Genomic DNA, 57671 nt, shown 5'->3' with positions numbered 1-57671 from the left:
CCGCGGCGAAGCCCACGAGGAAGCCGACGCCGATGGCCGCGTAGCCGATCTCCCGCTCGATGCCCCCGGCGATGCCGCCGTAGGCCGCGGCCGCGACGAGTGCCGCGACGAGCGCGGCCAGCAGCCCGAGGGCGACGTTGCCACGGGCCGGTGTCGGCGCCGGTGCGGTGGCGGTGGCGAACGGGTTGCCGGACGGTGGCATGGATGCGGACATGCTGAAGTTCCCCCATGAGTTGAGATAAGAGCGCACGAATGTGCGACAAGCGGCGTTGGAGGCTAGCACCTTCGTGCGACAACGCTCATCGGGATTCAGAGGCGGTGCGCAGCGCCTGCCGGGGTCACCCCCCTGGTGTCCAGCAGCAACTGGGCCTTCACCGACAGACCCTGGAGGTCATAGGTGCGATGGTGCTGGAGAAGGATTGTCAGATCGGCGTCTGCCGCGGCTTCGTAGAGGAAGTCCGCGCGGGGGACAGGGTGGTCCTGGACGCGCCAGTCGGAGATGTACGGGTCGTGGTAGCTGACGGACGCGCCCAGCTCCCGTAGCCGCCCGGCGAGCTCGGGTGCGGGAGAGCCCGCGAGGTCGGCGAGATCCGCCTTGTAGGTGACTCCGAGGAGGAGTACGCGTGCGCCGCGTACGGACTTCCCGTGTTCGTTGAGCAGCGCGGCGCAGCGCTGGATCACGTACCCCGGCATGCTGTCGTTGATCCGGCCGGCCAGCTCGACCAGGCTCAGGGGCCGGTGTGTGCCGATGGTGTCCACGGGGATGCCGTGCCCGCCGACGCCGGGCCCCGGCCGGAATGCCTGGAAGCCGAACGGCCTGGTCTCGGCACAGCGGATGACGTCCCACAGATCGACGCCGAGGTCATGGCAGAGGACCGCCATCTCGTTGACGAGGGCGATGTTGACATGCCGGAAGTTGGTTTCGAGCACCCTGACGGTCTCCGCCTCGCGTGGTCCGCGTGCCCTGACCACCTTGTCGGTGATGCGCCCGTAGAACGCGGCGGCGGCTTCGGTGCAGGCCGGTGTGAGACCGCCGATCACTCTGGGGATCGCGGCGCAGCCGGGGGAACGGTCGCCGGGGTCGATTCGGCTCGGGGAGTGGGCGAGCGCGAAGTCATGGCCCGCCCGGAGTCCTGATCCGGCTTCGAGAACGGTCCGCAGACGGCTCTCCGTGGTGCCGGGCGGGACCGCGGATTCCAGTACCACGGTGGTGTGCGGGCGCAGTCGTGCGGCCAGGGCACGGGCGGCCTCGTCGACGGCCGTCAGGTCGGGGGCCCGGTCGGCGCCGAGGGGGGTGGGGGCGCAGATGACGGCCGTGCGGACGCGGCCGAGCTGGCCGGGGTCGGTCGTGGGCCGGAATCCGCCCGCGAGCATGCGGCGGAGGTCGGCGGCACTGAGTGAGCCGTCCACCGGCGGGCGCCCCGCGGCCAGTTCGGCGACGGTGCGCGGATCGGTGTCGTAACCGATGGTCTGGATGCCGGCGGTCACGGCCGCGTGGGCGAGCGGCAGTCCGAGGTGGCCTAGTCCGATGACGGCGAGATCTGCGGGCATGGCGGTGAGCCGTCCTTCCCGGTAGCCGAAGCTCCTGTAGCCGAAGGGAACGCTGCTCGCAAGTTCTGTGGACGGACGAGCCAGGGCGAGCCAGAACAAGCCAGCGCAATGTCAGACTAGGAGTAAATATGACCGAAATATGGCATTGCGCGGCGCTGGCCCTCCGAGTGTTGTCCACAGGCGGTGGCTGAAGCGGGGGAGTGCGGACAGAATCGAGGTGTGAGTCCCACCCAATGGGGGCGACGGGAGGCAGCCGTGAGGACAGCGACACTGGGGCCCGCCCAGCGTGCCGAGGCACTGGCCACGATGGCGGAGCGCGAGCTGGACGTGCTGGTGGTCGGCGCGGGAGTGGTCGGTGCCGGCACCGCGCTGGACGCCGCGACACGCGGACTCTCCACCGGGCTGGTGGAGGCCCGCGACTGGGCGTCGGGCACCTCCAGCAGATCCAGCAAGCTCATCCACGGCGGGCTGCGCTACCTGGAGATGCTGGACTTCGCGCTGGTCCGGGAGGCACTCAAGGAGCGCGGGCTGCTGCTGGAGCGGCTCGCACCGCACCTGGTACGGCCCGTCCCCTTCCTGTATCCGCTCCAGCACAGGGGCTGGGAGCGGCTCTACGCCGGATCGGGCGTCGCGCTGTACGACGCGATGTCGGTGTCATCGGGCCATGGCCGCGGTCTGCCCGTCCACCGCCACCTCAGCCGTACGCACGCCCTGCGTGTCGCGCCCTGTCTGCGCAAGGACGCCCTGGTGGGTGCCTTGCAGTACTACGACGCCCAGATGGATGACGCCCGCTTCGTGGCCACACTTGTGCGCACCGCGGCGAGCTACGGCGCCCAGGTCGCCAGCCGGGCACGGGTGGTCGGCTTCCTGCGGGAGGGCGAGCGGGTCGTCGGCGCCCGGGTGCAGGACGTGGAGGCGGGCGGGGAGTACGAGGTCAGGGCGAAGCAGATCGTCAATGCCACCGGGGTGTGGACGGACGACACCCAGGCGCTGATCGGTGAGCGCGGCCAGTTCCACGTCAGGGCTTCCAAGGGCATCCACCTGGTGGTGCCCAAGGACCGGATCCACTCCACCACCGGGCTGATCCTGCGGACCGAGAAGTCCGTGCTCTTCGTCATTCCCTGGGGCCGGCATTGGATCGTCGGGACCACGGACACCGACTGGGACCTGGACAAGGCGCACCCCGCGGCCTCCAGCGCCGATATCGACTATCTGCTGGAGCACGTCAACTCCGTGCTGGCCGTGCCGCTGAGCCGCGATGACGTCCAGGGGGTGTACGCGGGACTGCGCCCGCTGCTCGCGGGCGAGTCGGAGGCCACGAGCAAGCTCAGCCGCGAGCACACGGTGACCCATACGGCCCCCGGCCTGGTCGTCGTCGCCGGCGGCAAGTACACGACGTACCGGGTGATGGCGAAGGACGCCGTGGACGAGGCCGTGCACGGCCTGGACCAGCGGGTGGCGCCCTGCGTCACGGAGGATGTGCCCCTGATGGGCGCCGAGGGCTACCGGGCGCTGTGGAACGCGCGGGTGAGGATCGCCGAGAGCACCGGCATCCATGTCGCCCGGGTGGAGCACCTGCTGAACCGCTTCGGCTCCATGACCGAGGAGGTGCTGGACCTCATAGCGAAGGACCCCGGGCTCGGCGAGCCGCTCGCCGCCGCCGACGACTATCTGCGGGCCGAGGTCGTGTACGCCGCGTCCCACGAGGGCGCCCGCCATCTGGATGACGTCCTCACCCGGCGTACGAGGATCTCCATCGAGACCTTCGACCGGGGCGCGCGCAGTGCCCGGGAGTGCGCGGAGCTGATGGCGCCGGTGCTCGGCTGGGACAAGGAGCAGATCCAGAAGGAAGTCGAGCACTACGAGAAGCGGGTGGAGGCCGAGCGGGAGTCCCAGCGTCAGCCGGACGACCTGACGGCCGACGCGGCACGGCTCGGAGCGCCCGACATCGTCCCGATCTGAGGTGCGCCCGCTGGGGATTGCGGGACAGCCGTCAGGCCCCGGCACGGCCGGGTGCCGCGTCGGGGGCCTTCGTCAGAGCACGACGCGGTAGTGCGTGGTCAGGCGCCGGTCCTCGCCCAGGATGTGAAAGGCGAGGCCGGGCGGCTGGTCGCGGTCTGCGGGACGGTCGCCTTCCCAGGGCATGCGCAGGGTCCAGGTGACGGCCGGTCCGACGATCAGGGGGCGGGCCGCGAAGGTCGAGGCGGCGGCGGTGTGGGCGTGCCCGGTCAGGACGGCGGCCACCCGCGGGTGCGCGTCCAGCAAGGCGGCCAGCTGTCCGGGCTGTTCGAGCATCCCGGAGTCGGGCAGCGGGTGGTGGAGTTCGACCGGCGGCTGGTGGAACGCGATCAGCGCCGGGGTGTCCCGGGGCAGTCCGGTGAGCTGGGTGTCGATCCAGTCGAGTGTCCGGGTGTCGAGGCGGCCCTCGTCGCGGCCGGGGATCGTCGAGTCGCACATCAGGATGGCGACCCCGTTGATGTGATGGATCCGGTTGATGGGGTCATCGCCGGGAGTCTCACCGAGCAGGGCCTTGCGGTAGGCAGCACGCGCGTCGTGGTTGCCGGGGCAGGTGAGCACCGGGAAAGGGACCGTCAGGATGCGGGCCGCTTCCTCGTATTCGGCTTCCGCGCCGTGATCGGCGATGTCCCCGGTGACCAGGAGGGCATCGACGGGGCGGGGCAGGGCCCGCAGGTGGTCCAGGACGCGTTCGGCGCGCTGGGTGCTCCGCTCGCTGCCGTCCAGGTGCAGGTCGCTGATCTGTGCCAGCAACAACGTCATGGTGCGTCCCCCTCTGCGGCGGCTCCGTCGTCCGTCGTGGCATCTAACGGAATCTTCTGTTTTGCCGTTAGGGACTCTAGGGTGTCCACGGGAATGTGATCAAGTAGCGGCAGCCTGAGGGGAGGGAGACCTGATGGAGCGCTGGCTGGCGCTGGAACTGGCGAGCACCATCCGCCACGACGGGGACGGCGGCGTCACGGACGACCTCGCCACGGCACAGGGCGCGACCCGCTGGATCCAGGCGCAGACGGACCTGCTGCCCGTCCACCTGCGGGTCGGGGAGTGCGTGGCGGACGAAGCCCTCTGGGGCGAGATCACCGAGCTGCGAAGGGCGGTCCGGGCCTTGTTCGCCAAGGCGGTCAGCCCTGCTCCCCCGAGCGCGGCGGACGCATGTCAACTGCCATCGGCCGAGCAGGCGTTGGCCCACCTCAACGCGGTCGCCGCTCGTGAAGCAGTCGTCCCGCGGCTGGACTGGCCGCCGGAAGGGGCTCCCGTGGCCCGTCTGCTGCCGACGGATCACGATCCGAGGATCCGGCTCATGGCGGCCCTGGCCCGCGCTGCCGTCGACTTCCTGAGCGGCCCGCAGCGGCTGCAGTTGCGTGCCTGCTCCGCGCCCCGCTGTGTGCGCTACTTCCTCAAGAGCCACGGACGGCAGGAATGGTGCAAGCCGTCCTGCGGAAACCGCGCCCGGGCAGCCCGCCACTACCAGCGTCAGCGCATGGCAGCCGACCGGCCTTCCCCCTCGTCCTGACGCACGGAGGACCCGGGAGTATCGGCGGTCCTGGAATAAGAGAGAATGGGAACTCTTCCAGGGCGCGCTACCGCATCGCGTGAAGCGGCATACGCGGGCGGGGATCAGGGATCGCAGAGGGGACGCATGTCGGAGGCGGAGCAGTCGCGGGACACGGCACCGGAGCCCTCGCGGGACACTGACCAGGACGCCCGGGGCGCCGTGGCGAAGAGCTCTGACGGGGGCTCGGGGGCGGACGCGCGAAAGAAGACGGTCAAGGGGACGGCGGACGCGAAGCCCCCGGAGGGCGCCAAGCCGGACCAGGGCGCCGAGACCGGTGACGCGGAACACGCCGACGGCGCCGCCAAGGACGCCACTGCCGGCGACGACGCGGGCGCGGGTTCGGACGCCGGGAGCGGCGACGCCGGGGCCGAAGCGGACCGGGCCACGGACTCCGGCGAGGACGGCGCCGAGGTCTCGGGCGAAGGCAGGGACGAGGCGCCAGCGGCGGCCGAGCGCGGTGCAGCGAAGGGCACGGACACCCACGCGCGCAGTGCCGGCAGTGGTGCCGCTGCCATGAAGCCCTCGGCCGAGGGGCGCCTGCTGGGCGGACGCTACCGGCTCGGCGGGGTGCTCGGGCGCGGCGGCATGGGCACCGTGTGGCGGGCCGTCGACGAAATGCTCGGACGCACCGTCGCGGTGAAGGAGCTGCGTTTCACCAGCAGCATCGACGAGGACGAGAAGCGCCGCCTCATCACCCGTACCCTGCGCGAGGCCAAGGCGATCGCCCGGATCCGCAACGCCAACGCGGTGACGGTCTACGACGTGGTCGACGAGGACGACCGTCCCTGGATCGTGATGGAGCTGGTCGAGGGCAAGTCGCTGGCCGAAGTGGTGCGTGAGGACGGTCTCCTGACGCCACGCCGGGCGGCTGAGGTCGGTCTCGCGATCCTCGACGTGCTGCGTTCCGCACACCGCGAGGGGATCCTGCACCGCGATGTGAAGCCGTCCAACGTGCTTATCGAGACCGACGGACGGGTCGTCCTGACGGACTTCGGGATCGCGCAGGTGGAAGGCGACCCGTCGATCACGTCCACCGGCATGCTCGTTGGTGCGCCCTCCTACATCTCGCCGGAGCGCGCCCGGGGCCACAAGCCGGGACCGGCCGCCGACCTCTGGTCGCTCGGCGGTCTGCTGTACGCGAGCGTCGAGGGCTGCCCGCCGTACGACAAGGGCTCGGCGATCGCCACGCTCACCGCGGTCATGACCGAGCCGCTGGACCCGCCGAAGAACGCGGGCCCGCTGGAGGAGGTCATCTACGGTCTCCTGGCCAAGGATCCGGCGCAGCGGCTGGACGACGCGGGTGCCCGTGTCCTGCTGCTCGACGTCATCCGGATGCCAGAGGCCCCGCCCGCCCGGGTGCCCGAGCCGTCCCCCGAAGCGACGCGAGTGGTGCCTCTGCCCCCGCTGCCGCCCGAGCCCGGAGCGCCGGTGCAGGACCGCACCAGGGAGCGTGCCAGGAACCTCACCAAGGAGCGCACCAAGGAAGCCGCCGACGCGGCTGCCGACCGGGTGCGCAGCGCACTGCGCTCCGTGCGGAACGCGGCGGCGAAGAACGCGGCGGTGAAGCCCGAGCCCGGCCCCACGGGGGCACCGGATGCGACCGGCACACGGACCGCTCCCGTGCGGGCGCCGCTCACCGACGTGGTGCCCCGACGCACTCTGGTGATCATCGCGGTGGTCGCCGCGCTGGCCGTGCTCGCGACCGTGCTCGCCTTCGCCTTCAACGGCGACGACGACAAGGCCGGCGGCCGGGGCAAGGGGGGCAACGGCGCCGCGGCCAGCGGCGGTGCCACCTCCGGCGGCGACGGCAAGAACCAGGGCCAGGACAGCGGCAACGGCACCAAGGGGGACCCTGACCAGGGGGTCGACGGCGGCAAGGACACCGAGGGCGGCACGGGTACGAGTCCGGGCACGGCAGGCAGCTCGGCCGGGACGCAGCCGTCGGGCGGCCCGAAGCCGGACGACCCCGCTGGTGGTCCCGCGGGGGGAATCCCCGTCGGATACACGATGGTGACGAACGACCAGTTCCACTTCAGCATGGCGATGCCGGAGAGCTTCCGGATGACCGATATCGCGGGACAGGATTCGGGCGGCATCTTCAACGCCTCCAAGGGTGCCTTCCCCCGGGTTCAGGTCGACTTCACCGGCAGCCCGGGCGGGGACGCGAAGCTGGCGTGGACGCAGGCGGTCGCGGCCGTGGCGGCCAGCAGCGACGGCTACGACACCCTCAGCATCAAGTCCGTTGAGTACAAGGGCTACCCGACCGCCGCCGACTGGAGCTTCGAGCGCAACCAGGGCGGACAGCGCGTGCGGGTGCTCAACCGCGGCTTCAAGGTCGACGCGGGCCACGGCTACTCGATCATGGTCAGCTGCAAGGCGAGCGAGTGGGGCGGAAAGGAGTGCACGACCCTGCGCGAGACGGCGTTCGCCACGTTCGCCCCCAAGTCCTGAACAAGCCACGTATCGTGAGAGACCGAAGACCGTACGAAGTCGCAAGCAGCCGTTCGGGTGAACGGATTTGACGGTTTCGTAGCGTCTTCGGGACCGGGGGACCGTGCGCTGGTGGGGAGGCGTTCGTGGACGACTACGCGGGACGGGTGCTCGCCGAGCGCTACCGCCTGCCGCTTCCGCCGTCCGACGAGTACGAACTCGTCGAGACCCGTGCCTTCGACACCTACAGCGGTCAGGAGGTCGTCGTCCGGCAGGTGCCGCTGCCGGAGGTCGTGGACGCGGAAGTGCTCGACGCGGCGGGTGCGACCGGTGCCGCGGGTGCTGCCGGACACGGGTACGGAGGGCAGCCGCGCCGTCCCGCCGCGGGTGCGAGCCGACGCCCGGCTGATCCAGCGGTGCGGCGGGCCGTCGAGGCGGCCCAGGCCGCGGCGCAGATCCCCGACCATCCACGGCTCGACCAGGTCTTCGACGTGTTCGCGGAGGACGGTTCGCTCTGGATAGTGAGCGAACTGATCGCGGCCCGCCCGCTCGCGGCGCTGCTCGCCGAGAAGCCGCTGAGCCCCTATCGTGCGGCGGAGATCGGCTCGGATGTCCTCACCGCGCTGCGTGCCCTCCATGTGCATGGCTGGACCCACCGCAACATCACCGTCCGCACGGTCCTGGTCTGCGACGACGGCAGGGTCGTCCTGACGGGCCTTGCCGCGGGCGCGGCGGAAGAGGCCCTGTGCGGCTATGCGCCGGTCCCGGACCCGGCCGATCAGGTGATCGAAGCGGACATGGACGAGCCGTCGGATCCATCGGAGGCATGGACCGGGTCGGATCCGGACCCGTCTGACGGGCACGTGCCGTCCCACACGGTTCCGGTCCTGCCCTGGCAGCCCGGCGCCGGGACCCCGTACACACCTCCGGCCTACGGTTACGGCTTCGGCGAGGAGTCCGCTGACACATCCGCCACGCCCGCCGAGCGTTCCGGCACCATCGCCGCCTACCGTGCCGGTGCGCGAGCGGCGGGGCGTCTCGGCGAGGGGGCACGGCACGACGAGCCCGGCGACGAAGCAGGTGACCACGGCGAGAGTGGCCATGGCATCGGGCGGCTGCACCACCCGGGCGTACCCGATGGGCCCGTGCCCCCACCCGTACCCGCTCCCAACTGGTGGTCGCGTCCGGCAGACACGGGCGGTTTCCATGATCTGGCCGATGACGCCGACTATGACGACACCGACGACGATGACTTCGAGGGCTATCCGGGCGACCCGCACCGTGCCCGGCTTGCCGGCACCTGGCGCGACGGCCCGCGCGGTGGCGCGGACGCCTCCGCGCCCATCGCCGCGGGCGGCGGGTCGTCCCCGTACGGCCGCGGCCCCTCCGGCACCGACGCGCTGCGTGCCGACGCCCAGCGCCTGCCCGTCCAGGCCCACAGGTCAGGGACGGGCGCCGACAAGGGTGCGAGGACCGGCACCGGCACCGCAGGCTGGGACGAGGTGGTCGCCGCGGGTCCCGCTGCCCCCGAGTACCGGGGCCCCGCCACTCCACTCGCCGCCGAGCGGGCCCGTCAGGCGCGGATCGCCGTGGTCGGCGCGGTCACCGAACGGTGGGCGCCCGAGCAGGCGGGCCCCGTGCACGGCACCTGGCAACTCGCCCCACCGGTCGGACCCGCCACCGACTTCTGGGCACTCGGCGCACTGCTGTTCCGTGCCGTACAGGGCCATGCCCCCTATCCCGAGGAGAGCGCGGCTGAGCTGGTGCAGATGGTCTGCGCCGAGCCGCCCGCGTTCGCCGAGGAGTGCGGCCCCCTGCGCCCGGTCGTGGAGTCGCTGCTGCGTCAGGACCCCACCGAGCGCCCCGATGTCGAGGAACTCCGCGGCTGGCTGCGCTCGCTGATCAGATCCGCGCCCGAGCCCGACGCGGGCACCGCGGTGATACCGCTCCCGTCCGTGGACGGTACGCGGCTGCCCGTCGTACGCCGCCGTGGTGAGCTGGTCCGCAGGCGCCGTGCCGGGCTGCCCGACTCCACTCATGGCAGGCATCGCCACAGGAAGCCCCGCCAGTCCCGGGATCCGCGGGGTTCGCGGGAGTCCCGGAACTCACGTACACCGCACACGGGCAGCCGCAGCCCGCGTTCACTCGGTCGCCTGCTGCTGGTGCTGATCCTGCTGGCACTCGCGTCGGCCGTCGTGTACGCCGTGCTGTTCATGCCCAAGTCAGGGGAGCGGACGCGCTCGTCCTCGCCCGCGGGAGCGGTGTCCGACCAGTCCGCGGCCGGTAGCGCGCTCCCCGGCCCCAGCAGCCGCCCGTCCGGGACCCAGCAGCCTTCAAGTACCCCGGCCGACCAGCAGCCCGCGACCTCCACCTCGGCCGTGGACCTCGCCGACGGCTATGTCCTGCGTACCGACCCGGAGGGCTTCCGGATCGCGGTCGACAAGACCTGGCAGCGGCGGCCCATCAACGACAGCGGCCAGGTCCGCTACTCCGGCGGCGACTTCACGCTCATCGTCGTGCCCGGCCGTGACTCGGTACAGGCGAGCGGCTCCGACCCGATGGCGTACCAGCGGGGCACGGAGCGCGAGTTGCAGCCGTTCCGGGAATCCACCTGGTCATCGGCGTCCGGGCTGCGTCGTATCGACATCGGCAAACAGGCCATGGCCGAGGGACAGTTCACCTGGCAGGACAGCAGTGGACGTGAGGTCTACGTCCGCAACCTCGCGATGATCGTGGGCGATCGCTATCACGTGATCCAGGCCATCGGTCCCGAGGGGCAACGCGACAAGGTCACCGAGATCTACCAGCAGGCGACGAAGGCGTACCGGGCGAGCAGCTGACGCTTCGGTCACGGTAAGTGATCGACGGTCGGGTCGGCGCGTCCCGCCTGACCGTAATGAGGGCCATCGTCCGTCCTGTGCACGGATGGAGGTGACCGCGCGTCGCAACCATCGAGTAACGGTGTGAGTTAGTGAGCCGCCCTGTGTTCCCTGTACGTACCTCCCCTTCGTAACCTGTCATTTCAAGGAACGGGGCGGGGGCACGGGTCGCGTGGAGAGCATGAGTACAGGAGCGGGACTGCTGCTGGCCGGGAGGTACCGGCTCACGGAGAGCATCGGTCGCGGCGGCATGGGCAAGGTGTGGCGCGCCCAGGACGAACTCCTGCACAGAACCGTCGCCGTGAAGGAGCTCACGGCCGGGCTCTATGTCTCCGAGGCCGACCGTGCCGTGCTGCACGCCCGCACCCAGAAGGAGGCCCGGGCGGCCGCCCGTATCTCCCACCCGGGTGTGGTCACCGTGCACGATGTCCTCGAGTACGACGGGCGTCCATGGATCGTCATGCAGTACGTCGACGGGCCGTCACTCGCCGACGCCGCCAAGGAGTCGGGCCCGATGGCCGTGGCCGAGGCGGCCAGGATAGGTCTGCACGTGCTGGGCGCGCTGCGTGCCGCGCATGCGGCCGGGGTGCTGCACCGAGACGTCAAGCCCGGAAACGTGCTGCTCGCTTCGGACGGCCGGGCCCTGCTCACGGACTTCGGTATCGCCGCCATCGAGGGCGACTCCACCATCACCAGGACCGGTGAGATCGTCGGCTCCATCGACTATCTGGCCCCCGAGCGGGTGCGGGGCGCCGATCCGGGGCCCGCGTCCGACCTCTGGTCCCTCGGCGCCACGCTCTACACCGCCGTCGAAGGCACCTCGCCGTTCCGCCGTACTTCTCCGCTGTCGACGATGCAGGCCGTGGTGACCGAGGAACCGGAGCCGTCCGGGAAGGCGGGCGCGCTGGGTCCGGTCATCACGGCGCTGCTGCGCAAGGAGCCCGAGGAGCGCCCGTCTGCCGCCGAGCTGGAACGGATGCTGCTGGAGGCGATGGAGGGGCGCAGACCCCAGGCGGCGCAGGCGTATGTGCCGACGCAGTCGGTGCGCCGGGAGGAGGGCACCAGGGCGGCGACCGCGCATCTGACAGTCCCGGGCGGTCAGCCCCCGGTCCCGCCGCAATCGCCCGGCTCCGGATCCGGTCACCGGCCCGCGCGCCCCGCGAAGCGGCCCGGTCGCTGGCGCAGGGCGCTGCTCGCCGTGGCCGTGGTGGCGGCCGTCGCCGGTGGCGCGGCGTACGTGGCCATCGAGTACGCGGGCGGCGGCACAGGCACCAAGGCCAACGGGCCCGACTCGTCCACCACGTCCGACGCCGCGAGCGGCGGTGGCGACAACGCCGGGAACACCGGAAGCACTTCGTCCGGGAAGACCCCCAAGGGCTTCACCCGGGTCACCGACCCGGAGGGCTTCAGTCTGCTCGTACCGGACGGCTGGGCGCGGCAGCTGGACGGCAATCAGATCGACTACACGCCCGACAACGGCCGCCATCGCATCCGCATCAGCGTCGATCCGAAGCCCGACTTCGAGAACCCGTACATGCACATGCTCGACGTGGAGAAGACCGTGGAGAAGCGGCTGCCCGAGTACGACCGGCTGACCCTGCACTCCAACACCTTCCGCGACCAGACGGACTCGGCGCTCTGGGAGTTCACCTGGACCGAGACCAAGGACCACCCCGGCAGGCGCCGTGCGATCGACCAGGTCTACTACGCGGATGACGGCACGGAGTACGCCGTCTACATGTCGGGTCCGGCCGGGAACTGGGCCAAGATCAGACAGCAGTTCGACATCGTGCTCCAGAGCTGGCAGCCTCCACCGTCCGACGGCTGACCCGGGTGCGCCAGGAGGGCGGAGTCCTCGCGGCCGACGTCCGTCCCCGGTGAGTGCGGGCGGGTGGAGTGCGCCGGCGGCACTTCACGGTCCGTAGCGGGCTCTGAGCCGGAGCGAGACGGCAGCGAGGGCGGCGAGACGGCGGCGGGATCGCAGCGAGACGGGAGCGGGATCGCGGCGAGACCGGAGCGAGACCCGGGGAAGAGCCGTGAGAATTGCCGCAGGGGGACCCTGTGGCGGTCATAAGCCCCTGATCAGGGCTTATCTGCCAGCGATCACTGGCACGATATGTGGAGCTCCCGAAAAGCTGTTACCGACGGGTACCCAACGGCGTGATTGCGTCATACTCTCGCCCCCATGACGGACTCGCAGGCCCTCGCTCCCCACTCCAGCGCCCCCCTCGGCACCAACCCGGTCGCCCCCGCCCCTGCCGGGGTGCGCAGCGCCGCCGATGTGGTCACGCCCGAGGTGGTGGCCCAGCTCACCCGTGGTGTCGTCGGCTCCGGCCGCACCGCCAACCACACCCCCTTCACCGGGGAGAAGCTCGCCGACCTGCCCGAGTCCACACCCGATGACGTGGCGGACGCCTTCGCCCGTGCCCGCGAGGCCCAGCCCGCCTGGGCCGCGACCTCCACGCGGGCCCGTGCCGCCGTGCTGCTCCGCTTCCACGACCTGGTGCTGGAGCGCCAGGCCGAGGTGCTCGACCTGATCCAGCTGGAGACCGGCAAGACCAGGCTGCACGCCCATGAAGAGGTGCTGGGTGTCGCCATCGCGGCCCGGCACTACGGCCGCATGGCGCCTTCGTATCTGAAGCCGAAGCGGCACACCGGCGCCGTGCCCCTGCTCACCAGGACCACCGAGCTGCGCCAGCCACGCGGAGTGATCGGCCAGATCGCCCCCTGGAACTACCCGCTCGAACTGTCCGTGGGCGACGCGCTGCCCGCGTTCGTCTCGGGCAACGCCGTCGTGATGAAGCCCGACACCGAGACCGCGCTCACCGCGCTGTGGGCCCGTGACCTGCTGATCGAGGCGGGGCTCCCGGCCGGTGTCTTCCAGGTGGTCATCGGGGAGGGTCCGGTCGTCGGCCCCGAGGTCGTCAAGCACGCCGACTACGTGTCCTTCACCGGTTCCACCCGCACCGGACGCGAAGTCGCCCAGGGCGCCGCCGCCCGCCTCGTCGGTGTGTCCCTCGAACTCGGCGGCAAGAACGCGATGCTGGTGCTGCATGACGCCGATGTCGACAAGGCCGCGGCCGGCGCCATCCGCGCCTGCTTCTCCTCCGCCGGACAGCTCTGCATCTCCATCGAGCGGCTGTATGTGCACGAGTCGATCGCCGATGCCTTCCTGGAGCGGTTCGCGGCCCGTACCAAGGCGATGCGCCTCGGCCACTCCCTCGCCTACGGGGCCGAGATGGGCTCCCTCGTCGGGAAGCGCCAGCTCGAGAACGTCAAGCGCCATGTCGAGGAGGCCGTGTCCAAGGGCGCGACCCTGGTCGCGGGCGGCGTCCACCGCACCGACATCGGGCCCTACTTCTACGAGCCGACCATCCTCGACGGGGTCGAGGCGCCGATGGCCGTGTGTGCCGAGGAGACCTTCGGGCCCGTCGTCTCGGTCTACCGCTTCACGGACGAGGACCAGGTCATCGAGCAGGCCAACGCGACCGCTTACGGGCTGAACGCCAGCGTCTGGACCAAGGACGGCAGGCGCGGTCACGCGGTCGCGGCCCGGCTGCGCACCGGCACCGTCAACATCAACGAGGGCTACGCACCCGCCTACGGCAGTGTGCGGGCCCCGATGGGCGGCATGAAGGACTCCGGCCTCGGCCGCAGGCACGGTTCCGAGGGCATCCTCAAGTACACGGAGGCCCAGACCGTCGCCCATCAGCGGCTGATGCCCCTCGCCCCGTCCTTCGGCCTGGACGACGAGAAGTACGCGGCCCTGATGACCACGTCGCTGAAGGCGATGAAGGCCCTGCGTCTTCGCTGACGCCCCACCGCCTCCGTCCCGCGCACCAGCCGCCCGATCCGCACCACCCCGCACCCGCACCGAGGAGAGCCATGTCCGATCTTCCTGAGTCCTCAGCCCCCCGGAACCAGGACGAGAACGACGAGAGCGGCACCGACTCCGCGTACGACTACGACGTCATCGTCATCGGCTCCGGATTCGGCGGCTCGGTTTCGGCGCTGCGCCTCAGCGAGAAGGGCTACCGCGTCGGCGTCCTGGAGGCGGGTCGCCGCTTCACCCGCGAGACCCTGCCCAGGAACTCCTGGGACGTGCGCAACTACCTGTGGGCTCCGGCCCTCGGCCTCTTCGGCATCCAGCGGGTCCATCTGCTGGGCAATGTGATGGTGCTGGCGGGCGCGGGAGTCGGCGGCGGCTCCCTCAACTACGCCAACACGCTGTACGTACCGCCCGCGCCCTTCTTCAACGACCCGCAGTGGAAGGACATCACGGACTGGCAGGAGGAGCTGAAGCCGTACTACGACCAGGCCAAGCGCATGCTGGGCGTGCGGCTCAACCCCACCACGACCCCGTCCGACGTGCATCTGAAGGCGGCCGCCGAGGCCATGGGCGTCGGCGACACCTTCCACATGGCACCGGTGGGCGTGTTCTTCGGCGATGGCAAGGATGCCTCCGCCGAGGACGGGGCCGGCGGTACGGCGAAGGTCCAGCCGGGCGCGGAGGTGCCGGACCCGTACTTCGGCGGCGCGGGCCCCACGCGCCGCGCCTGCACCGAGTGCGGCGAGTGCATGACCGGCTGCCGGCACGGCGCCAAGAACACCCTCAACGAGAACTACCTCTACCTCGCCGAGAAGGCAGGCGCGGTCATCCACCCGATGACCTCGGTCGTCGCGGTCACCGAGGACGCGCGTGGCGGCGTGGCGGTCAGGACACTGCCCACCGACAAGAAGCGCAAGGGCGAGGGGCGTACGTTCACGGCACAGCGGGTCGTTCTCGCAGCGGGGACCTACGGCACCCAGACGCTGCTGCACCGCATGAGGGACAACGGGCTGCTGCCGCGTATCTCGGCGCGGCTCGGCGAGTTGACCCGTACCAACTCGGAGGCGATCGTCGGGGCCCAGACCGACAACCGCCGCTACCGCAAGGCGCACGGGACCAAGAAGGTCGACTTCACCCGGGGTGTCGCGATCACCTCGTCGATCCACCCGGACGCCGACACCCACATCGAGCCGGTTCGCTACGGCAAGGGCTCCAACGCGATGGGCTTCGTCACCGTCCTCCAAGTGCCCTTCAGCGCCAAGCACCGGGTCGCACGCTGGGCCGCGCGCATCACCAGGCACCCCGTGCTGGCGGTCCGCGCCCTCTCCAACCGCCGTTGGTCCGAGCGCACCATCATCGGGCTGGTCATGCAGTCCCTGGACAACTCGCTGACCACCTACCGCAAGCCGAAGGGTCTCGGCAAGGGCCTGCTCACCGCCCGCCAGGGGCACGGAGCGCCCAACCCCACGCAGATCGCCGCGGCCACCGAGGCCGCCACGTTGATCGCCAAGGAGATCAACGGCTTCGCCGGGTCCAACGTCGGTGAGCTCGTGGGCGCCCCGATCACCGCCCACTTCCTGGGCGGCTGCCCGATCGGCGCCTCCGCCGAGTCCGGGGTGATCGACCCGTACCACCGTCTCTTCGGCCACCCGGGGATCTCGGTCGTCGACGGCGCGGCCGTGTCCGCGAACCTCGGCGTGAACCCGTCCCTGACGATCACGGCCCAGGCCGAGCGGGCGATGTCGTTCTGGCCCAACAAGGGCGAGGAGGACATCCGCCCGGAGCAGGGCGCGGCGTACGAGCGCCTGACACCGGTCGCGCCGAAGTCCCCGGCCGTTCCGGCGGATGCCTTCGGCGCGCTGAACCTGCCGTTCCTGGGGATCCCCGCGGTCCCGCCGAAGAAGTGACCCACCGGGCGACGCCCGGACATCGAGACAAGAGAGAGGCGCTGCACCCCCCTCCGAGTGCAGCGCCTCTCTTGCTGTGGGCCCGCCCGGTCGTCCACGGACCGGTGACACGTGTCGTGTACACCGCAAAATCCGAGGTCCCGTGCGAGGCGTAATCGTTGGTTCCGCATGCATGACGTGTGACCGGCGTGAAGGGTTGTCTCCGCACTCACAGAAAATTTATGTGACGGGTGTCACAGCCCTTGGGGGGCGGCGGTTGTACTCGTTCCGTGATCTGTACACGGACAACCATGTACACCTCATGCAGGTCGAACACGGCGCTGACACAGCTGACACATGAGTAGCGGCTGACGCACCCCACACACCGAGCATGAGGTCGTAGATGAGACGCCTTTCCGCCCCGGCCGCACTGCGCCGCGGCGCATCCGGTCTGGCCGCCGCCGGACTGCTGACCGTGACCGGTCTTGCCGCCGTGCCCGCGCACGCGGCCGACCCGGAGCCGGTCTTCACCCTCAGCGGTCCCTCCGACGTGGGCCTGCACGCGTACCCCGCGTCCGGCAAGCCGAAGAAGACGGTTGCCGACTTCGAGGTGACCAACCCCTCCACGGACGAGGAGAAGGGTTTCTACGACGGCGAGTACACCGTCACCTTCGACCTGAGCGGCATCGCCGGTGTCGCGGACGTCCGCTTCGACCCCGAGGGCGGCGGCAGCTCCGAGTGCAAGATCACCGGAACGCTCGGGGTCTGCCACGACTACGGCATCTGGCCGGGGCTCAGCGATGTCGCCCGGCTGGAGATCACCCCGGCGAAGGGCAGCAAGGTCGGCGCGTCCGGGACCATCAAGGTCACCGGTAAGGCCGAGGGCGCGACCTTCACCTCCCACTCGACCAAGGTCGAGGTCGGCGGTGTGGACCTGGTCATGAAGCCGCTCAACCTCAAGCAGGAGATCAAGCCGGGCGAGGCCCGGCCCGCCAGGCTCACCTTCGCCAACACCGGCACCTCCGCCGCCCCGGCCGTCCTGGTCACGCTCATCCACTCGCACGGCATCGAGATCCCCGAGCGCTACTCCAACTGCGAGTACACCCGGCAGGGCGACGACTTCTTCGGGGCGGCCTACTCGAAGACGGTCTGCGTGCTGGACGGCCCGTTCGAGCCCGGCGCGGTCTACGAACTGACCGAGCCCTTCACTCTCAAGGCGGCCAAGCACGCCTTCTACGAGGACTTCGTCTACCGCGTCACCGAGAACAGCCCGAGCGCGCTCAGGGCGGAGCGCGGAACCGCCGCGTTCACCAGGGGCACCGGCGCACCGCTCACGCTGAAGAAGCAGTCGGCGGCGCCGCGCGGTGCCGACCTGAACCCCTGGGACAACCAGCAGGAGCAGGGGTTCCGCGCCAAGAACACCGCGGACTTCGTCGCCTACGGCACCAGCGTCGAGAAGGCCGCGGCCGGTGAGACGGTCAAGGCGACCATCGGCTTCCGCAACAACGGTCCCGCCTGGGTCGCCTACCTCCGCTCCGGGGAGAACATCGGCACCGTCGACGTGAAGGTGCCGCAGGGTGCCACGGTCACCAGGAAGCCGAAGAGCTGCCGCGCCGTCACCACCTCCGGTGACTGGCGTGAGAAGCAGCTCGGCGCGCCCCGCTACTTCTGCAACGTCCCCGCGATGGTGCTGGAGAACGAGGACTTCGCCCTGCCCTTCGAGATGAAGATCGAGAAGGTCGTCAAGCAGGCCACCGGCTCCGTCACCGTGCGCAACTGGTTCGAGGGGGAGCCCGCGCTGCATTTCGACCCCAGCATGCGCAACAACACCGCCAAGATCGTCCTGAACGGCAAGGACGACTCGGGCTCCACGTCCGGCTCGGGTTCCACCTCCGGCTCGGGTTCCACGTCCGGTTCCGGCGGTTCTACCGGTGGCTCGACGGGCGGATCCTCCAGCGGTTCCGGTACCGAGGGCGGCGCGAGCGGTGGCTCAGCGGATTCGGGTGCCACGTCCGGCTCGGGCTCCGGTAGCGGCGGGCTCGCCTCGACCGGCACCACCGCCATGCTGACCGGCGGTGTCGCCGCCGCCGCGCTGGCCATCGGCACGGTGCTGTACGTCAAGACCCGCAGGCGCCCCGCTCAGCGATAGGCACAAAGCGGCGGTGAGCCGTCACCCGACTGCGGTCGGCCCCGGGCGTCCCCGGAGCCGACCGCTCTTGGGGTGACCGGGCTGCTGTCCCCTGCCGACCGGTCACGCACGCCGGGGCGAGGTCCCACGACACACCTGAGGTGCGCCACACGCCCCAGCGGAGCCACGCGTGGTTCTTTCCTTCGGTGCCCGCCCCTGGCTGGCACGGACACCCGGACCAACGAAGCCCGTGGGGCCCGGTCACGCGCCGTACGGGTGAGGCGAACGGGGAGGCGCAGATGCCGGGCCCGCTCTCCTCGTCAGACGCGTCCCCGGCACAGCTCCAGCAGCGTCATCGCCAGCGAGGTACCCGGCTTGCCCAGGGCGTCCCGGTACCGGCTCAGCACCTCCATCTCACGGGAGAGGTTCACGCGGCGGCCGCCCGAGGTGATCCGCGCCTCCTGGATGACGGCCGAGACGGCCATCCGTTCCTGGACCAGACCGATGATCCGGTCGTCGAGGACATCGATGCGCTCGCGCGCGTCCCCGATGAGCGCGGCGGCCTCGGGGGTGCGGGCTCCCGTCTCGGGGACGGTGCCAGTGGCTGCGGCGGTGGTGGTGATGAGGGCCATGATGGAGGGCTCCTTGCTGTGGATGCCCAGGGACGACCCGGAGGCACACTGCCCGGAACAAACAGAACGCCCCGGGCCTTGTGGCCCGGGGCGCCTGGGAAGTCGCTTGTCAGTTGCTCAAGCAGCACGACCATGGCAGCCGGCGGGCCGGATGCCATAGGTAAAGACGAAGGTCGGGTGCTTGCGCATGGCGCTCAGTATGCCTTCCGGCCCGGTGCGGGGCCAGCCGGGCGGCCGGGTGATTCGGATGGTGAGACGAAGAGCGGTCCGGCGCCGCCGGTAGAATCAACAAACAGAACCCCTCCCTGCACGCCGGAAGGCCGCCGTAGTGTCCTCAGCGCCCACCGCTGCCGCGCCAGACAACGACAGCCCGGACGTCGTCCTCGTTGTCGACTTCGGCGCCCAGTACGCCCAGCTCATCGCCCGCCGAGTCCGCGAGGCCCGGGTCTACAGCGAGATCGTGCCGTCCACCATGCCGGTCTCGGAGATGCTGGCGAAGAAGCCGGCCGCGATCATCCTCTCCGGTGGCCCCTCATCCGTGTACGAGGAGGGCGCCCCGAAGCTCGACCGCGCGCTCTTCGAGGCGGGCGTGCCCGTCTTCGGCATGTGCTACGGCTTCCAGCTGATGGCGCAGAGCCTCGGCGGCACCGTCGACAACTCCGGCGCCCGTGAGTACGGCCGTACCGCGCTGCACGTCAGCAAGCCCGGCTCCACCCTCTTCGAGGGCACCCCGGCCGAGCAGCCGGTGTGGATGTCGCACGGCGACGCCTGCTCCGCCGCCCCCGAGGGCTTCGCGGTCACCGCGTCGACCGACGTCGTCCCGGTCGCCGCGTTCGAGAACGACGAGAAGAAGCTGTACGGCGTGCAGTACCACCCCGAGGTGATGCACTCGACGCACGGCCAGCAGGTCCTGGAGCACTTCCTCTACCGGGGCGCGGGCATCGAGCCCACCTGGACCACCGGGAACGTCATCGAGGAGCAGGTCGCCGCGATCCGCGAGCAGGTCGGCACCAAGCGCGCCATCTGCGGGCTGTCCGGTGGCGTGGACTCGGCCGTCGCCGCCGCCCTCGTGCAGAAGGCCATCGGCTCCCAGCTGACCTGTGTGTACGTCGACCACGGCCTGATGCGCCAGGGTGAGACCGAGCAGGTCGAGAAGGACTTCGTCGCCGCGACCGGTGTTTCCCTGAAGGTCGTCGACGCACAGGAGCGCTTCCTGAACGCGCTCGCCGGGGTGTCCGACCCCGAGCAGAAGCGCAAGATCATCGGCCGGGAGTTCATCCGGGTCTTCGAGCAGGCGCAGGCCGAGATCGTCGCCGAGGCGGGCGCGCACGGCGGGCAGCCCGTGCAGTTCCTGGTGCAGGGCACGCTCTACCCCGACGTGGTGGAGTCCGGTGGCGGCACCGGAACCGCGAACATCAAGTCGCACCACAACGTCGGCGGCCTCCCCGAGGACCTCGAGTTCGAGCTGATCGAGCCGCTGCGCAAGCTGTTCAAGGACGAGGTCCGGATGGTCGGCCAAGAGCTCGGCCTCCCGGAGGAAATCGTCCACCGGCAGCCCTTCCCGGGCCCCGGCCTCGGTATCCGTATCGTCGGCGAGGTCACCAAGGAGCGCCTGGACCTGCTGCGCGAGGCCGACGCCATCGCCCGCGAGGAGCTCACGGCGGCCGGTCTCGACCGCGAGATCTGGCAGTGCCCTGTGGTCCTGCTCGCCGACGTCCGCTCGGTCGGCGTCCAGGGCGACGGCCGCACCTACGGCCACCCGATCGTGCTGCGCCCGGTCTCGTCCGAGGACGCCATGACGGCGGACTGGACCCGGATGCCGTACGAGGTGCTGGCGAAGATCTCCACCCGGATCACCAACGAGGTCGCCGACGTCAACCGCGTCGTCCTCGACGTGACCTCGAAGCCCCCGGGCACCATCGAGTGGGAGTAGGCCTCCCCGCTTGTCAACGCCGGCGCCGTCGCTCATTCGTTTGAGCGGCGGCGTCGGCGTTCGCGGTGGGTAATCTGACCGCACGGACCAGAATCACGGCCATGGGAGCACTCATGAGCGCAGAGATCTCGCACCACTGGCCGGTGCCGCCGCGCGACGGCTACACCGTGGACGACCTGCTGACCCTGCCCGACCTCCCGCCGCACACCGAGCTGATCGACGGGAGCCTGGTCTTCGTGAGTCGTCCGCAGCGCTACTTCCACAGCCTTGCGATCGACCTGCTGGTGAACGGACTGCGGAGCACTGCGCCGCCCGAGCTCAAGGTTGTTCGAGAGATGACCGTGGTGGTCGACAAGCGCAACGGCCCGGAGCCTGATGTGTCGGTCGTCCGGGCGGCAGCGGCGCGCAGCCGGGCGCAGACATACTTCCAGGCGCGGGACGTGCTGCTGGCGGTCGAGGTGGTCTCGCCCGACTCCGAGGCCCGCGACAGCGACACCAAGCCCCACAAGTACGCCGGGGCCGGTATCCCCTACTTCTGGCGGGTCGAGATGACGGGTGACGACGATCTCCCGGTGGTCCACGCCTTCGAGCTCGACAAGGTGTCGCGCGCCTATGTGGCCACCGGTGTCTTCCAGGACCGCCTCAAGATCTCCGTGCCGTTCGACATCGACATCGACCTGACCGAGATCGACAAGCTCTGATCCCCAAGGCGCGTCGCCTCTCTGGCCAGTTGGGGAGTGCGGCGCTACCTTCCGCCGCATGGACAAGATCCCGGCGAAGGCCCCCGCGCCTGTTTCCGTGCCCGCGCCCGTACCCGTCGACCAGCTGCGGTTCGCCATGCCGCCCGTACACGAGTCCTTCGCCGACGAGCGGGCGCACCGGAAGCAGCGGCTTGCCGGGGCGCTGCGGGTGTTCGCGGGGCTCGGATACGAGGAGGGGGTGTCCGGGCACATCACGGCGCGCGATCCCGAGTTCGACGACTGCTACTGGGTGAACCCCTTCGGGGAGCCGTTCGCCACGATGACCGCGGGCAAGCTGGTCCTGGTCAACGGGGAAGGGCAGGTCGTCGAGGGCGCCCAGCGCGTCAACCAGGCGGCGTTCGCCGTTCACGCGGAGGTGCACCGGGCGCGGCCGGGGGTCGTGGCCGTCGCGCACACGCACTCCGTGCACGGACGGGCGCTGGCCGGGCTCGGGGAGCTCATCGAACCCATGACCCAGGAAGCCTGCGCGTTCTACGAGGACCATGCCCTGTACGACGCCTACACGGGGGTGAGCGTGAACGCCGCCGAGGGGCGCAGCATCGCCACCGCACTCGGCGATCGCAAGGCCGTCATCCTGCGCAACCACGGTCTGCTGACCGTCGGGGACTCCGTCGACGCCGCCGCCTGGTGGTTCATTGCCATGGAGCGCTGCGCCCAGGTGCAGCTCGCGGCTCGGACGGCCGGCAAGCCGGTGCTCATCGCGCACCGGGACGCCGTGGCCACGCGCGAGCAGCTGGGCGGGGATCTCGTCGCATGGATCAGCTATCAGCCGCTGTGGCGCCGGATCGTCGGCGCCGAACCCGAACTCATGTCGTAGTACGTCAATTTGATCGTGAGGCAATCACCCTCGCATTCCCCGCGTATCGTCTTGTAAGGCCCGTCCGACGACCGCCCGTACGGCACAATTCCTTGTAAATACAAGGCGGTTGCTCAGCTGCTCAGCTCTGGTGGAAGGGTGCGTCGCCGTGGCGGTGCAAGAGGCGGGACACAGCGTGCACGGCGGCGGTTGCACCTGCGGGGACTGTCCCCATGGCGCACGGGAGGGGCACCGTCGTGCGGTCGCCGAGTTCGGCGCGCGCCGGGACGAGCTTGCTTCGGGGCGGGGGCTGCCCGCGCAGATCGCCTACTCCGAAGGGGCGTCCCGCCAGTGGATCTCGGATGAGCTGACCGCGTCGGCCCGTGCCGTCGCCGAGCGCAGCAGGGCGGCGGGAGCGGCCTGGCTGCACCGCGTCTGGCTGCGCACGCTGCTCGCGGTGTGGGGCTGTGCCGGTCTGTCGCTGACCGTGCTCGCGGTGACCGCCATCGGTACCGGATGGGGCCCGACGCGTACCGCGGCGCTCGCCGCCGCGCTCTCCGCCGCTGTCCTGCTCACCGGTGCCGCATGGCTGCACCGGGCTCACGGCGGGCTGCTCGCCCCGGTGGTCGGCGAGGACAACCGCCTGTCCACCTCGCGGGTGGTCGCGGCGGCCTGGGTGTTGTTCGCCGCCTCAAGTGTGCTGTTCCTGGCCTTCCGGCTGGCTGTGGCGGGGGTGTCGCCGGACGCGCCGGGGGGTGGGCCGGGCGGCGGACCCGGTGGCGGATCCGGGCTTGCCCGGGGTGCCGCCCTCCTGCTCGTGGTGGCCGTCGTCTGCCTGATCGCCGTGGTCGTACGCCGGGTTGTCACCGTACGCATCCTCACCCAGCGGGTGCAGAAGGTGCAGGCCGACCATCCGCGCACTGCCGATCTGCTGTGCGACGACGGCGGGCGCGGCAGTTTCACGGACACGCAGTACGTCCTCGTCGGCGCGGCGAGTCTGAGCTACGCCGCCGTCGTCCTCGTCCGGGACCCCGGAGGGCTGCCGCGGCTCCCCTGGAGCGTGACCGCCCTGGCGCTGGTCTCGGCGTTCGTCTATCTGGCCGGGAAGTACGCCGAGGGCTCGCGGCCCGTCGTCCTCTCGGTGGTCCGTGCCCGTGAACCGGGCGACTTGGACGGCCCGATCAGGACCGGGGACGACATCGAGATCCGGGGCGCGGGCTTCGTCCCCCCGGGCGCGGGCGCCCCGGACCGGCTGGCCCGCATGACGGTCCGCATCGGCCCCGTCCATGTGCATGTCCCGCTCGTACCCGTGGCCGGGGGCTTCACCAACCCCACCGACGCCGGCATCAGGGTTCCGGTCCCGGTCGATGTCGAACCAGGCCGGGTCGACGTACAGGTGGTGACCGCGGCAGGCGCCGAGTCCAACCGGGTGAGTATCGACGTCACGGACTGAACCCCGCTGAGCCATATGGCCGTCAGCTACGTAGTCATATCTGCGGATCGTGGGAAGAATCGTTCCAGCCGGGTACGACGCGGAGGCGACGATGGCGCATATGGACCGGACGACGACGATGGCAACATACGGACTGATCGACGAGCGGCGGGACGGCGACGACGGCTGGAAGGGCACCGCGCAGCGGTACGCGCTGCTGCCCCTGCGGCTCTTCCTCGGCGTCACCTTCATCTACGCCGGGCTCGACAAGCTCCTGGACCCGGCCTTCCTCTCGGCGAGCGGCACCGGCTCGATCGGCGAGCTCATGAGGTCGGTGCGCGGCTCCTCGGCGATCCCGGGCCTGGTGGACCTGGCCCTGAAGAACCCCGCGGGCTTCGGCTACGCCATCGCCATCGGCGAACTCGCCGTCGGCATCGGCACCCTGATCGGACTGCTGGCGCGGCTTGCCGCGTTCGGCGGTGCGCTGATCTCGCTGAGCCTGTGGCTGACGGTGAGCTGGCAGACGTCGCCGTACTACTACGGCAACGACCTGATCTATCTGATGGCCTGGCTGCCGCTTGTGCTGGCCGGTGCCTCGGTGCTCTCCGCAGACGCGGCCATCGCGGAACGGCGCCGTCTGAGCCGGTAGTGCGCCAGAGCCACCACACCGGCCAGGAACAGACCCCCGAAGACCAGCGGCAGAGCCACAAACCACGGGACCTCCCAGGCACCCGCCACCTCACCGAGATACGCCGCGGCAGCCGACAGGGCCGCCGCACCGGCGATCAGCCGGGCGGGCCTGAACTCATGGAGCAGCACGGGTGACCTCCACCAGACCGAGCCCGACCTGAAGGTCGAGCGTGAGCGTCCCGGCCGGTGCCGCCTTCTCGCCCGGCCTCTTGCCTGCATCTCCGGAAGGGGGGAGCGTGACCGTGCGCCGCTGGTCCGGGCCCACGTCCACGCGCTCCCGCTGGTCGCCTGACAGCCGGACCGCGCCGAGACCGGTCTCGGCGGTGATCTTCACCGTGGCGTCTTGGGGCACGATCACCCTCAGCCGGCCCGCACCCACCTCCACCTCGGTGTGCACGGACGACTTCGCCGGGATCTCGAGACCGCCCATATCGAGCCGGGCGTCACCGGTGCCGAGCTCATAGCGGGGTGCGACCGCCGCCACGGCAGTCGGCTGCCACTCCGTACGCGTCCACCGGGTGCCGATCTTCTCGGGCAGCACCGCCGAGCCCGCCAGCAGCAGGGCGGTGACCATCGTCAGCAGGACCGTGCCCCCGCCCGTACGCCCGAGGAAACTACTGATCAGCAGGCCCAGGCCGAACACCGCGAGGGCGCACGCGAAGCCGGTCTCCAGGCTGGTGCCGAGCGGCTGCCCGTGCCAGCTCAGCCCGGCACCGAGACCCCCCGCGAGCAGCGCGAGCAGGAAGACAAGCCCCCCGATGCCACGCGGCCCGCGTGGGCGCGCGGTGCCCGGGACCGGACCCGCGAACCCGCCCGGTATCCACTCCTGCGCCCGGCCGCGGTCCCCGTGCGCACCCGGATGCCGTGGCGCGGCTGCGGCCCAGGCACCGACCACCGCGTCGGGCGGTCCCCAGAGATAACCGGTGGCCACCGGGCCCGTCGAACCGTCCTTGACGATCGGATCACGCCACCACGAAGGCCCGCCCGGCACCGGCGGGGCCTTGGTCTCCGGTGGTGCCTCCTTGACGGCCTGCGCCGTCGCGGGGTCGAGCGGGCCGCCGTCGGACGCGGCCAGGCTGCGACGCTGCGACCAGAACGCGGCCGCCGTCACGGCGATGGACAGCAGCGCGGCGAAGCCGAGCGTGGTGCCGTTGCCGAGCATCGACAAGAACAGTGCGCAACCGAGCAGGGCCATCACCACGGCGATCAGTGCCGCGCCGTCGACCCGTCCCGACAGCGCACGGCGGGCCTCGTTCTCCTCCTCGCCCTCGAGCGGGATCAGCAGCCAGGCGAACCCGTAGAAGATCAGACCGACGCCGCCCATCACCGCGAGCACCGCGATGACGATCCGGAAGATCACCGGGTCGATGTCGCAGTACCGCCCGAGCCCACCGCAGACACCGGCCACGACTTTCTGCCGCGGGGTCCGGCGAAGCTGGGGCTGCTGCTCCCGCGGTGGCGCGGGGGGCGGAGCGGTCGGCTGTGTCATGACTCCATGGTGACGGGCCCCGGCCCGCTGCGGCAGCCGCCCCGACCCTGGCCCGTCCCTGATATTCCCCTTCCGGGATCCGGGGGATCAGGGTCGGTCTCAGGGGCGGCCCTGATGCCCGCGGCGGGACGGACGTGTGACCATCGGGGCATGTCAGCCGCAGCAGCCCGCCTGCCGGAAACCGAAGAACCGCCCGTCCGCAAGCTGTACCGCAGCGCCGACGGGCGGTGGCTCGGCGGTGTGGCGCGCGGCCTCGCCGGCCATCTCGGGCTGCCCGTGGTCTGGGTCCGGCTGATCTTCTTCTGCCTCTTCATGGCCGACGGGCTGGGCGCGCTGCTGTACGCGGTGTTCTGGATCGTGGTGCCGCTCGGCGTCGGCGGCCGGTCCGCCGACCCGAAGCCGGTCTTCGAGACCACCGCCGACGGCAGACGGCGGCTGCGCAAGCCTGACAAGGGCCAGCTGTTCGCACTGTTCGGCCTGCTGATCGGGGCCGCCTCGTTCGTCGCCAACGTCGATCTGGGCGGCCCTGCCAACCGCTATGTCTGGCCGGTACTGCTGATAGGCACCGGTCTCGTCCTGGTGTGGCGCCAGGCGGACAACGCACGCCGGGCCCGGTGGACCGGCGATGGCACACGCCGCCGGCTGTTCCAGCTGGCGCGCGGTCTCGCCGGGGTCGCCCTGGTCGGCATGGGCCTGACCGTGTTCGTCGTCGTCCGGGGTTCGGCCGCCCAGTTCGGCAATGTCATGACGGCCGCGATCGCCGTGATCGTCGGGGTGGGTCTGCTGGTGGGCCCCTGGCTGGTGCGGATGACCCAGGACCTGTCCGAAGAACGTCTGATGCGTATCCGCGCCCAGGAGCGGGCCGAGGTCGCCGCCCATGTGCACGACTCCGTCCTGCACACACTCACCCTGATACAGCGGAACGCGGACGACGCCGGCGAGGTGCGCAGGCTGGCACGCGCCCAGGAGCGCGAGCTGCGGAACTGGCTCTACCGCCCGGAGGGCACGGGCAAGGAGGCGGACGAGGAGCCGGCCACCGTGTCCGACGCGGTGAAGAAGGCCGCCGCCGAGGTGGAGGACAAGCACGGTGTCCCGCTCGAGGTGGTGGTGGTCGGCGACTGCCCGCTCGACGAGCGGCTGGTGGCGCAGATGCAGGCCGCGCGTGAGGCGATGGTCAATGCCGCCAAGTACGGTGGCGAGGGCGGCCCGGTGCAGGTGTACGCGGAGGTCGAGGGCCGTACCGTGTTCGTCTCCGTACGGGACAGGGGGCCCGGCTTCGACCCTGACGCGGTTCCCGAGGACCGGATGGGCGTAAGAGAATCGATCATCGGGCGTATGCAGCGCAACGGCGGCACGGCGCGGCTGCGCTCCGTGCCGGGCGGGGGCACCGAGGTGGAGCTCGAGATGGAACGCGGGACGGAGACCCGTGAGGGGACCCCACACGGCACTTCCCACGGCACTTCCCCAGGACAGTGAGAGGCGGACGGACGAATGACCGAGCAGACCGACGGGGGCGAGCAGGGCGCGGAGCGTCGCGTACGGGTCGTGCTCGTCGACGACCACCGGATGTTCCGGGCCGGGGTGCAGGCCGAGATCGGTCGCACGGAGGCGACGGGAGTCGAGGTGGTCGGTGAGGCCGCCGACGTCGACCAGGCGGTCACCGTGATCACTGCGACCCGCCCGGAGGTCGTGCTGCTCGACGTGCACCTCCCGGGCGGCGGCGGGGTGGAGGTGCTGCGCCGCTGCGCGGGGCTGATGGGCGGGGAACACCCTGTGCGCTTCCTCGCGCTCTCGGTGTCGGACGCGGCGGAGGACGTGATCGGCGTGATCCGCGGCGGTGCCCGCGGCTATGTCACCAAGACGATCACCGGCAGCGATCTGGTCGACTCGGTCTTCCGGGTCCAGGACGGGGACGCGGTGTTCTCACCGCGGCTGGCGGGATTCGTGCTGGACGCGTTCGCCTCGACCGATGCCCCTCCGGTGGACGAGGACCTTGACCGGCTCACCCAGCGGGAGCGGGAGGTGCTGCGGCTGATCGCGCGCGGATACGCGTACAAGGAGATCGCCAAGCAGCTCTTCATCTCCGTGAAGACGGTCGAGTCGCATGTGTCGGCGGTGCTCAGGAAGCTCCAGCTGTCGAACCGGCATGAGCTGACGAGGTGGGCCACGGCACGCCGGCTGGTGTGAGCGTGTGCGGCGGGCCGTTGCTGCGGATTCTGTTATGCAACCGCCGCACCGAGATGGCAACCAGAGCGTCCCGGTTTCCCTCTGACTGACCGTGATGAGCTTGACCGGGACGCCCTTCTTCATGGCCACGATCGTGCTGGCCGTGGTCGCCTTACTGCTGCCACTGGCTCTCTGGAGCCGGGTGCGCGGACCTGCACTGCTGCGCGGGGCCACCCGGCTGCTGATGCTCGGCTTCGCACAGGTGACCGCGCTGCTCGTGGTTTTCGTGGGCGTGAACAACAGCAACGGTCTCTACGGAAGCTGGGACGACCTGCTCGGCACCGGCGTGCACGTGAGGGCCGCCGAGGATCTCGGGCGGGACGGTTTGGGCGGCACGCGGTTCGCCGATCTGCCGGCGTCCAAGCAGGTCTTCAAGCCCGCCGACGACCCCAACATCGGGCCGGGCGTGCTGGTGACGGAGTTCACCGGCCAGGTCTCGGGGGCGGGGGGCGAGGTGTTCGTCTGGCTGCCGCCGCAGTACCACGATCCCGCTTACCGCAAGACGAGGTTCCCCGTCGTGGAGCTGCTGCCGGGTTACCCGGGTGCCTCACGGGCCTGGTTCACCTCACTCAGGGTCCAGGAGCAGCTCAAGCCCATGATGGAGCGCGGCGAGGTGGCTCCGTTCATCATGGTGGCGCCGCGTACCACCCTGCTCCAGGGAATGGACACGGGCTGTGCGAACGTGCCGGGGAAGGTCAACGCGGACAGCTGGATCAGCGTCGACGTCCGCAAGGCGATCATGGACAGCTTCCGCGCCTCGCAGCGCCCGGACGGCTGGGCCGTCGCCGGCTACTCGGCGGGCGGCCACTGCGCGGCCAAGCTCGCCATCGCCCACCCCGACCGCTACCGCGCCGGGGTCAGCCTGTCCGGCTACAACGACCCGGCCGCCGAGAAGGCGTCCATCACGGCCTTCGACCCCGAGCTTCGCCGGGCCAACAACCCGCTCGCCATCCTCGAGTCCGCACCCAGGGCCCCGCACACCTCGCTCTACGTCTCAGGGGCGAAGGGCGACGGCCTCGAAGCGGGCCTCGCCCTGCGTGCCGCGGCAAAGGCCCCGACGCACGTCGCGGTCGTCGAGGTCATGGGCCCCCATGACACCGAGGGCTGGAAGCGCCAGGTCCCGGATGTCTTCCGCTGGCTGACCAGCAAGCTCTCCGCCGAGGGGGCGCCGCGTATGACGGCGGCCGCGCGCTGAGGACTTCAGGGATGTGCGCCGTGCCAGGACAGAGCGTCGACGACCGGGGCAGGGCTGCGTCACGTGCCACGGGTCGCGGTCAGACCACCCGGGTCGCGCCGGCGAACGGCATCTGGTCGATGGGCGCGACCCGTACCGGTGCGCCCGGCCGCGGGGCGTGGATCATCTGGCCGTTGCCGATGTAGAGCCCCACGTGTGAGATGCCGGAGTAGAAGAACACCAGGTCGCCGGGTGCGAGTTGGGAGCGTGGTACGCGGCGTCCGGCGTCGATCTGGGTGTAGGTGGTCCGGGGCAGGGCGACCCCGGCCGACCGCCAGGCGGCCTGGGTGAGACCCGAGCAGTCGTAGGCCGATGGGCCGGTCGCACCCCAGACATAGGGACTTCCGAGTGCGCCGTAGGCATACGCGATGGCCTGTGCCGCACGGGGATTGGGGGCATCGGCGGTGCCACCGGGGGCATCGCCGCGCGCGGTGTCGCGGTCGGCCCGCCCGGGCGCTGTGCCGTCCTGGCTCGCGTAGCCGGCCTGCTCGGCGGGCGTCATCCGGGCCAGGACGGACCGGGCGGCGGCGAGCTTCTCGCGTACGGCCGTGCGGTGCCGGGCGAGCTCCTCCTGACGTGCCGTCAGCTCGTCCAGTGTTCCGACGGCTTCGCTACGGAGCTGGGCCAGCTCCCGGGACTGCTTGCGGATCCCGGCCAGGGTGGCGGCCTGCCGGGCGCCGGCCCGCTCGGTGAACTCGGCGCCTGCCAGATAGGCGTCAGGGTCGGAGCTGAGCGCGAGTTGCACGGCCGGGTCGAGACCGCCCGCACGGTACTGCGCGGTGGCGATCGAACCGAGTGCGTTGCGGGAGGCGTTGAGCCGTTCCGTGCGCCGGGCGGCCTCGTCGCGCAACCCGTCGAGCGCGGTGCGGGCCCCCGCGGCCGCCTCCTTCGCACCGTTGTACCGCTCCGTGGCCTCCTCCGCCTCCCGGTACAGGGTGTCGGCCTTGGCCCTCAGCTGCTCGGGTGTGGCACCGGGCTCGGCGTGCCCGGCGCCCTCGTAGAGAGTGCCCGTCGCGGCACCCGCCAGCGCGACGGTGAGAGCGGTGCGGGCGGCAGTGCCGCCCAGGGTGCGCTGCTTGGGTCTGCGGTGCGCTGCCACGAGGCCAGTCCTTCCGGTGTCCGGCAGGTCGTTCCGTGCGGTTCCGGCGGCGGTCCGCCCAGGGGAAGCGGCCGCCGCCGGATCCTTCGGCGTGGCGGTCGAGTCTGCTGACCGGTATGAAATCGGCAGGTCGATCGCCTGGGGGAGGACGCTAGACCGACGCGGTGCGCCGCTGGGACGGCATGACCGATATTGGCGGAAGTCGCCCCGCTCCGGTCGGTTTCCGACCGGAGAGCTAGGCTCCGGTGCCATGGACGTACTCATCAATGTCTTCGTCGCGCTGCACATCATCGGTATCGCCGCGCTGCTCGGGGGTTTCCTGACCCAGATGAAGGCCATGGGTGCCGGGACGGCGCGCTTCACTCCGGCGATGCTGCACGGTGCGCTGACGATGCTGGTCACGGGTGTGGCGCTGGTGGGGCTCAACGAGGCGGACGGCCAGACCGTGAACAACCTCAAGGTCGGCGTCAAGCTGGCGGTGCTGGTGGTGATCCTCGGCCTCGTCTACGTGAAGCGGGACGAGGAGACGGTGGACAAGGCGGTGTTCGGCGCGGTGGGCTGCCTGACCGTCGCCAACATCTTCATCGCGACGCTCTGGACCTGACCAAGCGCATATTTCCAGCCAACTATTGGCCAGGAGTATCGGCCCCTGCGCCCCTCTCTTCACATGAGCCTCACAGGAAACTCCCGGCATGAGCATGGCATTTGCATGCGCCGGTCTCGAACCGGCCCGGCAACTGGCCCCGTCAGGCGGCTCCGGATGCGGAAATCGCCTCTTGTCGCAACGGATTGAACTGCGACTATGGTGAGCGCCGCGCGCGGACGAGGGTCTTGACCGACTCAGTCGTGACGCGTGCACATCACTGGCGGCCGGGGGAACAACGCCGCCACGGGGGAGAGGCAAAACGTTCATGCCGCCATATCGGCATCAGCAGCATCGGCATCGGCTCACGGTGCGTACCGCAGCGGTCGGCGCGACCACCCATTGCACCCGTCTCCACGCCGGGACGGCTGGCTGACCAGCGCTTGGCACCACGCCACCGCTCTCTCTTCCGGCGGCCACCCCGCCTGCCCACGCTCGCTGTGAAGGATGCCCGTCTTGCGATTCAGACCGGGGTTGTTCAGCCCCAGATCACGCTCATCCACCACTCTCACCACCGCCATCACCTCCGCGGCCGCACTGGCCGTTCTCGGCGGTCTCGCCGTGCAGCCGGACGCGGTCAGCGGGAACGCCGAACCGCGCATGACCACGGTGGGCAACGACTACGACTGGTACGTGGAGACACCCGCGGAGGAGCTGCGGCAGGACCAGTGCCTGATGTCCGATGTGCTGCGCCTCGGCGGCACGTCGATGTCCGCGACCGCGCAGGACGGTCTCAACCAGTCGCAGGAGAAGCTGCATGAGCTGGCCAACCGCCAGCACTGGCAGGACACTCTGCTCGCCCAGGCGTTCAAGAAGGACCGCGACGCCGCGGACAAGGAGCTGGATGTCCTCCATGCTCAGCGGGGCACCTGGCAGAAGCCGCTTGACGGGCTGGAGACTCCCGCTGGGTTCACGGTGGCAGGGTTCCACTGGCCTCCGGGTTCACCCGGCGACGGCCAGCAGGACTTCTACAGCCAGACCGGTCTGACGAAGTGGGTCGCCGACCGGTTCTGGAAGAGCGAGTCAGACTTCTACGAGGACCCCACGCCGAAGGCTGACGCGGCGACGGTGAAGGCCGTCAAGGACCTCGGCGGGCCGTTGTACGGCAAGGACCCCTCGGCCGCGAACAATCCCCATTGGAACCGGGACGTTGCCGAGCACGACGGGTTCGAGCATCTGACCGATTGGTCCCTGGAGCCGACGGGGGCGGACAACGCCCGGATCTTCCTCGGCTCAGGCGGCTTCCCGCGCACGGCGCCGCAGCCGGGCACGGCCGAGTACCGGGTCGCGGTGGAGGATCTGAAGACGCGGTTCGCGTCGTGCGCGTGGCGTGATCCGGTGGATCCGAACAAGGTCCTGGGTGACCTGTCGGACACGGCGGCGCAGGAGTGGCAGAAGGAGGTCGCCTCCCAGGCGACCCAGCGCAATCAGCTCCTGACCGCAAACAAGGACGCCACCACCTCTCTGGCCACCGGTGCGAAGACGCTGGGTGACCTGCTGGGCCACTCCTGGATCGCCGACCGTCTGGCGCGCTGGCAGGACTACTGGTCCGCGGGCGGTATGGGCTGGATCGGCGACAGCTATGTGACGATCGAGGTACCCGGCGCCAAGGGCAGCTGCCTGGACGTCCAGGGCGGCGGCAAGACCAACGGCACGGCGGTCCAGATCTACACCTGCAACGGCGGCGCCGCTCAGCAGTGGACGATCGAGGGCAGCGAGGACGACCTCCACCTCCGCAATGTGGGCTCGTTCAAGTGCCTGGATGTGGCGGGGAACGCGTCGGCCAACGGTACGAAGATCCAGATCTCGGACTGCTACAAGTCCAAGGGCCAGTCGTGGAAGGGCGATGTCCGCGCCTCTTCGCCGCTGAAGAGTGTGTCCACGGGCAAGTGCCTGGATCTGAGTGCGTTCACCAAGAGCACGGACGCGCGGCTGTGGGACTGCAAGGACGCCAGTGCGCAGAAGTTCCTGATCAAGCCGTCGGGTCACAAGGGTACGGACAGCCTGTCGTATCCGGACAAGGTGCAGTTCGACAAGGCGAAGAAGGGCGTCACCGACACGCAGGCGGCGGCGAAGAAGCAGCTGGCCGCGCTGAAGGTGCAGCTGGAGAGCGCCAAGAAGTCGGGTACCGCCTCGGATGCGGCCGAGCAGGCGGCGTACGGGATCGCGGATGCCGCTGGTGCGCCGCGGGGTCGTGGTCTGCTGGTCGGTCAGCAGAAGGCGCAGGTCACCAAGGGCATCGTGGCCGCGTTGACGGCGATGGTGAAGGCCGGTGAGACCGCTGAGGCGGCCACCCGTGCCTCCGCGAGCGACAGCGACACGATCGCGCAGCGTGCGCTGGCGCAGGCCGCGCAGGTCAACGCGGAGTTCCGCAAGGAGGCCGCGCACAAGGCCGAGTTGCAGGCGAAGGCGGCTGCGGATGCGGCGAAGCTGCACCGGGACAACGCGAAGAAGGACAAGGAGACGGCGGAGGCGAAGCTCGTCGTCGCGCTGAAGGCGGAGGCGGACGCGAAGGCCGCTGCTGCTGACGCGCACGCCAAGCGGCTTGCGGCCGAGGCCGAGGAGAAGACGGCAAAGGCGGAGAAGGAGACCGCCGCGGCCAAGCAGGCCGAGGCCAACCAGCACAAGAAGACCGCGCAGGCCGAGGCGGCGAACGCCCAGGATGCCAAGGAGAAGGCGGAAGCCGCCGAGTCGACCGCCGTCGCGCGGAAGAACGACGCGGTCAAGGCCCGTGACAACGCCCGCGATCTGAACGACGACGCGTGGGACGCGGCGCAGAAGGCGGACTCCGCCCGGGCCAAGGCCGACGCCAAGGAGGCGTTCGCCGAGGCCCACGAGTCCGACTCCAGCGCCCAGGAGTCCCGGGCGGCGGCCAACGCCGCGGACGCGTACGCGGATGATGCCGAGGCTGCCGCCGGCCGGGCCCGTACGGCGGCGGACGCCGCCTCTCAGGCCGCGGCCGAGGCGGATGCCGCGGCCACCCGCGCCGAAGCAGCGGCCAAGCGCTCCCGAGCAAACGCCGACGCGGCCCAGGCCGCCAAGCTGAAGGCCGACGCCGCGGTGAAGACCGCGACCAGCGCCGTGGCCGATGCCATCAACGCGTCCCAGCACGCGATGGCGGAGGCCAAGACGGCCGTTGCGCTCGCCGACGAGGCCGAGAAGCTGGCGAAGACCGCCAAGTCCGAGGCGGACGAGGCGAGCAAGGAGGCTGTCAAGGCTCTGGAGGCTGCGGCGAAGGCCGCGGGCTTCGCCCATGTCACCGCGCAGGCCGCGGTCGACGCGGGCAATGCCGCCGCCCAGGTCGCCAAGCCCGCCAACGACGCGATCCAGCTGGGGTCCCCGTATGTCACCAGCGACTCCGCGGCCAGTCTGGTCGTGCTGACGGGGCAGGCGTCGAAGTCGATCGCCGACCAGCAGAAGGCCGTCGCCGACGCCCACGCCAAGAACGCGCTGGCCGAGGCCGCGGCCGCGAAGAACCTCGCGGACCAGGCGACGGGCGACGCGAAGATCGCCTACCAGTACGCGGCCAACGCCGCCGGCCACGCGGCCAACGCCCGCACCTACTCCAAGGAGGCCCTCGGCTACGCGGCCGATGCCGCCAAGGCAGCGTCGGCAGCGTCGGCGTCACTGGCCCGCACGGTGGAGTACGACCGCCAGGCGACCGCGGACGCCGCTGCCGCCGACCAGGCGGCCGGACGCGCCGAGGGCTACGCCAAGGAGGCCCGGGAGTCCGCCGACCAGGCCGCACTCGACGCCCAGGCCGCACGCGAGGCCGCAGCCGCGGCCGAGCAGGCCGCCAAGGACGCCCGCGCCGCCGCCACCCGCGCCGACGCAGCCGCCACCGAAGCCGAACAGGCCGCCAAGGACGCACTCAAGTACGCCCAGAGCGCCCAGAAGGCAGTGGAGGAAGCGGCTCGCAACGCCGCCAACAAGCAGGTCTCCACCGGTGCGGGCACCGGAGTCGGCGGCACCTGGTACGTCGTCGACGAAGACACCATCGAGATCACCGACGCCAAACAGCACAACCCTTGCGTGATCACCGTCGGGTTCGAAGGCTGCACCACCACGTTCACGGTCACCTTCAGCGCCGTGGTCGACTTCTTCCTCTGCACCAACCCCGACGCGATGGCCAGCGGCAGCTCCTGCCCGCGCCAGGACACGCTACTCGTCGAGAGCAAGCGCATCCCGGGGATGAAGCAGGAGGTCACCCGGTACTTCTCCAAGCTGGAACTCATCGAGATGACCCTGGCCTACCAGGTCATCAAGGCGGTCCTGGTCCAGGACTTCGTCGACTGCTGGCACGGCAGCGCCAGCGGCTGCGCCTGGGCGCTGAGCAACTTCATCCCGGGCAAGGCGTTCGGCAAGGTCTTCGAAGGGATCCGGGCCCTGGACGCCGCCATGAAGACCGGCGTCGGAGTCCGTGACGCGTTCCACGCACTCAAGGTCCTCGACCTCGACCCCGGGACCATCGCCAAGCTCAACAGCACCATCAACGCCTACGAAGACCTGTACACCGCCTGCAAGGCGAACAGCTTCCCCGGCACCACCCAGGTGCTGATGGCGGACGGCTCGCACCGGCCCATCAGCCAGGTGGGCGTGGGTGACCTCGTCAAGGCCACGGACCCGGCTTCCGGCCGGCTGCGGGCCCGGCAGGTCACCGACACCTTCAAGCACGACACCCAGCGGCTGGTGGACATCACCGTTGCCGACGGGGGGAAGCTCGCCAGCACCGCCGGCCACAAGTTCTACGTGGCGGATCGCGGGTGGACGCTGGTCTCCGACCTGCGCGTCGGCGATCGCCTGCGCACCCCGGACGGCTCCGTCCGCCCGGTGACCGCACTACACGACCGCTCGGGCCTGGCTCCGCGCACGGTCTACGACCTCACGGTCGACGACCTGCACACGTTCTTCGTGCGCACGACGGGCGAGCGCCCCGACGACGTTCTCGTGCACAACTGCAAGGTGGCCTTGGGGTGGCAGAATAAGGGGAAGCTCGACGAGTGGGCTGGGCTTCCCGAGAACAAGTTCCAGACCTTCTCCAACGCGTCTCCGAGGGACTTCGCCCGGATCGCGGAAATGGCCATCGCCGACCCGAACGTGGCGCTCCACGTCAACATGACGGGACTGAACGAACTCGGGGGCTTCATGAAGGCCGCCCAGCGCGGCCTGAACGCCGGTGAGGCCGGACACGCCACGGACTACGAGATGTCCATGATCGCGAGGGCCGTCATCAACGGCCAGCGCCCGTGGAGTTCGATCAAGTTCTACTCCCCGTCGGGTCCAGGTGGAGCCATGAAGCTGGACCCCCCGACGGACATGCCGGACCTTTCGGTGCTGAAGGGAGATCTTGGCCCCGTGAAGGGTTCGGTCATCGGATCCTGCCACTGCTGAGGAATCGAGTATGGGAACCGATCAGAAGCACCTGTACCCGGACGTGACCGCGTCGGGTGGCCTCGGACCAGCCATGAAGGAGGCAGCGGAACTGCGCGGATGCGACATCGGGCTATCGCCCTGGGACGTCGACGTGGTCAGTGTCGAGACGGCGAGGGGGGTCGTGTCAGTCGATCCCGCGGCCGATGAGCGACTGTTCCGGATGCGCGTCCACATTCCCGGGTTCACCTGGGAGATCGGCTCGACGGACGATCTCGGATTGCTCGTGGAGGCGGTTGCCGCATGGCGGGCGGGCGTGCCGCTCGAAGAACTGGCGACGAGGTTCACGTTCATGGAGCTCGATGAGTTCGCCAGGGCACTCGACAGCGGGGAGCTCATTTCTGCGCAGTGGTCCGACCTCCTGTCGTCCGACTTCCACCGAGGAGAGCGGAACCTTCTGCGTCGCCTCCATGCGGATGACGTGCTGCGGAGCATGTTCCCGACGATCTCGCACGGGGCCGTCCGGCTGCGGGTGGATCCGCTGGACGGAACGAGCCGCCAGGTCCTGGTGCATGAGTTGGACGAGGCGCGTCATGAGGTCATGCGCGTGGGGGTGCCAGGGGCCACGTGGACCGAGGTGCCGACCGGCGATCTGATCGCCTGTCTGCGAGCTGCCTTGAACAGGGAGTGATCCCGGCAGCTCGGTGAAGCCGAACCCCGCCAGGTCGTCCCTGGCGGGGTTTCTTCGCGCTCATGCGTTCGGCCCGCAGGCAGCGGCCAGGCCACCCCGATCGGCCGGGCCGCAGCGTGATCCCGCTCAGGCCGGCCGCACGCTCCCGTGGATCGGCATGTAGTAGATCGATTCCTCGCGGACGTTCGCGCCCGGCTTCGGGGCGTGGATCATCTGCCCGTTGCCGATGTAGATCCCGACGTGGCTGATGTCGTCGTAGAAGAACACGAGGTCGCCGGGGACGAGGTCCTTCGCCGCGATCCGCTGACCCACCTCGATCTGGTCCCAGGTGGTGCGGGGCAGATCGACGCCGGCCGCGCGCCAGGCGGCCTGGGTGAGGCCGGAGCAGTCGTAGGAGCTGGGTCCGGTCGCGCCCCAGACGTAGGGCTTGCCGATCTGGCTGCGGGCGAAGGACAGCACCTGCTGCGCCTTGGCGGCGTACGAGCCGGCGGAGGTGCCCGCGCCGGTTCCCGTGCCCTGCTGCTCCTGTTCCTGCTGCGCCCGGCGTTGGGCCTCGGCCTCCGCTCTGGCCGCTGCCTCGGCCCTGGCCTTCGCCTCCGCCTTGCGGTGTGCCTCTTCCTCCCGCTGGCGCTCCAGTTCCGCGAGCCGTGCCCTCTCCTCCGCCGTCAGCTTCGACAACAGCTCCCGCGCCTCGGCGAGCTTGCGCTGCACCGTCTCCTTGGTGCTGCGCAGCGATGCCTGCGAGTCGGTGAGCGTCTCCAGGCTCCTGGTCGCCTCCGCGCGCTGATCCGCCGCCGCGGACCGCTGCTCCTCGAAGTCGGTGACGGCTTCGCGCTGTTCCTCGGACAGCCGGTCCATCAGGCGCGTCTGGTCGAAGTACTCCTGCGGGCTGTCCGCGAGGAGCAGCGCGGCGGTCGGGGTGACCGTTCCGGTGCGGTACTGGGCGGCGGCGTACGAACCGAGCGCGCGGCGGGCTTCGTTCAGGGACTCCGTGCGCTCCGCGGCGTTGTCCAGGAGCTGGTCCACCTCGCGGCGCTGCTGCGCCGTTTCCTCTTTGGCACGGTCGTACTGCTGGGTCGCGGTTCCGGCCTGGCGGTAGAGGTCGTCGACCTTCTTCTGGACCTCTTCGACGCTGGGCTGCGGTTCGGCCTGGGCGCTCTGCGTGGACAGCAGGGTGACGCCCGCGATGGCTGCCGTCGTGAACCCGACGGCGGGATTCTTCGTACGTGTACCCGTGTGGGCACGCGCTTTGCGATGCGATGCCAAGGCAGGCATCTCCTTCCGTTTGCCGCCTACCGGGTTAGCTGTCGGGTTCGGACGGAACGGAAGGTTGTCCTACGGGCCTTGATGCAACGTGGCCCGATTCACCCCGGTGGGGCCCCTCTTGTGCGGGTGGGCACAGGAGAGTTGGGTCCCCGGTTCCTCACCTTCCTTGCGGAATGGTCGGATTCGGCGCGAGCTGCCCGATTGGCGTTGGTCGCCGCGGGGGTACGGGCTGCCTTGGCGAGCACGCTAGCCAAACTGTGGCGCTCGTGTGAAGGTCGGTGCGCATTATGTCCGATACATTTCCGTGACCTTGGCGTGTCGTGGCCGCAACTTCACAGAATGTGACGAGCGTGGATTGGCGTGATCGAGACGCGTGATTGAGGCGAAGGCGGCGGCGGGCTGTCAGTGCGGCGGCCTAGACTCGTAGAGCGATGAGCAGCCTCTTTGACGACAGCTTCCTGGCCGGCCTCCAGCGCTCCGCGGCCTCGGAGGAGCCCCCGCCTCCGGAGCCCGACGAGCACGCCCCCGCCGAGGACGTCCCTCACGACCTCTTCGGGGGTCGCTTCGACGTGCCCCCGACCAGGGACGAGTACTACCGCAGCGGTGTGCCACGCCCGGCCGTGGACCCCGCCGCGCTGCTGGAAGGCCTGAACGAACAGCAGGGCGCCGCCGTCGTCCACACCGGCTCGCCGCTGCTCATCGTGGCCGGAGCCGGTTCCGGAAAGACCCGGGTGCTGACCCATCGGATCGCCCACTTGCTGGCGACCCGCAATGTCCACCCAGGGCAGATACTGGCCATCACGTTCACCAACAAGGCCGCGGGCGAGATGAAGGAGCGGGTCGAGCAGCTCGTCGGCCCCCGCGCCAACGCGATGTGGGTCTCCACCTTCCACAGCGCCTGCGTCCGCATCCTGCGCCGCGAGAGCAAGAAGCTCGGCTTCACCTCGTCGTTCTCGATCTACGACGCCGCCGACTCGAAGCGGCTGATGGCCCTGGTCTGCCGCGATCTCGACCTCGACCCGAAGAAGTTCCCACCGAAGTCGTTCAGCGCCAAGATCTCGAACCTCAAGAACGAGCTGATCGACGAGGAGGCGTTCGCCGATCAGGTGGCCGGGGGCGGCTCCCAGGCCGGAGGCTCCGGGGGAGGCTTCGAGAAGACGCTGGCCGAGGCGTACCGGATGTACCAGGCGCGGCTGCGCGAGGCCAACGCCCTGGACTTCGACGACATCATCATGACCACCGTCCATCTCCTCCAGGCGTTCCCGGACGTGGCCGAGCACTACCGGCGCCGCTTCCGGCATGTCCTGGTGGACGAGTACCAGGACACCAACCACGCCCAGTACACCCTGGTGCGTGAGCTGGTCGGCGAGGGATACGAGGACCTGCCGGCCGCCGAGCTGTGCGTCGTCGGTGACGCCGACCAGTCGATCTACGCCTTCCGCGGCGCCACGATCCGCAACATCCTCCAGTTCGAGGAGGACTATCCGGACGCCACCACGATCCTGCTGGAGCAGAACTACCGTTCCACCCAGACGATCCTCTCCGCCGCCAACGCCGTCATCGAGCGCAACGAGAGCCGTCGTCCCAAGAACCTCTGGACGAACGCGGGCGCCGGAGCGCAGATCACCGGCTATGTCGCCGACACCGAGCACGACGAGGCACAGTTCGTCGCCGACGAGATCGACCGGCTGACCGACGCGGGCGAGGCCAAGGCGGGCGATGTCGCCGTCTTCTACCGGACCAACGCCCAGTCCCGTGTCTTCGAGGAGATCTTCATCCGTGTCGGCCTGCCCTACAAGGTCGTCGGCGGGGTGCGCTTCTACGAGCGCAAGGAAGTCCGGGACGTCCTCGCCTATCTGCGAGTTCTCGCCAACCCCGAGGACAACGTCCCGCTGCGCCGCATCCTCAACGTCCCCAAGCGGGGTATCGGCGATCGCGCCGAGGCGATGATCGACGCCCTCGCGCTGCGAGAGAAGATCACCTTCCCGCAGGCGCTGCGGCGCGTGGACGAGGCGTACGGCATGGCGGCCCGTTCGGCCAACGCCGTGAAGCGCTTCAACACGCTGATGGAGGAGCTGCGCACGATCGTCGAGTCGGGCGCGGGCCCGGCCACCGTCCTCGAGGCGGTGCTGGAGCGCACCGGTTATCTCGCCGAGCTCCAGGCATCCACCGACCCGCAGGACGAAACCCGTATCGAGAACCTCCAGGAGCTCGCGGCGGTCGCCCTCGAATTCGAGCAGGAGCGGGGAGCCGACGAGGGTTCCGGCACGCTCGCCGAGTTCCTGGAGCAGGTGGCGCTCGTCGCCGACTCCGACCAGATCCCGGACGAGGACGATGAGGGCAGTGGAGTCATCACCCTCATGACGCTGCACACGGCGAAGGGCCTGGAGTTCCCGGTCGTGTTCCTCACCGGCATGGAGGACGGCGTCTTCCCGCACATGCGGGCGCTCGGCCAGGCCAAGGAGCTGGAGGAGGAGCGGCGGCTGGCGTATGTGGGTATCACCCGCGCCCGTGAGCGGCTCTATCTGACCCGCTCGTCGATGCGCAGCGCCTGGGGCCAGCCCTCGTACAACCCGCCCTCGCGTTTCCTTGAGGAGATCCCTGACGCGCATCTGGAGTGGAAGCGGACGGGACCGATGGCCGCCCCGGCGGGTCCGGTCTCGGGGATCACTTCCTCGCTCTCCTCGTCCCGGTCGCGTTCCGGCCCCTCGGGCTTCGCGACCAGGCGGGCTGCCGACAAGCCGGTCATCGCGCTGGTGGTCGGAGACCGGGTGACGCACGACCAGTTCGGTCTCGGCACGGTGATGGCGGTGACGGGACTGGGAGCGGACGCCCAGGCGACGATCGACTTCGGGGACACCAAGCCGAAGCGGCTGCTGCTGCGATACGCGCCGGTCGAGAAGCTGTAGCGAGGAGCCGGGGTGCGGTGAAGCCGCACCCCGAAGGGGCGGAGAGGAGCGGAGGCGGAGAGCCGTCCGGAGCTTCGTGCGTCCGCCTACGTCTACGCCGGATCAGGTCGGGTCGAGGCCGTGGCCGCGCAGCCACGACAGCGGGTTTATCGCGGAACCCCCGCCCGGTCGTACCTCGAAGTGCAGATGCGGGCCGGTGGAATTGCCCGAGTTGCCGGAGAAGGCGATCACGTCACCAGCCTTGACCGATCCTGAGCGGATCTTGGTGCTGCTGAGGTGGCAGTACCAGGTCTCCGTGCCGTCGGCGGCCGTGACGATGGCCATGTTGCCGTAGGCGCTGTTCCACTGGGTGCGCACCGTGCCGTCGGTGGCAGCCTTCACCTGCGTCCCGTAGGAGACGGGGAAGTCGATACCGGTGTGCATGGACATCCAGTTGACGCCTGCCTGACCGAAGTAGGCGCTGAGCCCGTGCTGGCTGACGGGAAGGGCGAACTTGGGGCGCAGCGCCTCGCGGCGGGCGGCTTCCGCCTCGCGCTTCTTGCGGTCCGCCTCCTGGCGCGCCTTGAGGTCGATTCGCTCCTGGGTGCGGCTGGCGCGGTCGCCGAAGTCGCGGGCGTCGGCGCTCAGCGCGGCGAGCTGGGTGTCGAGCTTGGAGTTGGCCGGGACCGACTGCACCGATGTCGGATCGGCGGCCGCGACCGTGGTCTTGCCGCTGCCCTCCTCACCCCCGGAGAGCCCGCCCACCGACGCCGCTGCCACGCCGGCGACACCCATGACGCAGGCGGAGGGGACGGCCACGGTGAGCATGGCGGAACGCTTGGCCGGGGTGCGGCGGCGGCCACGGGTGCCACCGCGGCGGGCGGGGCGGGGTGCCGGGATGGAGATCGCCGGGGCGGCCATCGTCCTGGCCGTGGCGACGAACTCGGCCTCGTCGTCGTACTCGAAGCTCTGGTCGTCGGCTTCCGGGGTGGGGTCCTCGGTGCCGGACTCGGCCGCGGGATGGTCGGACCCCGCCGGGAACTCGTCCTCGGGGGAGAACTGTTCGGGCAGCGTCACGGGCTCGGCGTAGTAGCCGGTGTGCTCGGAGTATTCGCCGTCCGCGGTATAAGCGCTGTCCGCTGTGTATTCGGCGTGCTCGGTGTATCCAGCGTGCTCGGTATGCGCCGCGTAGTCGGTATGCGCCGCGTACTCGCTGTACTCGCTGTATTCGAGGTACTGCGTCTGAGCCTGGACCTGGGTCTGGTAGGCGTCGGCGGCCTGTTCGGAGCCCAGGCCGGCTCCGGTGTCCGCGCCCGAGTTCCAGGCCGTCGCGTCGTATGTGCCGGTTTCATAGGCCGGGGTGCTGTATCCGCCCGCCGCGGGCCACTGGCCCGTCCCGTCATAGGCGAAAGCTGCCGCGGTGGTCTCGAACTGCCCCGTCTGGTTCCAGGCGTTGGCGTCCCACTGGCCGGTGGTGTCGTACTGCTGCTGGTGTCCCTCGGCGGCGGCGTAGCTGTCGTACGCCGTCGTCGCCGACTGCCACTGCGTGTTGTCGTACTGGCCGCTGCTTCCGGCGGCCGCTGCGTCGTAGGCGTAGCCGCCGGGAAGGGCGCCGAAGAGCGGGTCGGTGTCGAAGCTGCCGGCGGCGTAGGAGTCATACCCGGCGTCGGGGTGCTGGTCGTTCACCAACTTCTCTCTCGCCTCGGCAGCAGGACCAGGATCCGGAGTCACCCGCGGTGGGGGACCCGAGGAACGCAGTGGGCGCGACTGTACCCGGCAGTATGCGACGCCGACAATCTTCCGTTGGTTTTGGGTAGGCGGGAAACGGGCATTCGGCCGTCTTTCGACGAGGTGAAGGAAGAGCTTTGGCCTTACGTTCGATGATTGTTCGAAGGCCGTTGGGGTGCCGGGCCTCAGGCCACGGACACCACCCCGGACGCTCCCGATGCCGCTACCGCCCCCGGCACGGTGCCTCTCTCCGACGGCTCGAGCACCTCGCGGATGATCGCCGCGACGGCCGGGTGCACAGGGAGGGCGAGATGGCCGATACCGCTGACGCGTATGTTCCGCACCTGTAGATCAGGGTGGTCGATGCAGGCTGTTTCGAGCGGCACCATCAGTTGGTCGAGGTCGCTCCAGAAACTGACGAAGCGCGTGCGGCAGCCGGGAGCGGGCAGTCTCAGTTCCTCCACCACATCGGAGCCGGGGCGCATTTGGCGCACGAGAGGGTGAGCGCTCGCGAGCGGGACGACACTCGTGCCCGAATGGGGGGTGCCGAGAGTGACCAGCGTGCGGACCCGGCGGTCGCCGCCGAGCCGCTGGACGTAGTAGCGGGCGATCAGTCCTCCGAGGCTGTGTCCGACGATATCGACCTCGGGCCGGCCGGTGCGGGTGCAGACCTCCTCGACATGGCGGCCCAGCAGCTCGGCGGCACTCCGTATGTCACAGGTCAGCGGTGAGTAGTTGAGCGACTCGATGGGCCGCCGTCCCTCACGGGCGAGGTGGCGGCGCAGAAGGACGAACACGGAACGGTTGTCGATGAAGCCGTGGAGGAGGACGGCCGGGGGGAATGCGGCGGCAGCTGGCGTGGGCAGCGCACTTGTCTCCGGCGAGGCGCATCCGGATTCGACCGCGCCAGGGCCACCAGAGCCGCCGGGGCTCCCGCGCCCGGGACGGCCCGGCCGCTCCTGGCTGATGCCTGACGGATACAGCACGAGATGCCCGGCGAGGATCGCCAGCTCAAGGGCGGTGGCGCGCAGCAGCGCCATGGGCAGCCGGAAATGTCCGAAGCGCAAGAGCGGCAGCAACCCCATGGCCGACCTCCCGAATGGCGCGCGGGTCGACGGCTCCGTCCCCCGTATGCCCTCGTGGGGTTGCCGACGCGCCGCCTCACCCCGGGCACGCGGCTGCGGCTCGGCACTGAGGCGGTCCTCTGACGGCTCCCCTGGCGCGCTCGCCCGGCCCCTGACGTGTGTGGCCCGGTCGCGGACGACTGCGGACCGACCGGTACGAGTCCGGGTGCGGCGCGTGGCGAATATGTCCCACGTGTGATTTCCCCCTCGCTGTCCACCGTGAAACGAGCGGTTGCGGGATGCTGTAGATAACGTTCGTTCACCTCCCCGGTGCTGTCCGGCGCGGGGCGCGGGGTTCGTGCCAATGGCGGCACAGCCGGGATGTGGAGGCAGTGATGGGTGTGACCGGTCCGATCCGCGTGGTGGTGGCCAAGCCGGGTCTCGACGGCCACGATCGCGGCGCGAAGGTGATCGCACGAGCGCTGCGCGATGCCGGTATGGAGGTCATCTACACCGGGCTTCACCAGACCCCGGAACAGATCGTGGACACCGCGATCCAGGAGGACGCCGACGCGATCGGCCTGTCCATCCTGTCCGGCGCCCACAACACGCTCTTCGCCAAGGTCCTTGAGCTGCTGAAGGAGCGGGACGCCGAGGACATCAAGGTCTTCGGCGGCGGCATCATCCCGGAGGAGGACATCCCCCCGCTCAAGGAGAAGGGCGTGGCTGCGATCTTCACACCGGGTGCCACGACGTCCTCCATCGTCGAATGGGTCAACGCAAACGTCCGCCATCCGGCCGACGCCTGACTCCTGCCGAGGGCCGGCTGCCGACAGCCATCCCGCCATCGAGGCCGCGGCGGTCGCCGTCCTGCCCTCGTCGCGTCCGCCCGTCCGCCTGCCCCGCGCCGTACGTGCCCACGTCCGGTGCCGGGCACCCGGTGACCCGGAGCAGGGCTATTCCCGAGCCAGCTCGGCGTGCATCACCGCCCGCAGCCGCAGGGTGGAGACCAGGCGCTGGAAGGCCTCCGACCAGTAGCCTCCCGCCCCCGGGGATGCCCCTTCCGGCTCGTCCGGTGTGGCCGTCAGCAGATCCAGGCGGGCCGCTTCCCCGGGATCCAGGCAGCGTTCGGCGAGGCCCATCACTCCGCTGAAGCTCCAGGGGTAGCTGCCCGCGTCGCGGGCGATGTCGAGCGCGTCCACCACAGCGCGGCCCAGCGGCTCGGCCCAGGGCACCGCGCAGACACCGAGCAGCTGGAACGCCTCCGACAGGCCGTGCGCGGATATGAACGCCGCGACCCAGTCGGCCCGCTCCCGCTCCGACAGGGCCGCCAGGAGCTTCGCCCGCTCCGCCAGGGACGAGGTGCCGGGGCCGCTCGCGGGCGGTGCGGCGGGTGTGCCGAGGAGCGCGCGGGACCATTGCGGGTCCTGCTGGCGCACCGCCGCCCGGCACCAGGCCGCGTGCAGCTCATCGCCCCAGCCGTCGGTGACGGGCAGGGTCACGATCTCCTCGGGCGTACGTCCCCCGAGCCGGCGCGGCCAGATCGTCAGCGGAGCGGACTCGACCAACTGCCCGAGCCACCATGATCGTTCGCCGCGGCCCGAAGGGGGTACGGGCGCGATGCCGTCGCGCTGCATCGCTGCATCGCATTCGTGCGGTGCCTCCACGGCGATCGTGGCCGTGCTCCCGGACCGGTCCAGGGCTATGCAGGTGGCCGCCCGCTCGGCCATCCGCCCAGCGAGCGCGGAGTGCGGCAGCCCCGACAGCAGCTCGGCAGCGGTGGTCCGGACATTGCGGCTCCGGTCGGACAGCGCCAGCTCCAGGAAGGGCTCGTCCGCGTCGGACAGACCCGTGCGCAGCGAGTCCAGGAACATCAGGCGGTCCTCGGCCCGCTCGGTCGACCAGGTCCCGGACAGCAGGGCGAGTGCCGCCGCGGGATCGTGCGCTCGTACGGAAGTGAGGACGGCCACGCGTTCCGCGAAGAGGCCCTCGTCCCACAGCTTCCGCACGCCGATCGCGTCGTCCGGTGCCGGCAGCGCGGCGCCTCCCCCTGGGCCGCTCGCCGCGGCGGATCCCCAGGCCCCGCGCAGCGCGAACTTCCAGTCGCTGTTCAGCCGGGCGAGCCACAGCCCGCGCGCTCCGGCGAAGCGCAGCGCCGCAGGGCGCAGATCGGTGCGGGCGCGCGCCGCCTCGAGCAGTGCGGGCAGCGCGGAAGCGGGTGCGCGATACCCCTTCTCATTGGCGGCGGCCAGCCATTGCGGCAGCAGCTCCGTCAGATCCGGGGCCGCACCGCGACGGCCTCCGGAGCCCGTGTGCGCCGCGCGATCGGCCAGCAGCCCGGTGAGCCGCCGCCGGGCGGCCTCCGGCAGCGAGGGCCGGGGATCCTGCGGTGCGGGCTCCGGAAGCGGCCGCGCCGCAGCCGGTGTCAGCCCGGCCCGGCGCCGCACGGTGTGCAGTGCCGCCACGTCCAGTAGCGCCGTCGCCGCGTCTTTTCCGGGAGTCAGTACGGCGGCGGGCGGTGGCCGCCGATCGGTGCCGAGAAGAGCCGAGGTGACGAGCTCTTCCCAGTCCGTGGTGCGGGTGGTGCCGGTCATCTGGTCCTCCGTGGTGCGTCATGCGAGTCGGCGTTTGGACGGGGGCGTGTGGTCGGTGCCTGGGGCCCGGCTCTCCGCTTGGCCGCGGCCGAGGACCCCCGACGCGTCACGGGCAGCTCCGAGCGGGCACCCGTGCCCATACCTTCGGAGAGTCCCCACTCGGCTCACTCGCCCGTGAGCGAGACCGTCTCGGCGGTCTCCTCCGACCAGGCGGCCAGCGGCGCGAAGCCCCGGTGGCCGAGTTCGCCGAAGACCGTGACGGGGCCGCCACCGGACAGTGCGGCGAGCCTCCACAGAGCGGGGCGGGACAGCGCGGTCGCGGTGATGGGCAGCGCTGAGCGGCCATCGGTGTCGGACAGTTGCCAGCCCTCGTCTCCCGGCACCGGGACCACGTCGGACAGCGTGCACGGCCAGGAGTCCAGCCATGGGTCCTGGCTCAGGGCCGTGCCGTAGGCGGCAAGCCCTTCCACCACGGTGCTCCCCGGTGGGCGTGCGGTGATCGGGGCCGGGGGCCCGTACTGCCTGCCGATGTCGGCGCGCAGCTGTCCCGCACCTCCGTACGGCAACAGCTCGGCGTCGATCATCAGCCCCACCGGCAGCGCCAGTTGGGGCGCCCGTCCGGCGGCGCCGTAGGCGAGGAGCAGCGCCGGGCGCCCGGTCTCCCGGCCGTGCAGCCATATGCGGCGGGTGGTGATCTTGCCGTCGGAGGTGTCGTACTGGGCGAGCACCAGCCAGTCGTCCCTGACCGCGGGGCCTTCTGGCGGGGAGTTCAGCCCGACCCTGGTGCGCACGGTCACCGCCAGTGGTTCCGGCAGGCGCTCACGCTCCAGCCAGGCCCGGTCGAGCAGGTGGATCAGCGAGCACTCCTCGAGCAACCGCACCGGCCAGCCGGGTCCGGAGCCCGGAACGGCTCCCAACTCGCGTACCCGCGCGGCGAGTCCGGGCGCCTGGGCGTCGACCATGCGGGCGGCCGTCTCCTCCCACAGTCCGTATCCGGCCTGCTCGGCGGGGGCCAGCCCGCCGCGCAGCACGTCGGCCAGCCGCTGCTCCAGCTCCGTCGTCCCGGCGGTGATCCGGGCTGCCCGGCGGTCGGCCCGGCGCCGTGCGGCCTCCGGGTCCGCGGGCTGCGCGGACTGCCCGCCGTCCGCACCCTGCTCCTGTTTCTTTGCGGCGCGCATGCGCCGCCCCGACAGCCATTCGCCGACCCAGTCCGGCACCTCCCCTTCCGCGACCGCGGCCTCGTCTCCCGACCAGAGCAGCAGCAGTCCCAGCGCGTGCTTGCACGGGAACTTGCGGCTCGGGCAACTGCACTTGTACGCGGGCCCGGTGGCGCCGGTGGCGCCCGCGACATCGATGATCGTCTGATACGGCCTGCTGCCGCTTCCCTTGCACAGACCCCAGACGGCGCCGGACGTATCGCAGCCCGTGCCCGACCACGGACCGGCCGTGCCGAGTTTGCTTCCCGTCTTGCGTGACGCCGCGTCAGGAGCCAGAGCCAGCACCTGCTCAGCCGTCCAGCGCACCCCCTGCTGATTCATGGCAACGACGCTAAGGCGCCCCACTGACAATCGCGCTGACCAGCGGATTCACCGGCCCGGTGAGGCCCGTCGAGACGAGGATCCCGGCGGCCGCAACGCCGCCCCGCCGCAGACCCCTCAACCTGCCCCACACACAGCCGACTTCGGCCGTGGTCCGCGGAAGCGGCCCGATTGTCAGTGGCGTGGTGCACGGTGGAATCACATCCGGTCGAACGATCTGGAGGGGGATACATGTCCATGCCCGAAAACCGTGCCGACGCAGACACCGAGGTCCTGCGGCCACATGCCGAAGACGCCTTCGCCGACGAGCTCAAGGCCCTCGCCGCGGCCGACGACCGGCCGCGGCCGGCCCGCTGGCGGCTGTCGCCGTGGGCCGTGGCCACGTATCTGCTCGGCGGTACCCTGCCCGACGGGACCGTGATCACGCCGAAGTACGTGGGACCGCGCCGGATCGTCGAGGTGGCCGTCACCACGCTCGCCACCGACCGCGCGCTGCTGCTGCTCGGTGTGCCCGGCACCGCCAAGACCTGGGTCTCCGAGCATCTCGCGGCGGCCGTCAGCGGAGACTCCACCCTGCTGGTCCAGGGCACGGCGGGCACACCGGAGGAAGCCATCCGCTACGGGTGGAACTACGCCCAGCTGCTCGCCCACGGTCCGAGCCGGGACGCGCTCGTGCCCAGCCCGGTGATGCGGGCGATGTCCGAGGGCATGACCGCCCGGGTCGAGGAGCTCACCCGCATTCCCGCGGACGTTCAGGACACGCTCATCACGATCCTTTCGGAGAAGACCCTGCCCATCCCCGAGCTGGGGCAGGAGGTCCAGGCGGTCGGTGGTTTCAACCTCATCGCCACGGCCAACGACCGGGACCGCGGGGTCAATGATCTGTCGAGTGCGCTGCGCCGCCGGTTCAACACCGTGGTGCTGCCGCTGCCCGCCACCGCGGACGACGAGGTCGGCATCGTCTCCCGGCGTGTCGACCAGATAGGCCGCTCGCTCGATCTGCCTGCCGTGCCGGAGGGCATCGAGGAGATCCGCCGTGTCGTCACGGTATTCCGTGAACTGCGCGACGGGATGACCGCCGACGGCCGCACCAAGCTCAAGTCGCCTTCGGGGACGCTCTCCACGGCCGAGGCGATCTCCGTCGTCACCAACGGCCTCGCACTCGCCTCCCACTTCGGGGACGGAGTGCTGCGGTCCGGCGATGTGGCGGCGGGCATTCTCGGAGCGGTGGTCCGCGATCCCGCGGCGGACCGTGTCATCTGGCAGGAGTATCTGGAGACGGTCGTACGTGAACGGGACGGCTGGAAGGACTTCTACCGTGCCTGCCGCGAGGTGAGCGCATGACGACAGCCGTCACCACGGCGGGGCACGGCGCCGGGACCGCCCCTGTCACCGCTCCTGGAGGGGAGAAGCGGTGGCAGGGGCGAGAGCCCCTGGTGCTGGGGGTGCGGCACCACGGGCCGGGTTCGGCGCGGGCCGTGCGGGCGGCGCTCGACGCCGCCATGCCCCGCGCGGTGCTGATCGAGGGGCCGCCGGAGGGTGACTCCCTCCTGCCGCTCGCCGCCGACGAGTCCATGGTCCCGCCCGTCGCCCTGCTCGCCCACGCCGTGGACGATCCGGGACGCGCCGCCTTCTGGCCGATGGCCGCTTTCTCACCGGAGTGGGTCGCCATCCGCTGGGCCCTGGCGCACGAGGTGCCGGTCCGCTTCATCGACCTGCCCGCGGCCCATTCGCTGGCTGCCGCCTCGGACCCCACCTGGGGCGACGAGGACGAGGCCCATCCGGGCAGCACGGATGAGGCGGCGCTGCGGATCGATCCACTCGCGGTTCTCGCCGATGCCGCCGGGTACGACGACCCGGAGCGCTGGTGGGAGGACGTGATCGAGCACCGCGGTGGGGGCGCCGTGGCCGACCCGTTCGCACCGTTCGCGGTGCTCGGGGAGGCCATGGCCGCCCTGCGCGAGGAGTACGGGCACGGCGGGCGGGACCGCGACCTCGTGCGCGAGGCCCATATGCGGGTCCAGCTGTACGCGGCACGCAAGGAGTTCGGACATGAGGTCGCCGTCGTCTGCGGTGCCTGGCACGTCCCCGCACTCACCACGAAGTCCACGGTCACCGCGGACCGCGCCCTGCTGAAGGGCCTGCCCAAAGTGAAGACGGAGACCACCTGGGTGCCCTGGACCCACCGCAGGCTCGCCCGCCGCACGGGCTACGGCGCGGGAATCGACTCACCTGGCTGGTACGCGCACCTGTTCGGCGCCCCGGACCGTCCTGTCGAGCGCTGGATGACCAAGGTCGCGGGACTGCTCAGGGACGAGGACCGGTTCGTCTCGTCGGCGCATGTCATCGAGGCCGTACGGCTCGCCGACACCCTGGCCGCGATGCGGGGCCGCCCGCTCGCCGGGCTGAGCGAGACGACCGACGCCATACGGGCTGTGATGTGCGACGGCTCCGAAGTGCCTCTGGAGCTCGTCCGGGACCGGCTGATCATCGGTGATGTGCTGGGTGAGGTCCCGGAGTCCGCACCCGCCGTCCCGCTCCAGCGCGATCTGGCCCGCCTCCAGCGCAGCCTGCGGCTCAAACCCGAGCTGCTGGAGCGGGAGCTGGAGCTCGATCTGCGCAAGGAGACCGATTCCGGCCGCAGCCGGCTGCTGCACCGGCTGCGACTCCTGAGCGTCGACTGGGGCGCCCCTGCGGCAGGCCGGGGCTCCACCGGCACCTTCCGGGAGACCTGGCGGCTGCGCTGGGAGCCCGAGTTGTTCGTCAAGGTCGCCGAGGCGGGGATCTGGGGGACCACGGTGCTCGCCGCGGCCACCGCCCGTGCGGAGTCGGACGCCGCTTCGGTGACCGCGCTCGCCGAAGTGACCGCCCTGGCCGAGCGCTGTCTCCTGGCCGAACTGCCCGACGCCCTCCCGGTGGTGATGAAGGCACTCGCGGACCGGGCGGCGCTGGACGCGGATGTGGGTCATCTCGCCCAGGCCCTTCCCGCGCTTGCCCGCTCCCTGCGCTACGGGGATGTGCGGTCCACCGACACGGCCGCACTCGGGGAGGTGGCGACCGGCCTCGCCGAGCGGATATGCGTCGGTCTGCCGCCCGCCTGCGTGGGACTCGACGCGGACGGCGCCGCCGAGATGCGCGGCCACCTCGACGGTGTCCACACCGCTGTCGGCCTGCTGCCGGAGAGTGAGGAGCTGAGCGCCCGCTGGACGGAGGTGCTGCGCAAGCTGGCGGTGCGCGACACCGTGCCCGGGGTGATTCGGGGGCGCGCGGCACGGCTGCTGCTGGACGACGGCCGTCTCGAAGAGGACGAAGCGGCGCGGCTGATGGGCCTCGCCCTCTCGCCCGGCACCCCGCCCGTCGATGCCGCCGCCTGGATCGAGGGCTTCGTCGGCGGCACGGCGGGCGGGGGCATGCTCCTCGTCCACGACGAGCGGCTGCTCGGACTGGTCGACGCCTGGCTGGTGTCTGTCCCCGGCGACGCGTTCACGGACGTACTGCCGCTGCTGCGGCGCACGTTCTCGGCGTATGAGCCCGGTGTCCGGCGCACCCTCGGCGAACTGGTGCGCCGCGGACCGGCGGCGCCGGGCACGGCGCCGACCGCGGGGGAGTCCGGAGTGCCCGGTTTCGGCGCCGGAATCGACGAGGCACGGGCCGATTCCGTGCTGCCCGTACTGAGGCTGATCCTGGAGGGGGAACACGTATGACCACGGCAGCAGCCGGCGCGATGGCGGCCGGTGACGAGCGGCTCAGGCGCTGGCGGCTCGTGCTCGGCGGCGGGGCGGCCGACGGCACCGGCTGCACCCTGGGTGGTACGGACGTCGGCATGGACGCGGCGCTGGGCGCCCTCTACGACAGGGGGAACCGCCAGGAGCGCGGCACCGGCAAGCGTTCGGCCGGTCTCGACGGCTCGGCTCCCAACGTGGCGCGGTGGCTCGGGGACATCCGTACGTACTTCCCGAGCTCCGTCGTCCAGGTCATGCAGCGCGACGCGATCGACCGGCTCGGCCTCAGCACCCTGCTGCTGGAACCCGAGATGCTGGAGGCGGTCGAGGCCGATGTGCATCTCGTCGGCACGCTGCTCTCCCTCAACAAAGCCATGCCCGAGACGACGAAGGAAACGGCCCGGGCAGTGGTGCGCAAGGTCGTCGAGGACCTGGAGAAGCGGCTGGCCACCCGCACCCGTGCGACCCTCACCGGTGCGCTGGACCGCAGCGCCCGTGTCAACCGGCCGCGCCACAGGGACATCGACTGGGACCGCACGATCCGGGCGAACCTGAAGAACTACCTGCCGGAGCACCGCACGGTCGTTCCCGAGCGGCTCATCGGCTACGGGCGCGCCGCGCAGTCCGTGAAGAAGGATGTCGTGCTGTGCATCGACCAGTCCGGTTCGATGGCGGCGTCCGTGGTGTACGCCTCGGTGTTCGGCGCGGTGCTCGCGTCGATGCGTTCGATCGCGACCCGGCTTGTCGTCTTCGACACGGCGGTCGTGGATCTGACGGACCAGCTGGCCGACCCGGTCGACGTGCTGTTCGGCACCCAGCTCGGCGGCGGAACCGACATCAACCGCGCGCTGGCCTATTGCCAGTCGCAGATCACCCGGCCCGCGGACACCGTCGTCGTCCTGATCAGCGACCTCTACGAAGGTGGCATACGGGACGAGATGCTCAAGCGGGTGGCGGCGATGAAGGCATCCGGGGTGCAGTTCGTCGCCCTGCTCGCGCTCTCCGACGAAGGCACACCCGCGTACGACCGGGAGCACGCGGCGGCACTGGCCGCTCTGGGCGCACCGGCCTTCGCCTGCACCCCCGACCTGTTCCCCGAGGTCATGGCCGCCGCGATCGAGAAGAGGCCGCTGCCCATACCGGACATGGCGACTCATCAGTAACAAGGGACTTGCGTGACCCCCGGAGTCCCATGCGAGCATCATGCCCATTGCCACCGGAGGGTCATCCTCCGCTACCAGAGAAGGCTTGCCCGCTGTGTCTTCGACCGCTGCACTGCCCCTAGTGCTCCCAGCCGCCGTGCGCCGTGTGCGCGTGGTGGTTCGGCGGCACGCGGTGCGCGCGGTACAGGTGTTGCTGTTCGTCGCCGGACTGCTGGCGCTGGGGCTGGTCCTCGGTGGTCAGGCGCAGGCGGCGGAATGGCCGGGCGCGGAGAGCTCGCTGGAGCGCGTCGTCGCGGACGATGCGACGGACGGGCTCGATGGGGCGCCGACGGCAGCGCCGGTGAATCCGGTGAATCCGGTGGAGCCGGTGAAGTCGACGGCTGGGCGTGTGAGGGAGCCGGTGGCAAGTGGGGCGGACGTGGCCGCCGTCGAGCCGGTCGTGAAGCGTGCCGCCGCGCCGGTCGCCGAGCGGATCGTCGACCCGGTGGGCGAGCAGCTCGCCGAGCCCCTTGGGCGGGCCGTGACCGCCGCCGTGCAGACGACGGTCCAGAGCGTGCCCGAGCGGCCGTTGCCCGCCTCTTCCGTGCGATGGCCCGGTGGCGGGCAGGACATACCCACGGCTGTTCCCGTCGCTTTCCCCGCCCCCGCTCAGATCACCGCGGCTCTGCCCGCTGCCGTACTCGGGCAGCACCCGACTCCCGAAGGGCCCTCCACCGCGGACGGTGCGCTCACCGCGCCTTCCCCGCAGTCGCCGGACATGACCCCGGGGCAGCACCGGGCACCCCTGGCCGCCGCATTCAGCGGGCGCGGCGGGGGGCTTCCGCCGGCGCCCGGCCACGTACCGGGCGTGCCGGGTGGAAGCGCCGTACTCCAGACCGCCGGTGACGGGCACATACAGCGCGTGGTCGATCCGAAGGGCGTGTGGTTCTCACGGACCGCTTCGTGTGCCCGCATACCCGGATCCCGGCAGCCGGCCCGTGGCGCCGGGCCGCGGGAGCGCCACCGCGACATCCTCGAATTCCCCGGATAGGGCAGGCCGTTCCTCCCGCCTGAGACCTGCCGCGCGGGGGCGGAGCAGGTCTGCCCGACTCTCGGAATCCGAAGGAAACACCCGAACATGAACAAGAACATCCGCCGTTCCATAGCCGTCGCCGCCGGTGCAGCCGGTATGTGGGCCATCGGTACGGCCGCCGCCAGCGCGGACGAGCTGCCCTCCCTCTCCCTGTCCACGCCGGACCAGGCCGCCGGAGTGGCCCAGGACGAGGCCGCAGACCTCGCGGCCACGCCGGCCGTGTCCGCCGCCACCAGTACGGCCAAGGCCACCGCGAAGGGCGTCACCCAGGACGCCGCCGTGGCGACCGCCGAGTCGACCGCGGACCAGGCCCGTCAGTACGCCGAGTCCGGTCTGCCCGCCGCCGACACCGAGGTCGACTACCTGTTCGGCCCGCTGTCCGCGTTCGCCCCGGAGCTCGAGCAGGCCCCGGCCCACACCGCCCGTGCCGCCGCTCCCGTCGTGGACGAGACCGCGCAGGACGCCCTGCCCCCGATCGCCGACCGCTCCGTGGACAGTGTCGTCCCGGTCGCCGGCCAGGCGGTCGGCGACGCCGGTGGTCTCGCCACGGATGTCGTCGGAGACGTGTCCCCCTTCGCGGGCGGCGTCGCCGCCGGGGTGACGCCCTTCGCCGGTGGGGTGGCCGGGGCGGTCGCACCGGTCGTCGAGACCGTCGCCGACCAGGTCCAGCCGGTCGTCCACGGTGTCGGCGGTTCCGCCGGCACCTTCGCGGACGGTGTGACCGGCGAGGTGCGGCCCTTCGCCCAGGACCTGACCGGCACGGTCACCGCCACTCCGGTCGCGGCGCACGCGGTCTCCGGTGCCCAGGGCGCGGCCACCGTGATCACCCCGAGTTACGCCGACGGCGTCACCCAGTACCTGGCCCAGGGCATCTGAGCCGGGACCGCTGACCTGGGGCGGGCGATCGGCGGATGCCCGTCCCCCCAAGCGCTGCGGGCATTGCGGGCGGTCCCCATTGGGGTGGGGACCGCCCGTTCCGTACCCCGGCCGGATGCGTCCTGTAACCGCACAGTTCCGCCACGTGCGCTATCTGTGACCGGTATCACCGCCGCTCTGTGATCTGCGATTTAGGGACCCACGGCCCACGGGGATACTCTGCGAGACGGACATGCCGCGTACCGGCCACCGTGTACGCCTCCCTAGTGACAGCGCAGTCACGTTGCCCTTCGCGGCACGCCCACGCAGACAACGAACCGCGAATCACAACTGCGACGATTAGAAGCAAAGGGACGGACGCGCGTGGACCTGTTCGAGTACCAGGCGAGGGACCTCTTCGCCAAGCACGGTGTACCGGTGCTGGCCGGTGAAGTCATCGACACGCCTGAGGCGGCGCGCGAGGCGACCGAGCGACTGGGTGGCCGTTCGGTGGTGAAGGCCCAGGTGAAGGTGGGCGGCCGCGGCAAGGCCGGTGGCGTCAAGCTGGCCGGCACGCCGGACGAGGCCGTCGCCCGCGCCACGGACATCCTCGGCATGGACATCAAGGGCCACACGGTCCACAAGGTGATGATCGCCGAGACGGCTCCCGAGATCGCCGAGGAGTACTACGTCTCGTACCTCCTCGACCGCACCAACCGCACCTTCCTGGCCATGGCCTCGGTCGCGGGCGGCATGGACATCGAGGAAGTCGCGGCGACGACGCCCGAGAAGCTCGCCAAGATCCCGGTCGACGCCAACGACGGCGTGGACCTGGCGAAGGCCCGCGAGATCGTCGAGGCGGCGAAGTTCCCGGCCGAGGTGGCCGAGCAGGTCGCCGAGATCCTCGTGACCCTGTGGAAGACCTTCGTCGCGGAGGACGCCCTCCTCGTCGAGGTGAACCCGCTGGCCAAGGTCGCCGACGGCCGTGTCATCGCCCTCGACGGCAAGGTGTCCCTGGACGCCAACGCCGAGTTCCGCCACGCCGACCACGCCGAGCTCGAGGACAAGGCCGCGGCCAACCCGCTCGAGGCCGCTGCCAAGGCCAAGGGCCTCAACTACGTCAAGCTCGACGGCGAGGTCGGCATCATCGGCAACGGCGCGGGTCTGGTCATGTCGACCCTCGACGTCGTCGCGTACGCCGGTGAGAAGCACGCGGGCGTCAAGCCGGCCAACTTCCTCGACATCGGTGGTGGCGCCTCCGCCGAGGTCATGGCGAACGGCCTGGAGATCATCCTCGGCGACCCGGACGTCAAGTCCGTGTTCGTCAACGTCTTCGGTGGCATCACCGCGTGTGACGCGGTCGCCAACGGCATCGTGCAGGCCCTGGAGCTCCTCGAGTCCAAGGGCGAGGCCGTGACGAAGCCGCTGGTCGTGAGGCTCGACGGCAACAACGCGGAGCTGGGTCGTCAGATCCTGGACGACCGCAACCACCCGCTCGTGCAGCGTGTGGACACCATGGACGGCGCGGCCGACAAGGCCGCCGAGCTGGCTGCGGCCAAGTAACAAGGGACGAGGTCACAGACTCACCATGGCTATCTTCCTCACCAAGGAATCCAAGGTCATCGTCCAGGGCATGACCGGCTCCGAGGGCCAGAAGCACACCAAGCGCATGCTGGCTTCCGGCACGAACATCGTCGGTGGCGTGAACCCGCGCAAGGCGGGCACCACGGTCGACTTCGACGGCACCGAGATCCCGGTCTTCGGCTCCGTCGCTGAGGCCGTCGAGAAGACCGGCGCCGACGTCACGGTCATCTTCGTCCCGGAGAAGTTCACCAAGGACGCCGTGATCGAGGCGATCGACGCCGAGATCGGCCTCGCGGTCGTCATCACCGAGGGCGTCGCCGTCCACGACACCGCCCAGTTCTGGGCGTACGCGGGCGCCAAGGGCAACAAGACCCGGATCATCGGCCCGAACTGCCCGGGTCTGATCACCCCCGGTCAGTCGAACGCGGGCATCATCCCGGCCGACATCACCAAGCCCGGCCGCATCGGTCTCGTGTCCAAGTCGGGCACGCTGACCTACCAGATGATGTACGAGCTGCGGGACATCGGCTTCAGCTCCTGCGTCGGCATCGGCGGTGACCCGATCATCGGCACCACCCACATCGACGCCCTGGCCGCCTTCGAGGCCGACCCCGACACCGACCTGATCGTGATGATCGGCGAGATCGGCGGCGACGCCGAGGAGCGTGCCGCCGACTTCATCAAGGCGAACGTCACCAAGCCGGTCGTCGGCTACGTCGCGGGCTTCACCGCCCCCGAGGGCAAGACCATGGGTCACGCCGGCGCCATCGTCTCCGGCTCCTCCGGCACCGCCCAGGCGAAGCAGGAGGCCCTGGAGGCCGCCGGCGTGAAGGTCGGCAAGACGCCGACCGAGACGGCCAAGCTGGCGCGCGAGATCCTCGCGGGCTGAGCCACCTCTGCCTGAGGCGAGGGCCCGCACCCCGGGAG

At 70.7% G+C, this 57671-nt stretch carries 39 protein-coding genes and 1 riboswitch (1 of these 40 running past the window's edge); of the genes, 28 read left to right on the top strand and 11 right to left on the bottom strand.

All coding sequences use genetic code 11. The features are described 5' to 3' along the window. Positions 1-214, bottom strand: the 5' end (the start) of a protein-coding gene (locus tag ACFV6V_RS17655; protein WP_385565600.1) for a hypothetical protein. It extends 251 nt beyond the left edge of the window; 214 of the gene's 465 nt are visible here — the first part of the coding sequence; its start codon is at positions 212-214; its stop codon lies beyond the left edge, outside the window. Positions 215-309: 95 nt separating this feature from the next. Then, the gene (locus ACFV6V_RS17650; protein ID WP_385565598.1) at positions 310-1551 is read right to left on the bottom strand and encodes a nucleotide sugar dehydrogenase; all 1242 of its coding nucleotides are present in this window, start codon (positions 1549-1551) and stop codon (positions 310-312) included. Positions 1552-1806: 255 nt separating this feature from the next. On the opposite strand from ACFV6V_RS17650, the gene ACFV6V_RS17645 reads away from it, so the two are divergent. Next, the gene (locus ACFV6V_RS17645; RefSeq protein ID WP_361280173.1) at positions 1807-3513 is read left to right on the top strand and encodes a glycerol-3-phosphate dehydrogenase/oxidase; all 1707 of its coding nucleotides are present in this window, start codon (positions 1807-1809) and stop codon (positions 3511-3513) included. Between the two features lie 72 nt (positions 3514-3585). Here the strand turns inward: ACFV6V_RS17645 and ACFV6V_RS17640 are convergent, their stop codons facing one another. Then, complete coding sequence (locus ACFV6V_RS17640; protein WP_385565594.1) at positions 3586-4329, bottom strand: metallophosphoesterase; 744 nt, start codon at positions 4327-4329, stop codon at positions 3586-3588. A gap of 133 nt (positions 4330-4462) precedes the next feature. On the opposite strand from ACFV6V_RS17640, the gene ACFV6V_RS17635 reads away from it, so the two are divergent. The 7 genes from ACFV6V_RS17635 (at position 4463) to ACFV6V_RS17605 (ending at position 18295) form a co-directional block, all read left to right on the top strand. Continuing rightward, positions 4463-5080: a CGNR zinc finger domain-containing protein gene (locus ACFV6V_RS17635; protein WP_385565592.1), complete on the top strand. Its 618-nt coding sequence runs from the start codon at positions 4463-4465 to the stop codon at positions 5078-5080. Between the two features lie 126 nt (positions 5081-5206). Next, on the top strand, positions 5207-7573 hold the full coding sequence (locus ACFV6V_RS17630; protein WP_385565589.1) for a protein kinase: 2367 nt from the start codon (positions 5207-5209) through the stop codon (positions 7571-7573). Positions 7574-7698: 125 nt separating this feature from the next. Beyond that, on the top strand, positions 7699-10392 hold the full coding sequence (locus tag ACFV6V_RS17625) for a serine/threonine protein kinase (protein ID WP_385565586.1): 2694 nt from the start codon (positions 7699-7701) through the stop codon (positions 10390-10392). 220 nt (positions 10393-10612) lie between these two features. Continuing rightward, positions 10613-12259, top strand: coding sequence for a serine/threonine-protein kinase (locus ACFV6V_RS17620; RefSeq protein ID WP_385565584.1), 1647 nt, complete (start codon positions 10613-10615; stop codon positions 12257-12259). A 357-nt stretch (positions 12260-12616) separates the two neighbouring features. Continuing rightward, complete coding sequence (locus tag ACFV6V_RS17615) at positions 12617-14245, top strand: succinic semialdehyde dehydrogenase (protein ID WP_385565581.1); 1629 nt, start codon at positions 12617-12619, stop codon at positions 14243-14245. 71 nt (positions 14246-14316) lie between these two features. Continuing rightward, a complete protein-coding gene (locus tag ACFV6V_RS17610; RefSeq protein WP_385565579.1) occupies positions 14317-16167 on the top strand; it encodes a GMC oxidoreductase in 1851 nt (616 codons plus the stop codon). Between the two features lie 382 nt (positions 16168-16549). Then, positions 16550-18295 (top strand): peptidase, encoded by a 1746-nt coding sequence (locus tag ACFV6V_RS17605; protein WP_385565576.1) that lies wholly within the window; start codon positions 16550-16552, stop codon positions 18293-18295. Between the two features lie 299 nt (positions 18296-18594). Here ACFV6V_RS17605 and ACFV6V_RS17600 read toward each other — a convergent pair whose 3' ends face one another. Continuing rightward, complete coding sequence (locus ACFV6V_RS17600) at positions 18595-18906, bottom strand: chorismate mutase (protein WP_385565574.1); 312 nt, start codon at positions 18904-18906, stop codon at positions 18595-18597. A 328-nt stretch (positions 18907-19234) separates the two neighbouring features. On the opposite strand from ACFV6V_RS17600, the gene guaA reads away from it, so the two are divergent. From guaA to ACFV6V_RS17575, 5 genes are all read left to right on the top strand, one after another. Continuing rightward, positions 19235-20839, top strand: coding sequence for a glutamine-hydrolyzing GMP synthase (gene guaA, locus ACFV6V_RS17595; RefSeq protein WP_385565571.1), 1605 nt, complete (start codon positions 19235-19237; stop codon positions 20837-20839). Positions 20840-20952: 113 nt separating this feature from the next. Beyond that, positions 20953-21540, top strand: a complete 588-nt coding sequence (locus ACFV6V_RS17590; protein ID WP_385565568.1) for a Uma2 family endonuclease — start codon at positions 20953-20955, stop codon at positions 21538-21540. A gap of 58 nt (positions 21541-21598) precedes the next feature. Further along, complete coding sequence (locus tag ACFV6V_RS17585) at positions 21599-22417, top strand: class II aldolase/adducin family protein (RefSeq protein ID WP_385565565.1); 819 nt, start codon at positions 21599-21601, stop codon at positions 22415-22417. A 148-nt stretch (positions 22418-22565) separates the two neighbouring features. Then, a complete protein-coding gene (locus tag ACFV6V_RS17580) occupies positions 22566-23849 on the top strand; it encodes a hypothetical protein (protein WP_385565563.1) in 1284 nt (427 codons plus the stop codon). Between the two features lie 91 nt (positions 23850-23940). After that, a complete protein-coding gene (locus ACFV6V_RS17575; RefSeq protein WP_385565561.1) occupies positions 23941-24477 on the top strand; it encodes a DoxX family protein in 537 nt (178 codons plus the stop codon). Between the two features lie 156 nt (positions 24478-24633). Here the strand turns inward: ACFV6V_RS17575 and ACFV6V_RS17570 are convergent, their stop codons facing one another. Then, positions 24634-26007, bottom strand: coding sequence for a PspC domain-containing protein (locus ACFV6V_RS17570; protein WP_385565559.1), 1374 nt, complete (start codon positions 26005-26007; stop codon positions 24634-24636). A 114-nt stretch (positions 26008-26121) separates the two neighbouring features. Between ACFV6V_RS17570 and ACFV6V_RS17565 the strand changes: the two genes are divergently transcribed. The 3 genes from ACFV6V_RS17565 to ACFV6V_RS17555 all read left to right on the top strand — a co-directional run bounded on the left by ACFV6V_RS17565 (position 26122) and on the right by ACFV6V_RS17555 (position 29428). After that, complete coding sequence (locus ACFV6V_RS17565) at positions 26122-27483, top strand: PspC domain-containing protein (protein ID WP_385565556.1); 1362 nt, start codon at positions 26122-26124, stop codon at positions 27481-27483. A 15-nt stretch (positions 27484-27498) separates the two neighbouring features. Beyond that, entirely contained in the window at positions 27499-28194 is a 696-nt protein-coding gene (locus ACFV6V_RS17560; protein ID WP_385565553.1) for a LuxR C-terminal-related transcriptional regulator, read from the top strand. 94 nt (positions 28195-28288) lie between these two features. Next, on the top strand, positions 28289-29428 hold the full coding sequence (locus tag ACFV6V_RS17555) for an alpha/beta hydrolase (protein ID WP_385565550.1): 1140 nt from the start codon (positions 28289-28291) through the stop codon (positions 29426-29428). Positions 29429-29507: 79 nt separating this feature from the next. Here ACFV6V_RS17555 and ACFV6V_RS17550 read toward each other — a convergent pair whose 3' ends face one another. Next, positions 29508-30566, bottom strand: coding sequence for an NlpC/P60 family protein (locus ACFV6V_RS17550; RefSeq protein ID WP_385565547.1), 1059 nt, complete (start codon positions 30564-30566; stop codon positions 29508-29510). Between the two features lie 250 nt (positions 30567-30816). Between ACFV6V_RS17550 and ACFV6V_RS17545 the strand changes: the two genes are divergently transcribed. The 3 genes from ACFV6V_RS17545 to ACFV6V_RS17535 all read left to right on the top strand — a co-directional run bounded on the left by ACFV6V_RS17545 (position 30817) and on the right by ACFV6V_RS17535 (position 37270). Next, on the top strand, positions 30817-31170 hold the full coding sequence (locus tag ACFV6V_RS17545; RefSeq protein ID WP_385565545.1) for a hypothetical protein: 354 nt from the start codon (positions 30817-30819) through the stop codon (positions 31168-31170). A 486-nt stretch (positions 31171-31656) separates the two neighbouring features. Next, positions 31657-36600, top strand: a complete 4944-nt coding sequence (locus ACFV6V_RS17540) for a ricin-type beta-trefoil lectin domain protein (protein WP_385565543.1) — start codon at positions 31657-31659, stop codon at positions 36598-36600. Positions 36601-36610: 10 nt separating this feature from the next. Further along, on the top strand, positions 36611-37270 hold the full coding sequence (locus ACFV6V_RS17535; protein ID WP_385565541.1) for a hypothetical protein: 660 nt from the start codon (positions 36611-36613) through the stop codon (positions 37268-37270). Positions 37271-37396: 126 nt separating this feature from the next. Here ACFV6V_RS17535 and ACFV6V_RS17530 read toward each other — a convergent pair whose 3' ends face one another. Continuing rightward, positions 37397-38545: an NlpC/P60 family protein gene (locus ACFV6V_RS17530; protein ID WP_385565538.1), complete on the bottom strand. Its 1149-nt coding sequence runs from the start codon at positions 38543-38545 to the stop codon at positions 37397-37399. Next, positions 38544-38735, bottom strand: a riboswitch (cyclic di-AMP (ydaO/yuaA leader). Its footprint overlaps the gene before it by 2 nt. A gap of 232 nt (positions 38736-38967) precedes the next feature. On the opposite strand from ACFV6V_RS17530, the gene pcrA reads away from it, so the two are divergent. Next, on the top strand, positions 38968-41445 hold the full coding sequence (gene pcrA / locus ACFV6V_RS17525; protein WP_385565536.1) for a DNA helicase PcrA: 2478 nt from the start codon (positions 38968-38970) through the stop codon (positions 41443-41445). A 102-nt stretch (positions 41446-41547) separates the two neighbouring features. Here pcrA and ACFV6V_RS17520 read toward each other — a convergent pair whose 3' ends face one another. Both ACFV6V_RS17520 and ACFV6V_RS17515 read right to left on the bottom strand, forming a co-directional pair. Continuing rightward, positions 41548-43110, bottom strand: coding sequence for a M23 family metallopeptidase (locus ACFV6V_RS17520; RefSeq protein ID WP_385565533.1), 1563 nt, complete (start codon positions 43108-43110; stop codon positions 41548-41550). Between the two features lie 227 nt (positions 43111-43337). Next, complete coding sequence (locus ACFV6V_RS17515) at positions 43338-44237, bottom strand: esterase/lipase family protein (RefSeq protein ID WP_385565531.1); 900 nt, start codon at positions 44235-44237, stop codon at positions 43338-43340. A 374-nt stretch (positions 44238-44611) separates the two neighbouring features. Here ACFV6V_RS17515 and ACFV6V_RS17510 point away from each other — a divergent pair, with 374 nt between their 5' ends. Then, on the top strand, positions 44612-45025 hold the full coding sequence (locus ACFV6V_RS17510) for a cobalamin B12-binding domain-containing protein (protein ID WP_385565528.1): 414 nt from the start codon (positions 44612-44614) through the stop codon (positions 45023-45025). A gap of 147 nt (positions 45026-45172) precedes the next feature. On the opposite strand, the gene ACFV6V_RS17505 is transcribed toward ACFV6V_RS17510, so the two are convergent. Then, on the bottom strand, positions 45173-46810 hold the full coding sequence (locus ACFV6V_RS17505) for a DUF5691 domain-containing protein (RefSeq protein ID WP_385565526.1): 1638 nt from the start codon (positions 46808-46810) through the stop codon (positions 45173-45175). A 164-nt stretch (positions 46811-46974) separates the two neighbouring features. Next, a complete protein-coding gene (locus ACFV6V_RS17500; protein ID WP_385565523.1) occupies positions 46975-48348 on the bottom strand; it encodes an SWIM zinc finger family protein in 1374 nt (457 codons plus the stop codon). Positions 48349-48579: 231 nt separating this feature from the next. Here ACFV6V_RS17500 and ACFV6V_RS17495 point away from each other — a divergent pair, with 231 nt between their 5' ends. The 7 genes from ACFV6V_RS17495 (at position 48580) to sucD (ending at position 57633) form a co-directional block, all read left to right on the top strand. After that, positions 48580-49692: an AAA family ATPase gene (locus ACFV6V_RS17495; RefSeq protein ID WP_385565521.1), complete on the top strand. Its 1113-nt coding sequence runs from the start codon at positions 48580-48582 to the stop codon at positions 49690-49692. After that, entirely contained in the window at positions 49689-52052 is a 2364-nt protein-coding gene (locus tag ACFV6V_RS17490) for a DUF5682 family protein (RefSeq protein WP_385565518.1), read from the top strand. Before ACFV6V_RS17495 ends, ACFV6V_RS17490 begins: the two co-directional genes overlap by 4 nt. Next, positions 52049-53233: a VWA domain-containing protein gene (locus tag ACFV6V_RS17485; protein WP_385565516.1), complete on the top strand. Its 1185-nt coding sequence runs from the start codon at positions 52049-52051 to the stop codon at positions 53231-53233. Before ACFV6V_RS17490 ends, ACFV6V_RS17485 begins: the two co-directional genes overlap by 4 nt. A 121-nt stretch (positions 53234-53354) precedes the next feature. Beyond that, the gene (locus tag ACFV6V_RS17480) at positions 53355-54263 is read left to right on the top strand and encodes a hypothetical protein (RefSeq protein WP_385565513.1); all 909 of its coding nucleotides are present in this window, start codon (positions 53355-53357) and stop codon (positions 54261-54263) included. A gap of 87 nt (positions 54264-54350) precedes the next feature. After that, the gene (locus ACFV6V_RS17475; protein ID WP_385565511.1) at positions 54351-55181 is read left to right on the top strand and encodes a hypothetical protein; all 831 of its coding nucleotides are present in this window, start codon (positions 54351-54353) and stop codon (positions 55179-55181) included. Between the two features lie 363 nt (positions 55182-55544). Further along, entirely contained in the window at positions 55545-56723 is a 1179-nt protein-coding gene (sucC, locus tag ACFV6V_RS17470; RefSeq protein WP_385565508.1) for an ADP-forming succinate--CoA ligase subunit beta, read from the top strand. Between the two features lie 25 nt (positions 56724-56748). Continuing rightward, complete coding sequence (gene sucD, locus ACFV6V_RS17465) at positions 56749-57633, top strand: succinate--CoA ligase subunit alpha (protein ID WP_385565505.1); 885 nt, start codon at positions 56749-56751, stop codon at positions 57631-57633. Positions 57634-57671: the final 38 nt, after the last annotated feature.

The sequence above is a fragment of the Streptomyces sp. NPDC059828 genome, from assembly GCF_042731955.1.
Lineage (GTDB): Bacteria > Actinomycetota > Actinomycetes > Streptomycetales > Streptomycetaceae > Streptomyces.
This window is presented reverse-complemented; position numbering and strand designations above follow the sequence as displayed.

Excerpts from the sequence above, each read along its gene's own strand:
- ACFV6V_RS17650 (WP_385565598.1), bottom strand. The coding sequence starts at position 1,551 with ATGCCCGCAGATCTCGCCGTCATCGGACTAGGCCACCTCGGACTGCCG.
- ACFV6V_RS17640 (WP_385565594.1), bottom strand. The coding sequence starts at position 4,329 with ATGACGTTGTTGCTGGCACAGATCAGCGACCTGCACCTGGACGGCAGC.
- ACFV6V_RS17635 (WP_385565592.1), top strand. The coding sequence starts at position 4,463 with ATGGAGCGCTGGCTGGCGCTGGAACTGGCGAGCACCATCCGCCACGAC.
- ACFV6V_RS17630 (WP_385565589.1), top strand. The coding sequence starts at position 5,207 with ATGTCGGAGGCGGAGCAGTCGCGGGACACGGCACCGGAGCCCTCGCGG.
- ACFV6V_RS17620 (WP_385565584.1), top strand. The coding sequence starts at position 10,613 with ATGAGTACAGGAGCGGGACTGCTGCTGGCCGGGAGGTACCGGCTCACG.
- ACFV6V_RS17615 (WP_385565581.1), top strand. The coding sequence starts at position 12,617 with ATGACGGACTCGCAGGCCCTCGCTCCCCACTCCAGCGCCCCCCTCGGC.
- ACFV6V_RS17610 (WP_385565579.1), top strand. The coding sequence starts at position 14,317 with ATGTCCGATCTTCCTGAGTCCTCAGCCCCCCGGAACCAGGACGAGAAC.
- ACFV6V_RS17605 (WP_385565576.1), top strand. The coding sequence starts at position 16,550 with ATGAGACGCCTTTCCGCCCCGGCCGCACTGCGCCGCGGCGCATCCGGT.
- ACFV6V_RS17600 (WP_385565574.1), bottom strand. The coding sequence starts at position 18,906 with ATGGCCCTCATCACCACCACCGCCGCAGCCACTGGCACCGTCCCCGAG.
- ACFV6V_RS17590 (WP_385565568.1), top strand. The coding sequence starts at position 20,953 with ATGAGCGCAGAGATCTCGCACCACTGGCCGGTGCCGCCGCGCGACGGC.
- ACFV6V_RS17585 (WP_385565565.1), top strand. The coding sequence starts at position 21,599 with ATGGACAAGATCCCGGCGAAGGCCCCCGCGCCTGTTTCCGTGCCCGCG.
- ACFV6V_RS17575 (WP_385565561.1), top strand. The coding sequence starts at position 23,941 with ATGGCGCATATGGACCGGACGACGACGATGGCAACATACGGACTGATC.
- ACFV6V_RS17570 (WP_385565559.1), bottom strand. The coding sequence starts at position 26,007 with ATGACACAGCCGACCGCTCCGCCCCCCGCGCCACCGCGGGAGCAGCAG.
- ACFV6V_RS17565 (WP_385565556.1), top strand. The coding sequence starts at position 26,122 with ATGCCCGCGGCGGGACGGACGTGTGACCATCGGGGCATGTCAGCCGCA.
- ACFV6V_RS17560 (WP_385565553.1), top strand. The coding sequence starts at position 27,499 with ATGACCGAGCAGACCGACGGGGGCGAGCAGGGCGCGGAGCGTCGCGTA.
- ACFV6V_RS17555 (WP_385565550.1), top strand. The coding sequence starts at position 28,289 with ATGAGCTTGACCGGGACGCCCTTCTTCATGGCCACGATCGTGCTGGCC.
- ACFV6V_RS17545 (WP_385565545.1), top strand. The coding sequence starts at position 30,817 with ATGGACGTACTCATCAATGTCTTCGTCGCGCTGCACATCATCGGTATC.
- ACFV6V_RS17540 (WP_385565543.1), top strand. The coding sequence starts at position 31,657 with ATGCCCGTCTTGCGATTCAGACCGGGGTTGTTCAGCCCCAGATCACGC.
- ACFV6V_RS17535 (WP_385565541.1), top strand. The coding sequence starts at position 36,611 with ATGGGAACCGATCAGAAGCACCTGTACCCGGACGTGACCGCGTCGGGT.
- ACFV6V_RS17530 (WP_385565538.1), bottom strand. The coding sequence starts at position 38,545 with ATGCCTGCCTTGGCATCGCATCGCAAAGCGCGTGCCCACACGGGTACA.
- pcrA (WP_385565536.1), top strand. The coding sequence starts at position 38,968 with ATGAGCAGCCTCTTTGACGACAGCTTCCTGGCCGGCCTCCAGCGCTCC.
- ACFV6V_RS17515 (WP_385565531.1), bottom strand. The coding sequence starts at position 44,237 with ATGGGGTTGCTGCCGCTCTTGCGCTTCGGACATTTCCGGCTGCCCATG.
- ACFV6V_RS17510 (WP_385565528.1), top strand. The coding sequence starts at position 44,612 with ATGGGTGTGACCGGTCCGATCCGCGTGGTGGTGGCCAAGCCGGGTCTC.
- ACFV6V_RS17505 (WP_385565526.1), bottom strand. The coding sequence starts at position 46,810 with ATGACCGGCACCACCCGCACCACGGACTGGGAAGAGCTCGTCACCTCG.
- ACFV6V_RS17500 (WP_385565523.1), bottom strand. The coding sequence starts at position 48,348 with ATGAATCAGCAGGGGGTGCGCTGGACGGCTGAGCAGGTGCTGGCTCTG.
- ACFV6V_RS17495 (WP_385565521.1), top strand. The coding sequence starts at position 48,580 with ATGTCCATGCCCGAAAACCGTGCCGACGCAGACACCGAGGTCCTGCGG.
- ACFV6V_RS17490 (WP_385565518.1), top strand. The coding sequence starts at position 49,689 with ATGACGACAGCCGTCACCACGGCGGGGCACGGCGCCGGGACCGCCCCT.
- ACFV6V_RS17485 (WP_385565516.1), top strand. The coding sequence starts at position 52,049 with ATGACCACGGCAGCAGCCGGCGCGATGGCGGCCGGTGACGAGCGGCTC.
- ACFV6V_RS17475 (WP_385565511.1), top strand. The coding sequence starts at position 54,351 with ATGAACAAGAACATCCGCCGTTCCATAGCCGTCGCCGCCGGTGCAGCC.
- sucD (WP_385565505.1), top strand. The coding sequence starts at position 56,749 with ATGGCTATCTTCCTCACCAAGGAATCCAAGGTCATCGTCCAGGGCATG.